The 55,947-nt window shown below is 68.7% G+C and carries 54 protein-coding genes, 4 tRNA genes, 1 other RNA gene and 2 pseudogenes (2 of these 61 cut by a window edge); 26 read left to right on the plus strand and 35 right to left on the minus strand.

The features are described 5' to 3' along the window. Positions 1-741 carry the end of a copper resistance protein CopC gene (locus tag AB0I69_RS08885; RefSeq protein WP_363094865.1) on the plus strand. Its footprint begins 1,035 nt before the window's first position, so the window shows 741 of its 1,776 coding nt (coding positions 1,036-1,776); its start codon lies beyond the left edge, outside the window; it ends in the stop codon at positions 739-741. A 24-nt stretch (positions 742-765) separates the two neighbouring features. On the opposite strand, the gene AB0I69_RS08890 is transcribed toward AB0I69_RS08885, so the two are convergent. Beyond that, positions 766-1,668, minus strand: coding sequence for a haloalkane dehalogenase (locus AB0I69_RS08890; RefSeq protein ID WP_363094866.1), 903 nt, complete (start codon positions 1,666-1,668; stop codon positions 766-768). Continuing rightward, entirely contained in the window at positions 1,635-2,438 is an 804-nt protein-coding gene (locus tag AB0I69_RS08895; protein ID WP_363094867.1) for an NAD(P)H-binding protein, read from the minus strand. The genes AB0I69_RS08890 and AB0I69_RS08895 overlap by 34 nt, the downstream gene beginning before the upstream one ends. 95 nt (positions 2,439-2,533) lie before the next feature. Between AB0I69_RS08895 and AB0I69_RS08900 the strand changes: the two genes are divergently transcribed. Further along, positions 2,534-3,133, plus strand: coding sequence for a TetR/AcrR family transcriptional regulator (locus tag AB0I69_RS08900; RefSeq protein WP_363094868.1), 600 nt, complete (start codon positions 2,534-2,536; stop codon positions 3,131-3,133). 19 nt (positions 3,134-3,152) lie between these two features. On the opposite strand, the gene AB0I69_RS08905 is transcribed toward AB0I69_RS08900, so the two are convergent. The 3 genes from AB0I69_RS08905 to AB0I69_RS08915 form a co-directional block, all read right to left on the minus strand. Further along, the gene (locus tag AB0I69_RS08905; protein WP_363094869.1) at positions 3,153-4,127 is read right to left on the minus strand and encodes a cytochrome c oxidase assembly protein; all 975 of its coding nucleotides are present in this window, start codon (positions 4,125-4,127) and stop codon (positions 3,153-3,155) included. 115 nt (positions 4,128-4,242) lie between these two features. Next, a complete protein-coding gene (locus AB0I69_RS08910; RefSeq protein ID WP_363094870.1) occupies positions 4,243-5,637 on the minus strand; it encodes a PHB depolymerase family esterase in 1,395 nt (464 codons plus the stop codon). Between the two features lie 249 nt (positions 5,638-5,886). Then, positions 5,887-7,326: a PHB depolymerase family esterase gene (locus tag AB0I69_RS08915; protein WP_363094871.1), complete on the minus strand. Its 1,440-nt coding sequence runs from the start codon at positions 7,324-7,326 to the stop codon at positions 5,887-5,889. A gap of 157 nt (positions 7,327-7,483) precedes the next feature. Between AB0I69_RS08915 and AB0I69_RS08920 the strand changes: the two genes are divergently transcribed. Next, a complete protein-coding gene (locus AB0I69_RS08920) occupies positions 7,484-8,134 on the plus strand; it encodes a class I SAM-dependent methyltransferase (protein ID WP_363094872.1) in 651 nt (216 codons plus the stop codon). A 14-nt stretch (positions 8,135-8,148) separates the two neighbouring features. Here AB0I69_RS08920 and AB0I69_RS08925 read toward each other — a convergent pair whose 3' ends face one another. From AB0I69_RS08925 to AB0I69_RS08960, 8 genes are all read right to left on the minus strand, one after another. Beyond that, positions 8,149-9,678 (minus strand): GMC family oxidoreductase N-terminal domain-containing protein, encoded by a 1,530-nt coding sequence (locus AB0I69_RS08925; protein ID WP_363094873.1) that lies wholly within the window; start codon positions 9,676-9,678, stop codon positions 8,149-8,151. 81 nt (positions 9,679-9,759) lie between these two features. Continuing rightward, positions 9,760-10,716, minus strand: coding sequence for a helix-turn-helix domain-containing protein (locus tag AB0I69_RS08930; RefSeq protein WP_363094874.1), 957 nt, complete (start codon positions 10,714-10,716; stop codon positions 9,760-9,762). A gap of 123 nt (positions 10,717-10,839) precedes the next feature. Continuing rightward, entirely contained in the window at positions 10,840-12,084 is a 1,245-nt protein-coding gene (locus AB0I69_RS08935) for an ABC transporter permease (RefSeq protein WP_363094875.1), read from the minus strand. After that, positions 12,084-12,812 (minus strand): ABC transporter ATP-binding protein, encoded by a 729-nt coding sequence (locus tag AB0I69_RS08940; RefSeq protein WP_363094876.1) that lies wholly within the window; start codon positions 12,810-12,812, stop codon positions 12,084-12,086. The genes AB0I69_RS08935 and AB0I69_RS08940 overlap by 1 nt, the downstream gene beginning before the upstream one ends. Then, a complete protein-coding gene (locus tag AB0I69_RS08945) occupies positions 12,809-14,218 on the minus strand; it encodes a peptidoglycan-binding protein (protein WP_363094877.1) in 1,410 nt (469 codons plus the stop codon). The genes AB0I69_RS08940 and AB0I69_RS08945 overlap by 4 nt, the downstream gene beginning before the upstream one ends. Further along, complete coding sequence (locus AB0I69_RS08950; protein WP_363094878.1) at positions 14,215-15,189, minus strand: hypothetical protein; 975 nt, start codon at positions 15,187-15,189, stop codon at positions 14,215-14,217. The genes AB0I69_RS08945 and AB0I69_RS08950 overlap by 4 nt, the downstream gene beginning before the upstream one ends. 90 nt (positions 15,190-15,279) lie before the next feature. After that, complete coding sequence (locus AB0I69_RS08955) at positions 15,280-16,089, minus strand: hypothetical protein (RefSeq protein WP_363094879.1); 810 nt, start codon at positions 16,087-16,089, stop codon at positions 15,280-15,282. Between the two features lie 2 nt (positions 16,090-16,091). Further along, positions 16,092-16,727, minus strand: coding sequence for a SigE family RNA polymerase sigma factor (locus AB0I69_RS08960; RefSeq protein WP_363094880.1), 636 nt, complete (start codon positions 16,725-16,727; stop codon positions 16,092-16,094). Between the two features lie 303 nt (positions 16,728-17,030). On the opposite strand from AB0I69_RS08960, the gene AB0I69_RS08965 reads away from it, so the two are divergent. Beyond that, positions 17,031-17,471, plus strand: a complete 441-nt coding sequence (locus AB0I69_RS08965; protein ID WP_363094881.1) for a hypothetical protein — start codon at positions 17,031-17,033, stop codon at positions 17,469-17,471. Positions 17,472-17,542: 71 nt separating this feature from the next. On the opposite strand, the gene AB0I69_RS08970 is transcribed toward AB0I69_RS08965, so the two are convergent. The 6 genes from AB0I69_RS08970 to AB0I69_RS08995 form a co-directional block, all read right to left on the minus strand. Beyond that, on the minus strand, positions 17,543-18,532 hold the full coding sequence (locus AB0I69_RS08970; protein ID WP_363094882.1) for a hypothetical protein: 990 nt from the start codon (positions 18,530-18,532) through the stop codon (positions 17,543-17,545). Between the two features lie 22 nt (positions 18,533-18,554). Continuing rightward, positions 18,555-18,815, minus strand: coding sequence for a hypothetical protein (locus AB0I69_RS08975; protein WP_363094883.1), 261 nt, complete (start codon positions 18,813-18,815; stop codon positions 18,555-18,557). A gap of 11 nt (positions 18,816-18,826) precedes the next feature. Then, a complete protein-coding gene (locus tag AB0I69_RS08980; protein ID WP_363094884.1) occupies positions 18,827-19,846 on the minus strand; it encodes a hypothetical protein in 1,020 nt (339 codons plus the stop codon). Then, the gene (locus AB0I69_RS08985) at positions 19,843-20,205 is read right to left on the minus strand and encodes a hypothetical protein (RefSeq protein ID WP_363094885.1); all 363 of its coding nucleotides are present in this window, start codon (positions 20,203-20,205) and stop codon (positions 19,843-19,845) included. Before AB0I69_RS08985 ends, AB0I69_RS08980 begins: the two co-directional genes overlap by 4 nt. A 530-nt stretch (positions 20,206-20,735) precedes the next feature. Continuing rightward, positions 20,736-21,050: an immunity 53 family protein gene (locus AB0I69_RS08990; protein ID WP_363094886.1), complete on the minus strand. Its 315-nt coding sequence runs from the start codon at positions 21,048-21,050 to the stop codon at positions 20,736-20,738. A 251-nt stretch (positions 21,051-21,301) separates the two neighbouring features. Next, positions 21,302-21,709, minus strand: a complete 408-nt coding sequence (locus tag AB0I69_RS08995; RefSeq protein ID WP_363094887.1) for an NUDIX domain-containing protein — start codon at positions 21,707-21,709, stop codon at positions 21,302-21,304. A gap of 843 nt (positions 21,710-22,552) precedes the next feature. Here AB0I69_RS08995 and AB0I69_RS09000 point away from each other — a divergent pair. Beyond that, positions 22,553-23,062 (plus strand): transposase, encoded by a 510-nt coding sequence (locus tag AB0I69_RS09000; RefSeq protein WP_363094889.1) that lies wholly within the window; start codon positions 22,553-22,555, stop codon positions 23,060-23,062. Between the two features lie 348 nt (positions 23,063-23,410). On the opposite strand, the gene AB0I69_RS09005 is transcribed toward AB0I69_RS09000, so the two are convergent. The 5 genes from AB0I69_RS09005 to AB0I69_RS09025 all read right to left on the minus strand — a co-directional run bounded on the left by AB0I69_RS09005 (position 23,411) and on the right by AB0I69_RS09025 (position 28,751). Further along, a complete protein-coding gene (locus AB0I69_RS09005) occupies positions 23,411-26,575 on the minus strand; it encodes an NACHT domain-containing protein (protein WP_363094890.1) in 3,165 nt (1,054 codons plus the stop codon). A 293-nt stretch (positions 26,576-26,868) separates the two neighbouring features. Beyond that, positions 26,869-27,402: a hypothetical protein gene (locus AB0I69_RS09010; protein ID WP_363094892.1), complete on the minus strand. Its 534-nt coding sequence runs from the start codon at positions 27,400-27,402 to the stop codon at positions 26,869-26,871. A gap of 35 nt (positions 27,403-27,437) precedes the next feature. Further along, positions 27,438-27,821 (minus strand): hypothetical protein, encoded by a 384-nt coding sequence (locus tag AB0I69_RS09015; RefSeq protein WP_363094894.1) that lies wholly within the window; start codon positions 27,819-27,821, stop codon positions 27,438-27,440. A 47-nt stretch (positions 27,822-27,868) separates the two neighbouring features. Beyond that, a complete protein-coding gene (locus AB0I69_RS09020; RefSeq protein WP_363094896.1) occupies positions 27,869-28,297 on the minus strand; it encodes an ATP-binding protein in 429 nt (142 codons plus the stop codon). Positions 28,298-28,343: 46 nt separating this feature from the next. After that, entirely contained in the window at positions 28,344-28,751 is a 408-nt protein-coding gene (locus AB0I69_RS09025) for an NUDIX domain-containing protein (protein WP_363095040.1), read from the minus strand. A 110-nt stretch (positions 28,752-28,861) separates the two neighbouring features. Between AB0I69_RS09025 and AB0I69_RS09030 the strand changes: the two genes are divergently transcribed. From AB0I69_RS09030 to AB0I69_RS09080, 11 genes are all read left to right on the plus strand, one after another. Continuing rightward, positions 28,862-29,650, plus strand: coding sequence for a GntR family transcriptional regulator (locus AB0I69_RS09030; RefSeq protein ID WP_200689245.1), 789 nt, complete (start codon positions 28,862-28,864; stop codon positions 29,648-29,650). Positions 29,651-29,818: 168 nt separating this feature from the next. After that, positions 29,819-30,175 carry a hypothetical protein gene (locus AB0I69_RS09035; protein ID WP_019075282.1) on the plus strand — a complete coding sequence of 119 codons (357 nt, stop codon included), beginning with the start codon at positions 29,819-29,821 and terminating at the stop codon, positions 30,173-30,175. After that, complete coding sequence (locus tag AB0I69_RS09040) at positions 30,175-31,557, plus strand: FtsK/SpoIIIE domain-containing protein (RefSeq protein WP_363094897.1); 1,383 nt, start codon at positions 30,175-30,177, stop codon at positions 31,555-31,557. The genes AB0I69_RS09035 and AB0I69_RS09040 overlap by 1 nt, the downstream gene beginning before the upstream one ends. An 81-nt stretch (positions 31,558-31,638) precedes the next feature. After that, a complete protein-coding gene (locus AB0I69_RS09045) occupies positions 31,639-32,280 on the plus strand; it encodes a DUF2637 domain-containing protein (RefSeq protein ID WP_363094898.1) in 642 nt (213 codons plus the stop codon). 3 nt (positions 32,281-32,283) lie between these two features. Further along, positions 32,284-32,466 (plus strand): hypothetical protein, encoded by a 183-nt coding sequence (locus AB0I69_RS09050; RefSeq protein WP_363094899.1) that lies wholly within the window; start codon positions 32,284-32,286, stop codon positions 32,464-32,466. Positions 32,467-32,468: 2 nt separating this feature from the next. Then, positions 32,469-32,660 (plus strand): mobile element transfer protein, encoded by a 192-nt coding sequence (locus tag AB0I69_RS09055; RefSeq protein ID WP_093628273.1) that lies wholly within the window; start codon positions 32,469-32,471, stop codon positions 32,658-32,660. A 16-nt stretch (positions 32,661-32,676) separates the two neighbouring features. Beyond that, positions 32,677-32,871 carry a hypothetical protein gene (locus AB0I69_RS09060; protein ID WP_363094900.1) on the plus strand — a complete coding sequence of 65 codons (195 nt, stop codon included), beginning with the start codon at positions 32,677-32,679 and terminating at the stop codon, positions 32,869-32,871. Positions 32,872-32,896: 25 nt separating this feature from the next. Beyond that, positions 32,897-33,139, plus strand: a complete 243-nt coding sequence (locus AB0I69_RS09065) for a SpdD protein (RefSeq protein ID WP_363095041.1) — start codon at positions 32,897-32,899, stop codon at positions 33,137-33,139. Positions 33,140-33,290: 151 nt separating this feature from the next. Then, complete coding sequence (locus AB0I69_RS09070; RefSeq protein WP_363095042.1) at positions 33,291-34,592, plus strand: replication initiator; 1,302 nt, start codon at positions 33,291-33,293, stop codon at positions 34,590-34,592. Next, a complete protein-coding gene (locus tag AB0I69_RS09075; protein WP_019075273.1) occupies positions 34,585-34,818 on the plus strand; it encodes an excisionase family DNA-binding protein in 234 nt (77 codons plus the stop codon). The genes AB0I69_RS09070 and AB0I69_RS09075 overlap by 8 nt, the downstream gene beginning before the upstream one ends. 11 nt (positions 34,819-34,829) lie before the next feature. Beyond that, positions 34,830-36,080 (plus strand): tyrosine-type recombinase/integrase, encoded by a 1,251-nt coding sequence (locus tag AB0I69_RS09080; RefSeq protein ID WP_363094901.1) that lies wholly within the window; start codon positions 34,830-34,832, stop codon positions 36,078-36,080. 79 nt (positions 36,081-36,159) lie between these two features. Here the strand turns inward: AB0I69_RS09080 and AB0I69_RS09085 are convergent. After that, positions 36,160-36,247: transfer RNA gene (locus tag AB0I69_RS09085), tRNA-Ser, on the minus strand. Between the two features lie 71 nt (positions 36,248-36,318). Between AB0I69_RS09085 and ffs the strand changes: the two genes are divergently transcribed. From ffs to AB0I69_RS09115, 6 genes are all read left to right on the plus strand, one after another. Continuing rightward, an RNA gene (gene ffs, locus AB0I69_RS09090) (signal recognition particle sRNA small type) lies at positions 36,319-36,417 on the plus strand. Positions 36,418-36,482: 65 nt separating this feature from the next. Beyond that, a complete protein-coding gene (locus AB0I69_RS09095; RefSeq protein ID WP_363094902.1) occupies positions 36,483-38,807 on the plus strand; it encodes a DNA polymerase III subunit gamma and tau in 2,325 nt (774 codons plus the stop codon). Positions 38,808-38,942: 135 nt separating this feature from the next. Beyond that, complete coding sequence (gene purD / locus AB0I69_RS09100) at positions 38,943-40,196, plus strand: phosphoribosylamine--glycine ligase (protein ID WP_363094903.1); 1,254 nt, start codon at positions 38,943-38,945, stop codon at positions 40,194-40,196. A 289-nt stretch (positions 40,197-40,485) separates the two neighbouring features. Further along, positions 40,486-42,339: a hypothetical protein gene (locus AB0I69_RS09105; RefSeq protein ID WP_363095043.1), complete on the plus strand. Its 1,854-nt coding sequence runs from the start codon at positions 40,486-40,488 to the stop codon at positions 42,337-42,339. 228 nt (positions 42,340-42,567) lie between these two features. Next, the gene (locus tag AB0I69_RS09110) at positions 42,568-44,064 is read left to right on the plus strand and encodes a N,N-dimethylformamidase beta subunit family domain-containing protein (RefSeq protein WP_363094904.1); all 1,497 of its coding nucleotides are present in this window, start codon (positions 42,568-42,570) and stop codon (positions 44,062-44,064) included. Positions 44,065-44,133: 69 nt separating this feature from the next. After that, the gene (locus AB0I69_RS09115) at positions 44,134-45,033 is read left to right on the plus strand and encodes a phosphoribosylaminoimidazolesuccinocarboxamide synthase (RefSeq protein WP_363094906.1); all 900 of its coding nucleotides are present in this window, start codon (positions 44,134-44,136) and stop codon (positions 45,031-45,033) included. A 47-nt stretch (positions 45,034-45,080) separates the two neighbouring features. Here the strand turns inward: AB0I69_RS09115 and AB0I69_RS09120 are convergent. From AB0I69_RS09120 to AB0I69_RS09160, 9 genes and pseudogenes are all read right to left on the minus strand, one after another. Beyond that, positions 45,081-45,153 (minus strand) — tRNA-Gly (locus AB0I69_RS09120). A gap of 23 nt (positions 45,154-45,176) precedes the next feature. Then, entirely contained in the window at positions 45,177-45,794 is a 618-nt protein-coding gene (locus AB0I69_RS09125; RefSeq protein ID WP_363094908.1) for a response regulator transcription factor, read from the minus strand. Next, positions 45,791-45,934, minus strand: a pseudogene (locus AB0I69_RS09130) (sensor histidine kinase); the annotation flags it as partial. The pseudogene AB0I69_RS09130 and the gene AB0I69_RS09125, both read right to left, overlap by 4 nt. 636 nt (positions 45,935-46,570) lie before the next feature. After that, positions 46,571-47,743, minus strand: a pseudogene (locus AB0I69_RS09135) (histidine kinase); the annotation flags it as partial. Positions 47,744-47,772: 29 nt separating this feature from the next. Then, entirely contained in the window at positions 47,773-48,549 is a 777-nt protein-coding gene (locus AB0I69_RS09140; protein ID WP_363094909.1) for an ABC transporter permease, read from the minus strand. Then, on the minus strand, positions 48,546-49,487 hold the full coding sequence (locus AB0I69_RS09145) for an ABC transporter ATP-binding protein (protein WP_363094910.1): 942 nt from the start codon (positions 49,485-49,487) through the stop codon (positions 48,546-48,548). The genes AB0I69_RS09140 and AB0I69_RS09145 overlap by 4 nt, the downstream gene beginning before the upstream one ends. A gap of 141 nt (positions 49,488-49,628) precedes the next feature. Beyond that, positions 49,629-49,704, minus strand: a tRNA-Gly gene (locus tag AB0I69_RS09150). An 80-nt stretch (positions 49,705-49,784) separates the two neighbouring features. Further along, positions 49,785-49,856, minus strand: a tRNA-Gly gene (locus AB0I69_RS09155). 125 nt (positions 49,857-49,981) lie between these two features. After that, positions 49,982-50,299: an Lsr2 family protein gene (locus AB0I69_RS09160; RefSeq protein WP_363094911.1), complete on the minus strand. Its 318-nt coding sequence runs from the start codon at positions 50,297-50,299 to the stop codon at positions 49,982-49,984. Between the two features lie 382 nt (positions 50,300-50,681). Between AB0I69_RS09160 and purS the strand changes: the two genes are divergently transcribed. From purS to AB0I69_RS09180, 4 genes are all read left to right on the plus strand, one after another. After that, a complete protein-coding gene (purS, locus tag AB0I69_RS09165) occupies positions 50,682-50,945 on the plus strand; it encodes a phosphoribosylformylglycinamidine synthase subunit PurS (RefSeq protein ID WP_015659417.1) in 264 nt (87 codons plus the stop codon). Continuing rightward, positions 50,942-51,622 (plus strand): phosphoribosylformylglycinamidine synthase subunit PurQ, encoded by a 681-nt coding sequence (gene purQ, locus AB0I69_RS09170; RefSeq protein WP_363094912.1) that lies wholly within the window; start codon positions 50,942-50,944, stop codon positions 51,620-51,622. The genes purS and purQ overlap by 4 nt, the downstream gene beginning before the upstream one ends. Next, the gene (gene purL, locus AB0I69_RS09175; protein ID WP_363094913.1) at positions 51,619-53,877 is read left to right on the plus strand and encodes a phosphoribosylformylglycinamidine synthase subunit PurL; all 2,259 of its coding nucleotides are present in this window, start codon (positions 51,619-51,621) and stop codon (positions 53,875-53,877) included. The genes purQ and purL overlap by 4 nt, the downstream gene beginning before the upstream one ends. 306 nt (positions 53,878-54,183) lie before the next feature. Further along, on the plus strand, positions 54,184-55,404 hold the full coding sequence (locus tag AB0I69_RS09180; protein ID WP_363094914.1) for a hypothetical protein: 1,221 nt from the start codon (positions 54,184-54,186) through the stop codon (positions 55,402-55,404). A gap of 9 nt (positions 55,405-55,413) precedes the next feature. Here the strand turns inward: AB0I69_RS09180 and AB0I69_RS09185 are convergent, their stop codons facing one another. After that, positions 55,414-55,947 carry the final stretch of an NAD(P)/FAD-dependent oxidoreductase gene (locus tag AB0I69_RS09185; RefSeq protein WP_363094916.1) on the minus strand. 600 nt of this gene lie beyond the right edge of the window, so only the last 534 of its 1,134 coding nucleotides appear in the window; the start codon falls outside the window, past its right edge; it ends in the stop codon at positions 55,414-55,416.

Below are 55,947 nucleotides of genomic sequence, written 5' to 3' on the forward strand. Positions count from 1 at the left end.
TCCTGGAACGCGCTGACCGGGACGTCCTACGGCCGCATCCTGCTCGTGAAGCTCGGCGCGGTGGTGCTGCTGCTCGCGGCGGCGGGGTGGTCACGACGGTGGACCGGCCGACTGGTGGGCGCGGAAGTGCCGCTTCACGTACCGGAGTTGGTGCGCACGGGAGCGGACGGAACAGCACCTTCGGAGCCTGAGCCCGACTCCGAGCCGGACGGCACTGGTGGCGACGGCGCCCCGGAGCCCGGTGACGGTTCCCAGGACCGGTACCGGCGCGGCCTGCGCCGTTCGGTGCTGTGCGAAGTCGCTGTCGGCGTCACGGTGTTGGTCATCACGACGCTCCTGACCACCACCCTCCCGGGCCGGGCGGCGGCGGACGCACAACGGACGGCGACACCGGCCGGCATACCGGCGGCCTCCGTCACCACCGTCCCCTTCCGCGTCGGCAACGCCGGCGGCAAGGTGCAGATCACCCTCGACCCCGGACGCGTGGGCCAGAACTCGGTCGAGGCGGTCGTCTACGGCCCCGACGGCGGCTTCGCCACGGTCCCCGAACTCCGCCTCTCCTTCACCCTCGCCGCCCAGAAGATCGGCCCGCTCGACGCCGACGTCAAGGACGAGGGCGGCTACTGGGGGACCAACACCCTCAACCTGCCGATCGCCGGGACCTGGACGATGAAGGTGACGGTCAGGACGTCGGACGTGGACCAGGTGAGCGTGACGCGGGACGTGCGGATCTCGCGGTAGGCGGAGTGCGCGGGCCGTGGCTGCTCAGCGGTGGAGGCCGTGCCGCTCCACCCAGGCCGATATCGCGGCGGCCATCAACTCGGGCTGGTCCTCCGGTGTGTGGTGGCCGGCGACCGCGTCCGTGTGCTCGATCTCCAGGGCGGCGATGTTCGCCGCGCACCAGGCGACGATGTCCGCGGTCATCATCGTCCCCGCTCCGGGGGTGAACGTGAGCAGCAGCTTGGGTACGTCCGGGCTGGACCGCAGCCACTGGTCGTACTCCTCGATCCTGGCCACGACGTCCGCGGGTTCACCGTCCAGCGGCATCGAGCGCGCCCAGCGCAGCAGGGGCCGTCGGCTCTCCCGGGTCGGGTACGGCTTCCGGTAGACGGCGAGGTCGGCCGGGGCGAGCGGGGTGGCGGAGGAGGCGGGCAGTGCCTGTTCGACGAAGGCGTTCTGGTCGAGGATCATGGCCTCGCCGACGCCGTCCGTCTTGATCGCCCGGAACAGCTCCCGGCCCCCTTCGGGGAACTCCTCCCAGGTCATCGGCTTGACGATGGTCTCGGTGAACGCGATGCCCCGCACCCGGTGCGGATGGCGTGCGGCGAGGTCGAAGACCAGGGCGCCGCCCCAGTCGTGCCCGACCAGCACCACGTCCCGCAGCCCGAGCGCGTCGAACCAGGCGTCCAGATACCTGGCTTGGTCGGCGAAGTCGTAGTCGATGTCCGGCTTGCCCGACTCGCCCATGCCGATGAGGTCGGGGGCCAGCAGCCGTCCGGACGTCATGGCCGGCAGGACGTTCCGCCACAGGTGCGACGACGTCGGGTTGCCGTGCAGGAAGACGATCGGCACTCCGGTGCCCGACTCCCGGTGCGTCATGGTCGAGTCGAGGACGTGAGTCACCCGCGAGGCCGTCACCGGAAGGCCGCCGCGTTGCGCGCCGCCCATGCCGCGAAGGTCCCCGGCGCCCGCCCCGACACTCGCTCCACATCGGGGCTCACCCGCCGCTCCTCCTCGGTCGGTGTGCCCAGGATGCTCAACGTGCCCTCGACCAGGGGCAGCGGCATGAACCGTGCCATCAGCTCATGCGCCTCCTCGCGGGACTGCTCCGTGAAGGTCACCGGCTCGCCCAGTGCCGCCGCTATCGCCGCCGCCCGCGCGCGGGGTGTCGTCGGCGCCGGACCGGTCAGGGTGTAGGTCGCGCCCGCGTGCGTCTCGTCGCGCAGCACAGCGGCGGCGACCGCCGCCACGTCGTCGGGGTCCACGAACGGCAGGCCCACGTCACCGAAGGGTGCCGCCGCCGTGCGCCGCGCGCGGATCGACTCGGCCCAGGCGAACGCGTTGCTGTCCAGCCCGCCCGGCCGCAGGATCGTCCAGTCGAGCCCCGACTCCTTCACGGCCGCCTCGAACCGACGCGGTTCCGTATACACCTCGGGCCGGGTCCCCGCCCCCTGCGAGGACACCAGCACCACCTTGCGGACACCGGCCGCCTTGGCCGTGTCCAGGACGTCGTACGGCCGCTCGCCCGCCATCAGCAGGAACAGTGCCTCGGCGCCCTCGAACGCGCCCCGCAGAGTCTCCGGTTCGGCCAGGTCGGCGGCCACCGTCCCCGGCCCGCTGATGTGCCGGGCCACCGCCGTCACCGGCACCTGGTCCTCCGTGAGGATCCGCACCAGCGCCCGCCCCACGTTCCCGGTCGCACCCGTCACCACGATCATGTCGCTACCCCCGTCATGTGTGAGTTAGTTGGCTGACTAACTCCGTGGGGAAGACGCTAGCACGATCAACCCGCCCGTTGTCTATAGTCAGTGAGGTGACTGACTCAAAAGGTTCCCGGCCCGCCCGGCCCACCGCCGTCGGCAAACGGCAGCGTCTGACCACCGCCACCGCCCGGGTCCTGCACGAGCATGGCGTGGAGCGCACGACCATCGCCGACATCGCCCGCGCCGCCGACGTCCCGACGGGCAACGTGTACTACTACTTCAAGACCAAGGACGAGCTGATCGAGGCGGCCCTCTCCGAGCACACCACCGGCCTGGAGACCCTGACCGCCCGGCTCGACCAGCTCCCCGACCCGCGCGAGCGCCTCAGGGCCCTCATCGGCGGCTGGGTCGAGCAGAAGGACATGGCTGCCCGCCACGGCTGCCCCATGGGCACCCTCGCCGTAGAGCTGGACAAGCGCTACGAGGGCGGCCTCGATCTCGCCGCGGGCCAGGTCATACGGCGGTTGGTGGACTGGGTGGAGCAGCAGTACCGGCAGCTCGGCGCGGCTGATCCCGAGGGGCTCGCCCTCACCCTCGTCGCCGCCTATCAGGGCATGTCGTTGCTCTCGAACGCCCTGCGCGACCCGGAGATCATGACGCGTGAAGGGGCCCGGCTCATAAGGGAGTTGGACGAACTGACCGTGGTGTGAGGAGCGGTGTGAGGAGTGCCTACCGCTGTCCCCGGATGCGCTGTGCGACCTCGCTGTTCTCGGTCTCCCACCAGGGGCGTACGAGGTCCGGCCCCTCGGCCGATGCCGTCGCCTCCGCGGGCTCCGCCCGGACCAGTTCCGCGTCCAGGCGCCGGTCCAGCGCGACGGTCTCGGCGCGTTCGGTGCGGGCCCACTGGACCAGGATCGCGAGGAGGAAGGGGAGGGCGACCAGCTCGGCGATGCCGACCATCGCGCCGCCGCCGAGCTGTTGGTCGTGCTGGACGTCCGGCGCCCAGGACGGGGAGTGCTTCAGGTACCAGGCCCCGGCGATGAGCGTGCCGTGGGTCATCACCACGATGCCCGGCACCGCGTCGATGATCCCGTCGACGAACACCAGCGCCGCCCGCACCGGATGCGTGCACCAGGCGGGCAGCGCCTCCTCACGGGTGAGCACCGGCAGGACGAACAGGCTCCCGGCGAGCAGCAGTTGGAGATACATCAGCTGGTGCAGCCAGTTGTTCGCCAGGGCCGTCTCGAAGTACGGCGTGAAGTAGATCGTCAGCTCTGTCGTGAGGACCAGGGCCGTGCTGACCAGCGGGAAGGTGAACAGCCGTACCAGTCGGCCGGTCAACGCGCCCTGCGCGCGTGCGGCGGCGCGTTCGGGCAGGGCGCGCAGGGCCAGCCGCAGCGGATCGCCCAGAGCCAGGCCGAGCGGGGCGATCAGGTCCAGGAGGACGTTCTGGACGGCGGCCGGCCAGAACAGCACCCGGTCGTACACGGCCAGCGCGGACATCGTGGCGACCACGAGCGTGCCGAGCCCGAACAGCGCGAACGCGACGGTCCGCGCCACCGGCCAGGCCTCGCCGCGACGCCTCAGCCGCAGCACGCCCCAGCCGTACAGGCCGCCGAGGAGCACGACGAGCAGCAGCGCGGGGACGTCCGCCTGCCAGGAGGAGAACAGCCGTCCCACGGTGAGCTGTGGCAAGTTCTCCATCGCCATTTACCTCCACGGCCGGTCGGCCGGTTCCGCCGGTTCTGCCGCAGCACTCTATGCCTCGGAGTGCCGCGGCGGAGACCCGCCCCCGTGACCCGGACCCGCGCCCGGGTGCCTACAGCGACTGCCGCATGATCCAGTCCCGGATGCCGGGGATCGTGTACGCGATCTGCCAGGTACCCATGTGCGCGCTGGTGGTCGAGCCGGACGGTACGGTCGTGCCGGTCTCGAACGCGGCGAAGTTCACCGGCGTCCGCTGGGCCTTCATGCCGCGGACGTCCGCCGCGAACTCGGCGGCGGTGGACTGCCCGTCCCACAGCGTGGTGCTGACCTGCGTGCCCTGTTCCTGGATGACCGCGGTGATGGCCTGCTCGCCCGGATAGGCCTTGGTGTCGTCGGCCGAGACGAGGATCCAGAGGTTCTTCTTCGCGAGCGGTACCGCCTGGGCCTCCGGCCACTGCCCGGCCACGATGAACGCCGCCGCGAACAGGTCGGGGTACCTGATGTTCAGGCCGAGGGACATCATCGCGCCCATCGACTGGCCGGTCGTGTAGCGGCGGTTCGGGTCGATGCTGTACTGCCCCGTGACGGACTCGACGAGGTTGGCGGTGGCGTCGAAGAGGGTCGACGGCAGATAGGTGTCGTCGATCACGACGGAGCCGTACTCGGGCGCGAGCACGAAGGCCTCGTGCCGGGCCTGGTCCTCCGGGCTCGCCCAGCACACCGCGCCCAGGCCTTGCACCAGCGGGCCCTCGGTGGCGACGTTGACCACGCTCGCGTCGTGCATGAACAGGACCAGCGGGTAGCTCTTGCGCGGGTTGTAGTGCTTGGGGACGAACAGGTTGTACTTCAGGGTCTGGCCGGTCGCGGGGTCGTCGAAGGTGAACTGCTGGAAGTCGTCGACGATCAGGTTCTTCACCGCGTCGGTGGTCAGCGCCGTAGTACTCGCGGCGTACTGCCTGCCGCGCGTGGTGGTGACCGTGCCGGCCTGGGTGAGCGTGGCCTTCGCGGCGACGATCGTTCCGCCGGGGGTGGTGTCGCCGACCTTCGGGCCGCCCGCACCGACCCCGCCGCCGGAATCACCGGTTCCGCCGGTCCCGCCGCCGGTGCCGGAGCCCTGCCCCGTCACCCACAGGGCCGCCGCCGTGTCGTCCGGCGACAGCTCGACGATGACGTAGCGGCCGTCCCGAGGCCGTTGCGCGAGGTCGGCGGTGCGGTTCGTGTAGACCTTGGTCACCGTGCGGTCGGTGACGGTGAACGTCGAGGTCGACAGCGTCCGGCCGTCGATGTCCCGGTCGTACTCGACCGCCACCGCGACGAGCTTCTGCCCGGCGCCGAAGACCTGGGTGATGGCGGTGAGGCCCTTCACATGGTCCCCGGCGGAATCCGTCGAACCCGTCCCGCTCGCCTGGCTCGCCTCGCTCGCCGAGCTGGGGGTCGCACTGCCGAACACCGCCAGGGCCCCGGCCGTCGCGGTCGCGGTACCGGCCATGAACCTACGCCTGTCCATGAAGGTGAGCTCCTTCGATCGAGGTTTGTCAGGGCTGCCGTGCGCCACTGTGCTGCCTCAATCTGTGAAGCGATACGAGAAAGGAGACCCCTTTTCACAGGGTACGCAGAAGTTTCCTGGTGGTGTGGGTTATTCGCGTCGTGCAATCTTAGATAACGCGACGCATTGGGTCGGAATTGTTGACCTTTATTCTCTCGTTTTATCGCGGCGGAAATTCGACGGCGAGAACAGGCCGAATTCAGAGCGAACTCAGAGGGACTGGTTCATGACCCAGTCCCGGATGCCGGGGATCGTGTAGGCGACCTGCCAGGTCGCCATGTGCGCACTGGTCGTCGAGCCGGCCGGTACGACTGTGCCGGTCCTGAAGGCCGCATAGTTGACCGGCGCCTTCTGGGCTTTGAGGCTCCGCACGTCGGCGGCGAACTGGGCGGCCGTCGACCGGCCGTTCCAGACCGCCGTGCCTACGGCCGTCCCCTGCTCCTTGACGACCTTGGTGATGGCGTTCTCGCCGGAGTAGGACTTTTCGTCGTCCTGGGAGACGACGATCCAGAGTTTCTTTTTCGCCAACGGCTTCGCCTGGTCCGCCGGCCACTGCCCGGCGACGACGAACGACGCCGCGAACAGTTCCGGATACTTGATGTTCAGGCCCAGCGTCATCATCGCGCCCATCGACTGCCCGGTGGCGTAGAGCCGTTTTCCGTCGAGGTTGTACTTCTTCGTGAGCGCCTGCACGAGATGGGCGGTGGCGTCGAAGAGGGGTGACGGTTTGTAGGTGTCGTCGATCACCACGGAGTCGTACTCGGGGGCCAGTACGAAGGCCTCGTGCCGGGCCTGGTCCTCCGGGCTCGCCCAGCACACCGCGCCCAGGCCCTGCACCAGCGGGCCCTCGGTGGCGACGTTGACCACGCTCGCGTCATGCATGAAGAGGACCAGCGGGTAGCTCTTGTGGTGGTCGCGGTCGTAGCCCTTGGGGATGAACAGGTTGTACTTGAGGGTCTGCTTGGTCGCCGGGTCGGTGAACGTGAACTGCCGGAAGTCGTCCACGATCAGGTTCTTCACCGCGTCGGTCGTCAGCCCCGTAGTACTCGCGGGGTAGCGGGTGCCGCCGGTGGTGGTGACGGTGCCGGTCTGGGTGAGGGTGGCTTTCGCGGCGACGATGGTTCCGCCGGGGGTGCTGTCGCCGACCTTCGGGCCGCCGCCACCGGGCGCCTGACCGGCGCCGGACGACGAAGAAGCCGTAGGGGACGAAGAGGTCGTAGGGGATCCGCTGGATGAGGCGGAGCCGGAGGCGGTGCCGGAACCCTGCTGGGTCACCCATAGTGCCGCCGCCTTGTCGTCCGGGGACAGCTCGACGATGACGTAGCGGCCGTTCCTGCCGTGCGCGGCGAGGTCGGCGGAACGGTTCGGGTAGACCTTCGTGACCGTGCGGCCGGTGACCTTGAAGGTCGACGTCGACAGGGCCGAATCGGTGATGTCGGTGTCGTACTCGACCGCCACGGCGATGAGTTTCTGGCCTGCGCCGTAGACCTTGGTGATGGCGGTGGCGCTCCGGACATGGCCGGTGGCCGACGTCGTCTCGCTCACGGCGTCGCCCGCGGCCTCCCGCGCCGTGCACGCGGCCGTCGCGCCGAGCGCGGCCAGGGTGCCGACGGCACCGGACCCCACGATGAACCTGCGGCGGTCGACCACGACGGACTCCTTCCGTATTGCCTGTATGGCCTGTATTGCCCCCTTATCTCGCCCACCTCACCCCGGCTCCGGGTGACTCGCAACGGCAGCCGTCGACAGCAATCGATATATCGTGATAGGGCTTTAACGTATCGGCGATACAACAACTGGAGTGACGATGCCCGCGCAGAATTCCCCCAGCCCGCTACAGGACCCCACGGTCACGGCCGTGCTGGACCGGCTTCAGGCCGAACGCCGGCGCCCCACCAACGGAGGCCCGCGTGGCGGTGCCGACACCCGTGATCCGTACGCGTACGCCGACATCGGTTTCTCGATCCACGCCGACCAGGGCGACCTCATCTATCTGCTCTGCCGGGCGATCGCCGCGACCCGGGTCGTCGAGTTCGCCACCTCCGTCGGTGTCTCCACGATCTACTTCGCCGCCGCCGTGCGCGACAACGGCGGCGGGACGGTGATCGGTTCCGAGATCGTGCCGGAGAAGGCGGCCACCGCCCAACGGAACCTCGCCGAGGCCGAGTTGGACAAGTACGTCGACCTGCGCGTGGGCGACGCCCGGGAGACGCTGCGCGATCTCGGGGGCCCCGTCGACTTCGCGCTCATCGACGGCTGGCCGATCAGCGACGGCGGCCCGACGCTGGCCCGCCAGGTCATGGAGCTCATCGCGCCCCAACTCCGCACCGGAGCCTTCGTGATGAACGACAACGCCGAACCCGACTACCTCGACTACATCCGCGACCCGGCCAACGGCTTCCGCTCCGTGACCCTGCCGCTGAAGGGATCGACAGAGCTGTCCGTGAAGGTGAGTTGAGCACCGGGCACGCCTCAGCCGGTCAGGAACTCGGCGCACCGCTCGCCGATCATCACGGTCGGCGCATGCGTGTTGCCCGAGGGGACGGCCGGCATGACCGACGCGTCCGCGACCCGGAGCCCGGGCACCCCGTGGACCCGTAGCTGCGGATCCACGACCGCGTCCGGGCCGGTGCCCATGCGGCAGGTGCCGACCTGGTGGTGGTAGCTCGTCAGGTTGCGCTTGACGTACGCGGCGATCTCGTCGTCCGTGACCACCCCCGGCCCGGGCGCGACCTCCCGGGCCCGCCACTCGCCGAGCGCCTTCTGCTCCCCGATCTCCCGCGCCTGCTTGACCGCCGTCACCATCGCCCGCAGGTCGTACGGGTCGGAGTAGTACCGGGGGTCGAGCGCGGGCGCCTCGGCCGGGTCTGCGGACCGCAGCCACAGCCGGCCCCGGCTGAGCGTGCGGATCGTGCCCGGCGCGAGACTGTAGCCGTGCCCTTCCGCCGGCACCTCCTGGCCTACGACGGGCAGCGGCACGTGGGACATCACGGGCTGGAGGTCGGGGGCGGCGAGTGCGGGATCGGTCTTCGCGAAGTACTGCGCCTCGATCTTGTTGGACGTCCCCGGCGGCACCGGCCGTGCCGACTCGTACACCACCGGCGCGAGCGCGTGATCGTGCAGGTTGGCCCCGACCCCCCGCAGATCGGCGACCAAGTCGACGCCCAGCGCCCGCAGTTCGTCGGCCGGTCCGATCCCGCTGAGCAGCAGGAGCTGGGCGGAGCCGATGGTCCCGCAGGACAGGACGACGTCGCCCGTGCACCGTACGGCGGTGCGGTGACCGTCCTCGATGATCTCGACCCCCCGTGCACGTCCGCCCTCGACTAGCACCCGCGCGACCGGCGCCCCCGTGAGCACGGTCAACAACGGGTTGCCCAGCACCGGTTGGACGAAAGCCGTCCAGGCGCTGACCCGCCTGCCGTCGCGGATGTTGAGGTGGAGGAGGTTCACGCCGAGGATCTCCTCGCCGTTGCAGTCGTCGTTGTACGGGATGCCGTACTGCTCGCACGCCTCCACGAACGCGACGGAGACCGGGTTGGGGGAGTGGTTCCGGGTGACCGGCAGCGGCCCGCCCGAACCGTGGTGACGGGAGGGGCCGTCCTCGAAGTCCTCCGAGCGCCTGAAGTACGGCAGGACCTCGTCGTACGACCAGCCGGTCGCCCCGTACCGGCCGGCCCAGTCGTCGTAATCCGAGCGGTGGCCGCGGACGTAGATCATGGCGTTGATGGCGCTGGTCCCGCCGACGACCTTGCCCCGCGGCCAGAACACCCTTGTGCCGTCGGCGTGTTGCTGGGGTTCGGTGAGGTAGGCGTAGTCCTCGGGGGAGGTCCACAGCTCCCACATGCGGCCCGGGTCGTGGATGGCCGGGTTGGTGTCCGGGCCGCCGGCCTCGATCAGCAGGACGCTGCGGCCCGCGTCCACGAGCCGGCGCGCGATGACACAGCCGGCGGAACCGGCGCCCACCACGATGTGGTCGTACGTGTTCTTCTGCGTGGCTTCCATGGCGGAAGAGTGCCGCTCACCGACCGGCCCGGCTTTCGTCGCGGTGCACGGGGAGTTGCCGTACTGAGCACGGTCACCGGGTCACAGCGCCGCGCGGGCCTCGCTCGGGCTCATGCCGTACGCCGTCCTGAAGGCGTGGCTGAAGTGGGCCGGGCCGGGGAAGCCCCAGCGGCTGCCGATCGCGCCGACCGGGAGGTGGGACAGGGCCGGGTCGGCGAGGTCGCGTCGGCAGCGGGCGAGCCGTTGTTCGCGTATCCAGCCGGAGACGGTGTACCCGTGCTCGGCGAGCAGTTTGTAGAGGTAGCGGCGGGAGACGTGGTGGACGGCCGCGATCCGGTCCGGGGCCAACTCCGGGTCGTGGAGCCGCTGTTCCATGTACGTGAGGATGCGCAGGGTGAGCGCTTCACGGCCCTCTTCGTGGCCGGATGTCCGGTCGGCGCCGGTCCGTTCCGCGAGGAGCGTGCCGAGCAGATCCGCCACGTTGTCGGCGAGCCGGGGTGTGCCGAGCGACTCCAACTCGTCGACCTGGCGCGCCAGTCCGTACAGGAAGGGGCGCACCACCGTGCCGAGACCGTCCCGGCACGACACCGAGGTCGCGGTCACGCGCGCCAACTCCCGTTCCGGCAGCCGCAGCATGGCCCGGGGGAACATCAGGGCCAGGCTGCGGCCGGGGCGGTCGGTGTCGAGGGTGTAGGGCCGACGGGTGTCGTAGACCGCCAACTCCCCCGGTTTCAGCTCGGCTTGATGGTCGCCCTGGGTGAGGACGCAGTGCCCGGTCAGCTGGAGGCTGACCTTGACGTGGTCGGAGGCGTCGGCCCCGGCCGACCGCCGGGTGCGGGCCGTGTGCGCGGGCGTCGTCACGACCGACACCCGTACCTCACCGATCCGCGCGATGCTCAACTGCGCGTGGAAATCGGGGAGATCGGGCCCTTCACGCGGCACGATCTCCAGGGGCACGAAGTTCCGGCTCACGATGTCGCGCCAGAACTCCAGCCGCGTCGCGGAGTTCTCCGCACTCGGCGTCGTGATCGAGGACATGGGCCTCTCCCTCCCGGAACTCTCCGAACGCCCCGAGGTCCCCGAACTCCCCGATATCGGGCCCGAGGAGTGTAAGTCAGGCGGCCGACCCTGTCCCCGTGTCTCCCTGTCTCCGTCGTACAGCTATGACGGTGCGCGGAGGGCATCCACCGGCTCCATGCGGGCGGCCCGCAGCGACGGATAGAGCCCCGCGAGCAGTCCGACGAGGGCACCGGCGAGCGGGGCGCCGAGCGCGAGCCTCAGATCCAGCACCGGCGTCCACTCCTTGACCACGGCGACGCACACCACGACCGCGATGCCCAGGGCCGCGCCCACAACTCCGCCCAGCAGCCCGATGGTTGTCGACTCCAGCAGGAACTGTCCGGCCACCTGCCGCCGGGACGCGCCCAGCGAGCGCCGCAGCCCGATCTCCCCGACCCGTTCCATCACCGTCACCAGGGTCACGTTGGCGATGCCGATCGCACCGACGACCAGCGAGACCAGGCCGAGGACGAGAAAGAGGCTGTTGGTGTCGTTCTGGACGCCGGCGCGGGCCTTGGACAGGTCGGGCGGTGCCGCCACGGCGAGCGAGTCCTGATGCCCGGGCGCGAGCGCGATCGGCGCCTGCCGGGCCACCTGCTTGGCAGCCCCCAGCGCGGTGTTGACCAGCACGCGGGTGACGTCCCGCAGCCCGAGCCGGTCCGCGGCGGTGGTGGACGGCACCATCACGGCGGTCGACAGCCGCTCCTCGCGCCGGATCCCGCCGAGGACGCCGATCACGGTGTACGACTGCCCCCTGAAGAAGACCGCCGGCGCGTCCTCCACCCGCTTGATGCCGAGCAGCCGTGCCGCCTGGTCGCCGAGCACCACCACGTGGTCGCGCCGGGCGATGTCCCCGGCGTCGTAGAACCGTCCCGCGGTCATCGCGCCGTGCACGGCGGCGGGCAGGCCCGCCGAGGTGGCGATCACGGCGAGGGTCTGGCCGGACAGGTCGCCGGGCGCGGTCACGTCGTTGGACCGCACCAGGACGCTGTCGGTCGCGTTCGAGTCGGCGAGCGCCGCCACCGACGTCACCCCGGCCAGCCGTCCTACGGCGTCGGTCCCCGACCACGGCACCAGCGGTCCGGCGTCCTCCTCACCTGGCAGCCGCTCCGGCACGGTCACGGTCACCGAGGTCGCGGTGAGCGCGTCGAAGCGGCCGACGATCTGGTTGCCCGCGGTGGACGCCACCCCGATGGTGATGACGAGCGTGGTGATGCCGAGGACCGTGCCGAGCGTGGTCAGCGCGGACCGCACCGGCCGGGCGAGGACTCCCGCGAGGGCCTCTGTCCACAGGTCCCGGGGATCCATCCAGGGCCGTTCGACCCGCCTCTTCCCCTCCGCGCGCATCACCCGGCCTCCTCGGCCAGGTGCCCGTCGGTGATACGGACCCGGCGCCCCGCCCTACGGCTGACCGCCTCGTCGTGGGTGATCACGACCAGGGTCATGCCCTGGGCGCGGAGGTCGTCGAAGAGTTCCAGTACGGAGAGGGTGTTCTCGGTGTCCAGGTTGCCGGTCGGCTCGTCGCACAGCAGCAGTGCCGGGTTGCTGAGCAACGCCCTTGCGATGGCGACCCGTTGACGCTCACCGCCGGACAGCCGGTCGGGCCGGAAACCCACCCGGTGCCCCAACCCCACCTGCTCCAGGGCTCGGTGGGCACGGGCGAGCCGGCCGCCCCGCCCACGGTCGGGACGCGGCCTGCGGTACGCCTCGGCCAGCATGACGTTCTCGTCGACCGTCCGGTACGGCAACAGGTGGAAGGACTGGAACACGAACCCGATCCGGCTCCCGCGCAACGAGGTTCGCTCCAGATCGCCGAGCCCGGTGGTCTCCACCCCGTCCAGCAGATACGAGCCCGCCGTCGGCCGGTCCAGCAGCCCGAGCGTGTTGAGCAGCGTCGACTTCCCGGAACCGGACGGCCCTACGACGGCCAGGTGTTCGCCGCGCCGCACGGTCAAGTGCACGTCGCGCAGGGCGTGCACGGGCGGGTCGGAGGGGAACGTCCTTTCCACACCGGTGAGTTGGATGACGGTGTCGATCGCGGCATCGATCCCCGTATCGACCGAGGTGTCGATCACTCGCCCACCACCACCCTCTCGCCCGCCTTCAACGCGCCCCCGTCCGGCTTGACTTCGACGACCCCGGCGGACGCGAGCCCGACGGTGACATGGACGTCGGTGACGGTGGTGCCGCGCGCGACCTCGACCCGGGCGCGTCCGTCGGACGAGGTGTGGATCGCGGCCATCGGCACGGTCAGCACCTTGCCGTCCGAGGCGCCGACCTTGATGGTCACCTTCACGGCGGCCTCGGCCTGACCGGCCAGCGGCCCGGGTTCCGGGACGGTGATCCGCACCTGGACCGCGACCGTGGAGTCCGAGGTGGAGGCGGTCCCGGCTCCTACGACGTCCACCGTGCCCTCGGCCGATTTGCCGTCCGCCGTGGTCAGTTGGGCGGTCATGCCGTGGCGCAGGAGTTGGGCGTCCGTACCGGGGACGGCCGCCTGCACCACCAGGTCCGAGCTGGTCACCGTACCGATCTGGGCGGACGGGGTGTCGCCCGTCTTCACGCTCACCTTGTCCAGCCGCGCGGGCAGCTTCGGCAGGAAGACGACCTCGCCGGCCGGGACCTTCGTACCGTAGGAGGCCTTGAAGCTGCTGAGCGCGTCGTTCGCCAGGTCCAACGCCTTCTGGGCGGACTTGACCTGGATCTTGTGGACCTGTTGGTCGGTGCTGGACTGGGGGGCGGGGCTGCCGGACGAACCACCGTCGCCCGAACCGGCCTCGCTGGTACCGCTGTTGGTCGTGAGAAGTGCCTCCTGTGCGGCGGAGACGGCCTGTTCGAGCGAGCCGAGCTGCTGCTGATCGGCCGGGCTCGGCTCCTGGGCGTCGTACCCCTTGCTCTTGTACCAGTCGGCGACGGCGGTGGCGGTCCCCTGCCCGTACGTCCCGCTGATGGCACCCGGGTCGAACCCGAGCCGCTTCAGGGCTTTCTGAAGCTGCGTCACATCGTCGCCCGAAGCGCCGGGCCCCAGCGCGCGGTACATCGGTACGGAACCGCCGAGCGCGAACACCGGACGGCCGTTGACCGTCATCAGTACGGTGCCCTCCTTGATCTTCGTGCCCGCGACCGGCGCCTTGGTGACCCGCTGCTCGGCCCCCTCGCCGTCCGTGCCCGAGGACGTCCCGCTGCCGACCGGACCGGCCAGCGACAACGGTCGCGGCGAGGCGAACTCGACGGACCCGGTCGCCACCACGCTCGCGGTCAGCGACTGCCGTACGACCGACACCGTCACCGGACCGGCCTTCGGCGCCTGGTGCGCGGCGGCGGCGTCCGCGGGCGACTGCACCTGCGTACCGGCGAACCAGCCCCCCGCCCCGACCAGCACGACCGCCCCGACGACGGCACCAAGTCGCCTACGGCCGCTGCCGATTCGCGTGCTGCCGATACTCGTGCCGCCGGTTCGCGTGCTGTCGCCGCGGCTCATCCGTCCTCCCCGTAGTAGGGCTTGGCCTTCTCCTTGGTGAAGTAGGCGGCGCGGAACTTCTTGCCGCAGTCCAGGTCCTTCAGGGCGATGCCGATGTCCTTGTTGAGGAGCGGCAGTGCGGCGTCCTTGCTCAACGACATGAAGTTCTCCGGCAGTTGCTTGGAGATGTCGAGGCGGACCATGTCGACCATGCCGGTCGGCTGGGTGGTGGAGACCTGGATGCCCTGCCCGGTCAGACAGGTCGCGAACTGCTGGGCGAGCTGGACGAGTTCGGGGTCACCGTTGAGCGCGAGACCGTTGGCGTGGTTCGCCTCGTCGCGGGCCTTCTCCGCGTTCTTCTCGGCCGCCGCGCTGAGCGCGGGACCGTGCGCCGCGACCCGACCCACCTCCGTGCACCCGCCGACCTTCTCCTCGGCCTTGGTCTTGGCCGGGGGACCGGTGAGTGCGGCGTCGTACGCCTTCTTCTGGGCGTCGGTCAGCCCGTCCTCGTCATGGTCCAGCGGGGCGGACCTCTTGGCCATCGCGGCTTTGCTGAACGGCACGTTCGCGTCGTTGGGATAGACGGCGCCGGCGTAGTACCCGAAGCCGTACTTCTGCCGGAACTTCTTCGCCCGCGCGTAGTCCTCCCCGTCGACCCCCGCGAGCGGATCGGCCGCGGCCGAGGTCTGCACGTGCGGGGTGTAGGTGAAGCCCTGCTTCTTCATGCAGACCGCGACGGCGTTCTCCTCGATGTACTGCTTCTTCGTCGCGTCGTCCACGCCGTCGGGGACGGTGAGTTGGGTGGCTCCGTCGACGGTCGTCGTGGCCGCGCTCGAACTCGAACCACCGCTGCCGGCAGCCGACTTGGTGTCCGTGCCACCGCAGGCGGCGAGCAGGGGGAGCAGACTGACGGCCAGGGCGGTGACCAGGGGGCGTCGCGTTTCGGGCATACGGCGGCGGCCTCCAGGCGGGCCGATTTTGGACATGCTCATGCCAGACTCTCTTTCAGGGTTGATCAAGGTGTGTGTCGGGGTGTGTCACTTCAGGCGCCGGTGCCCCGGATCAGCCGCGAGTGCTCCGGATCAGTCGTCGTTCTCCTTGACGGCGTCGAAGATGCGGGGATCGGTGGCCAGTTGGATGAGCGGCCCCGTGCGCGGAGCGCTCCCGCTCCGGCCGGTGGCGGCCCGGTCCAGCGAGCCGGCGACGACCTGCACGGTCCATCCGCCCGGGGTCAGATAGGTGACACCGCTGGCCCAGGCGTTCGCGCCGCGGTCGCCCGTCGGGGGCTGTACCGACCCGGCGCTGGGCACCAGGTAGAACAACAGACTGCCCGCCCCGCGCCCGGTCAGGGAGCACTTGGTGATCAGGCCGTTCCACGGGGAGTCGAGCACGCGTCCGTTGCTGTCATGGCAGGCCAGGGCCGGGCGGTTGTACAGCGGGTCCAAGGCGGTCCGACTGACGCTCACGTAAAGGTCGTTCACACTGCCGTCGGCGGTGGTCATCCTGAAGTACCGCCCGGGCCGCAGGGGTTGGCGCGGTTGCCCGGCGGAGATGCTTGTGCCCTTGCCGATGTCGGCAGTGACGATCGACCGCAACAGCTCCAGCGACGGATACCAGACCGACGACTGCCCGGCGGGAAGCGTCGGCCTGCTCTCCGGCCGCGGCGCGAGCAGCGCGTGCCCGCCGACCGCGAGAACGCCCGCCATGACCGCGGCACTCACCGTCGCCCCGATCCGCCGCCGGCGACGCATCCGCGTGCCGCGCACGACGGCGCCCGGCACCAGGTCCGGCATGGGCGGTTCGGCTCCGGAAGCCAGCCCTCCCAGGGCATCCGCCAGCGCGGACTCGTACACGTACTGGTCCGTGAACTCGTCACCGGCCTTCCCGCTCATGCTCACCCCTCCGCCTGCAGACAGCCGGGTCCTGTTCCCGCTTCTGTTCCTGTTCCCGTTCCGGTTCCCGTGCTTCTAGACCCGAGGCCGTGGCCGAAATCCTGGCCGGAGTCGGCGAGGATGTGCCGCAGCGTGCCCAGACCCCGGGAGGTCTGGCTCTTCACCGTGCCGACGCTGCACCCCAGCGCCGTCGCCGTGGCCTCCACGCTCTGGTCCTCCCAGAACCGCAGCACCAGCACCGCACGCCCGCGCGGCGGCAACTGCCGTAGCGCGTCCAGCAGCGTCAGCCGCAGATCCGGGTCCGAGGCCGGAGCCACCACGTCCTCCTGATGCGCCGCCGGCCGCTCCCACCAGCGCCGACGCCGGGTCTCGTCGAGGAACGTCCGGTACAGCACCCGCCGGGCGTACCCGTCGGGAGACTCCAACTGCCGCACCCGACGCCACACCGCGTACAGCTTCGCCAGCGCCGTCTGCGTCAGGTCCTCGGCCAAGTGCCAGTCCCCGCACAGCAGATGGGCCGTACGCCGCAGATGCGCCTGCCGACTGCGAGCGAAGTCGTCGAAGTCCAGCCCGACTTCGCCGACACCGCCGGCGTTGCCGGATCCGGAGACGTCCTGCCCGACCGGCGTCCGGATCACAGGCCACCTCCACCCGGCACCGGCGCCGTGCGCGGTGAGAAGTACTTCATGCCTGAGGAACGGGCCGACGGAGTCAGGAGGTTGTCACCTCCCGAGAAGTTTTTTTCGACGACAATCACGGCAACAATGAATGACCGCGTCGTACGAGCGGGACGACGGGACGACGCAGCAACGGGACAACAGGACAACGGGGTGGCAGTGGTGGATCGTTCGCCCGAGGGGACCCGGCCGCCGGACAAGGTGCGCTACTGCGCGACTGTGTGGCAACGAATAACACCGGTTCTGCCGTTGGCCGTTCTGAACATGGCCCTCATCATCACGTCCTCGAACGGCACATGGCCCCCGGACACGGTATCGACCCTGCTGATGATCTGGATCGGCGTGCTGATCCTGGGGGGCCTGCTCCCCGCCTACTTCGGCGTCACACTCACCCCGTCCGCGGCCGTGGTCCGCAACATGCGCCGCCGCACCATCCCCTGGGCCGACATCCAGGGCATCCAGATCGAGTCCGTCATGGGCACCAGGATGATCGTCCTCTACGAGGCGAACGGCCGCCGCACCCGCCTACGGGCGCCCAGCACCGGATTCCTCGCCTGGGACCGCCGCTTCGAGGAGAAGTTCCACGTCATGGGCCAGTGGTGGCTGACCCACCGAGGCCCCGACTGGACCCCCGCCCCACCTCCACAGGCCTGGTGGAACACCTCACCGACCCCGGACCGGGATCCGTTCGCGCCTCCGCAGTAGCGCGGTCGCGGAACGGGAGTACCGGTGGCGGCTGCGACGCAGGCCGACCTACTTCCAGGGCGTTCGAAGGTTCACGCCCGGTGGAAGACATCGAGGGGGCCGTAAGCAGTCGGCTTGCTGTCGGCCAGCTCAGGGTGGTTGCCGACGCGGTCCCGGAGGATGCCGAGGGTGTCGGGCCAGACGGTGAAGTGCGCTCCGGCGCCCGTGAGGATGCGGTCCCAGTCCTGGGAAGCCGAAACGCCGGTTCGGTCGATGACGAAACCGCGGCATTCGGTCGCGCCCTGGTCGAGCGTGCGCACCAGTGCTGCCACGGCCTCCTCGCGGTCGGGTGCCGGGACGTCGGTGAGGCGCAGTGTGATGCTCTGCGTCGCCTCGTCCGTGCGTCGCACAATGCCGGTGAGGGACTGGTCGTAGCCCTTCCAGCAGGTGAACTCGGCTTTCGAGTAACGGTCGTCGGCCAGCGCGGCGGCGAGGGCTGTGCCGTCACCCATCAGCGGTTCGTGGTTTCCGGTCGGCGTCTCGCGGAACCCGAAGAGGGCGTTTGTCAGGGGGTGTACGGCGGACAGTCCCGCGTTCTCCAGATGGGCGAGGAGCTGATGGGCGCTCGTGCTGTTCAGCTTCGGCACGTACCAGGTGAAGAAGCCCGCTGCCTTGGACGGGGTCGTGGCGGGGGCGCTGTCCGGGAACTCTTCCTGGAAGATGTGCCTGGCCCGCTCGTCGGGTACGGCGGGGGCGGTGTAGCTGTTGGCCCGGATGTGTTCCAGGAACTCCTGCGGCAGGGCGACGTGGTGACGGCGCACGTAGTGCACGAGGTCGATCGGCCAGATCCAGGTGCCGTCGGTCAACAGGGACTCGGAGCCCGCGATCCACTCGTCGCCGGTGAGGGCGTCGCGCCGAGCGCCCATCGTGCTGTAGATCTCCCGAGCCGATTCCAGGTAGGCGAGGATGCGGTCCTCGTCCCGGGGCCCGCTGCTTCGCACGTTGTCGCGCAGGGACGGCGCATCGCCCGCTGTGGCATCCGGGCCGCTGATCTCCTGGTAGAAGCCCGCTCGCTTAGTCATCTTCACTCCCGTGGGCCTGCCGTCAGTGGGCCATGGGCAGGTAGGTGCGCCAGTAGCCATTGTTGCCGATGGTGGGGGTCTGGTTGAGGCCGAGGTCGGGGGACGTGCCCACCTTGCTCGTGGGCGCGGTCACGGGCACGCCGAGCTCGTTGGCGACGGACTGGGCGAGGGGCAGCTCGGGAGGTCTCGCGTCGGCACCGGAGTAGCAGGAGATGAGGCGTACCGGTTCGCCGTGGTAGTTGGGATTGCCGCGGATGGCATCCGCGATGTGGTTGGGATGCACTTCGAAGTCCGTCAGGGTCTTTCCCGCGGCATTGATGCGACCGGGTACGAACACTCCCTGGTCCGTGCCGTGGATGACCACGTCGTGCACGCCGGGGATCCGGGCGACCCGCTGCAGGTTGTTGAGGTGCGCTCGTCGTAGCCCACCGTGGTGGTGGTCCTGCCGAAGTAGACCGGGTCGCCCGAGACGAGTTCGTAGTCGCCCGCCTTCACCGGCGCTACGGGGATCTTCGAGTCCGGAGCCTGGATCAGTTTCCAGGTACGGGACTTGCCCATCTCGTCGAGGGCCGCGCTGTTCAGCCGGAAGCCGTTGAACAGGCCCTCCATCCCGCCGTTCTCGGCGACGATCCGGGCTGTGCTTCCGCCTGCTCCGAACACGCCGCCGAACTCCATGCCGTAGCGGGCGGAGTCATTCACCTCGTCGAGGCTCAGGCCCTTGCTCTCCCCGGTGGCCATCGCGACGGGCTGGGTGACGGCCAGATCGACGGTGACCGATTCGATTCCGCCGATGGCGGCGGTGGCGAGTGTGGTGCCGGCGATGGTGGCGATCTCGGTGGAGACGGTCACGCCGAGGGTGGCGGACAGTTCCAGGATCGACGCGGTGGCGGCGGCTGCGGCGCCTTCGGAGATGCCGAAAGTGAAGACCGCGAGGGCGGTGCCGGCGACGATGGTGGCGCCGACGATCTCCAGCTCGTGTTCCAGATGCTTGACGGCCTCGTGGACGACATCGGCGTACTGGTCGAGGGCCTTGGCCATGTCGCGGGCGCCGTCGATCATGTCCTGGAGCCAGCCGTGGCCGTCGTAGTAGTAGCGGCGCCAGAACGGGTCGTCGAAGGCGGATATCGCCTCGCCCTTGTTGTGCTCGATGATGCCCCGGGCCGACTTGTTCGCGGCGGCCGTGACCTCTTCGAGGTCGTCGGCGAAGTCCCGCCACGCCTTGGCCGCGTCCCGCAGACCGCCCTCGTCGGCATCCGGCCACCACATGCCGGTCATGTCCTGGACGATCTTCTTGACCTTGTCGGCTGCGCTCACCGCGCGGTTCCGTCGCCGTCGTGCGGAGCGGGCTGGATCTTGCCGAACATCGAGCGGACGAGCAGGTCGTTGTCGATATGGCCGTCCACCATGTCGGTCATGGCCGCCTCGATGCTGGCCAGGCCGAGCGCCAGGATCCCGGCGGCTTCTTCCATCTTCGTCACGTGCGGGCCGTACTGCTCGTGAAACTTCTGCCCCTGCTCGTCATCGCCCCACGGCGAACCGGCTGCCGCCAGCCCGGTCTTGAGCTTGGTCAGCGCCTTGGCCAGATCGGAGCTGTGCGTGTGGAAATCCGGGGCTGTCGCCTTCAGATCGGCGATCTTGATGTCGAGTATCTTGCCGTCACTTTTGTCGCCCATGGCGTCGTCTACTCCCCCTGAGTCGGCTGACCGGCCCGAAGACGGTAGTCCAGCGGGCGGGTTCGCTGCCGCGATCTTGACCAAGGGGCGGCAAAGTTCCGATCGAGGTGGGCAGAAGGTCGCAGAAGGCGAGGGCTGTGCGGCCAGTGCCGTCAGGGGTCGGCCGGCGAAGGTGCCCTTTTTGCCGTTCCGTGAAAGCCAACGGCTGACTGACTGCTCTGCCTAACTGAGACCAACACCGAGACCACACACGACGAAGGGCCCCACCGCGAACGGTGGGACCCTTCGACATCGTGCCCGGTGAGGCACTGGCGGAGGATACGAGATTCGAACTCGTGAGGGGTTGCCCCCAACACGCTTTCCAACTGTGGGGGTGGGGTTGTGGGTTGGGTGCAGGTGCGTTCACCTGGGTTCATGGGCGGTCGGTCGTCGGCGCCAGGAGGGTTGTGGGTCTCGCCTGAACGGTCGTGAACGGGGCTGAATGAGACGGAAATTGAGACGGACCGCCCCTGCCCACGCTGGTCGGGTGGCTAGCGCTCCTGGCTGACTGACGTGGCCCATTCGCGGAAGAGGCGGAGTGCTTCGCTGAGGTTGTTGGGGCCACAGGACGCGTGAAAGACGTCGTCCGACACCTTCGCCGTCACCCAGTCGGAGTGGCTGCGCTGGATGTCCGTTGTGACATAGGGCCGGCCGGAGAGCGTCGTCTCCTCAAGGTCGATGCGCACTGTCCAGCCCGGGTTGTCGAGCGTCGCGATGCGAACGCCCCATTCGTGCTCCCAGTCGCCGTCGCACTGGGCTTGATACCACTGCTCCAGCCAACCGAGTTCTCCGCCGGTGTCTGCCATGACGGCTGATCGTACGAGGTCGTGATCTGGCCGTACGGTGCACTCGTTGCCAACCTTCAGCTTGGGAAGCTGTAGGCATTTGGGGCTACTTGGAGCGTTGACCTGTGTGAACGGGTGTGTGTCGGCCTCTTCGGTCCGGTGCTCTTTCCCTGTGATTCCCCGCTGTTCCCAGCCCGATCTGGTGCGGTTGCTGCGCGGCCGTGACGTAGAAGAAGGCCGCAGCAGCGACGGTAGAGTCCGCGGTCACGGGATCAGGGAAGCCGTCCGGCCTCGTGCAGCGCGTCGAAGGCCATCTCGTCGACGGCGGAGACGCGGTTCCGGTCGGCGTAGCGGAACCACGCCTTCTCGGCGATCTCGCTCGACGGGGTCAGCTCACCGTGGTGGTCGGCGGTGTAGCAGATCATCCGGAAGGGGTCGTGATCCGGATGGCCCTCGCCGATCTCGAACGTGCCGAAGTGCACCATGGAACCGGGGTCGATCGCCGCCCGCAGTTCCTCGTCGATCTCCCGCACCAGGGTCTCGCTGTCGGACTCGCCCGGCTCACGATGACCGCCCGGAAGGTAGAAGCGATCTCTGCCGTGACTGCGCGTCACCAACACCCGGTCGTCCAGGACCAGGATCCACGCCACCTTCTCCGGCACGCTCTTGCCATCCGCCATGGCTCGGGACCGTATCGGAAGGCATGGTCTGCGTCAGCGCCGTCCGCACACTGAGCTTGGGAAGCTCGGGTTTTCTGGAGGCGGTAGCTGCTCTGAGCTGCGGTGTACCTGGGACGCCGCACGGGCGGTCGCAGACTTGTTCCCTGCTGTTCCCCGTGGCTCCCCGCACGATCTGGCACGCGTCTGGCACGGACTAGGCATCGTTACCCTTCTCGGCTGCGATTTTCTACCCACTTGCCTATCAGCAAGACCAAGGTGGTGACGACGGCCAGACCTACGAAGATCACTGCTGCCCGAAGCTCGATCAGGGCCAACGTGATCGTGATTCCCAACGCGAATACCCCACCGAGCGCGGCTCTGGGCCGGGCTCGATGGGTTCGGTGCGTCTCGTGCCAGGGGCGTTCCTCGTGATACGCCATCGGAGCCTCCTCACAGCTATCCCCACCACCAGGTTGCTCCGCGACGATGCCTCGCGCACTTCCGCCTTCCGCCCGTAGGGCTTGACCTCTTGTATCCGGGCCTCGGCTGCTGTCGATGTGGTGCGGCTTGAACCCACGACCTCTTCGTCCCGAAGCAACTTGGGCGGGGGGCGCTGCCTTGGGCTGATGCGGTTCTCACCTGCTGCAACGGTCCGCAGGCGTCCGCGCTTGTCCGCCGCTGTTCGCCTGCGTTGTCACGCAGTTAGACACTCATGGACCCAGCGATCTGCCGATAGCCCCGGGCTGGGGCATGCCACAAGGATGCCTGAGCCGAGAAGGCTCGAAGAGCTGGGGCACTGTGCTTGCACCTCAGCCGACGACAGTCAACCACGGTGGCGGGCTCGTCGACCGACCACGCACGCGTATGCCTCGCTGCACCCCCATCAGCCTCAACCACGTTGCCTGTGTCGTCGACCAGAGCAAGCTGCAGCGGCCGACCCGTGACGCCAGCACCGGTCCGTCGCCGGTCGACCGGCGGAAAACGGGCAGCAAGCACCACCTGGTCTGCGACGGACGCGGCACCTCGCTTAAGGTCATCACCACCGCGGCCAACGTCAACGACGTCACCCAGACCCTCGCCCTCGTCGAGGGCATCCCGCCCGTCGCTGGAAGGCCCGGCCGCTCGCGCAGACGCCCCGACTCGCTCCTCGGCGACAGTCGATACGACTCGAAGGCCGTGCGCGATGAGCTGCGAAACCGCCGGATCCTGCCGGCCATCTCCCGCAAGGGCGCCCCGAACATCAACGGTCTGGCAAACCCCGCTACGTCGTGGAGCAGATCTTCGCACTGCTTCATCAGTTCAAGCGCCTCGCCGTCCGCTGGGAACGCCGAACCGAACTCCACAACGCCTTCGTCTCATTCGATGCGAACCTGACCTGCGGCGGAGCAGTATTGGGCCTGGGGGCGATTGGCCGGTTCCCCGGCCTTCTCTGCGGTCCCCGTACGGTCTGGCATAGGTCCGGCATGCCTGATTCTGAGGGACGGCAGAGCTGAAATCGGTAGCGCCGAAGTCGAGGGCCCCGTACTTCCGGAGATATGGGCCCTCGACCTAGTAGCCAGGAGGATTCGAACCTGCGACACCTTCTTCTGGGATTTGCATGTGGGGCGCTACTGGGTATCTTTGCTTGTCGATGTCAAATTTAGATATCAACTGGAGCTGTATTCCTTCGGACACCTGCGCTTTGAGGTCCTTGACGGATCAAAGTGATCATCCGCCGAGTAGCTATTTACTCTGTTCGCTTCGAGATTCCATGATCGCCAGTTTCTCCTGCCAGTGCTTCATTTCTGAATCCTCAGCCCTATCAGAGTCCGGCAGCTTCTCGCGATACGGAATTTTGTATTTGGAGTAGAAACCGATCACCTTAGCTGCGCGACCAAAGTCCCGGACCCGATTTCGTCCTCTCTCGTTACTATTCTGGCGACTTGCAGCGTGCAGGAAACTGCGCAGGATAGCTTCTCGGGGAATAGAGAAGGTTGAATCTTCAGTAACAAGAGGTAGTCGCCAGAGAGCCCATGCGAAAATGCGGGCTACGTCATCTGATGGCGCCTCCCTCCAGGCCTTAAGGAATGTACGGATGGCCAGTTCTAGCTCCTCGTCTGGCCAAGGACATTGTTCCCCTATCCATGCGATCGCCCATGCCGACATGAAAACATTTGGCATGGCGCCATCGATCTCTGAGGATAGTGATTCAACAATCAGGGTTTTAATTTTTGCGGCATCAGCCGTCGCAGGAATCCGTTCATGCGGAACATATGGAGAATATAGGTCGTCGATGTCGGCGCCGTTTTCTGTATCCGTATCGCGAACCTTGCTGAAGGCTTTTCCGTGCTGCATTGAGAAGAACGTCACCATAGTGATGGAAAACCCGACCACGCGCTCGAATGGGTCAGACGACTGCAATAGCTCGCGAATTGCTACCGTCAGATTCTTCGAATCGCGAGTATGCCACAGTGAATAGTAGGCCAACACATTTGCGTAACGGGGCAAGTAGGCGTCTGATTTTTGATAGCCAGCCCAGGCTACTTCGGGGAGTTCTGCCGAGAACTTGGAGAGCGAGAGGTCAAAAACCATGCGTGGGTACGACTCACCGAATTGGATTGCGCAATCAATCGCATTTCGAACCTGCTCCGGGGAAATCTGTACCTCGTCCACTAGGCATTGGACTAGATTTCGGCAAAGAACCAAGACATCGCCCCTCGGGCGATCTGGGCTGAGCTCGTCCCCCGGACCGAATTCCTGAAGTCGAGCAATTAGACGATCAACGATTCTTTTAGCACCTTTGCCGCCTGCCAGGACGCCGGCCAGAGGAATCACCTCTGTCCAGGACTCGTTAGTCAAGTATTCATTCAGAACCTCGGAATAGTCTTCGGTTCTTTCGCGCTCCGAATTCCAGGCCTCTACGCAAGCCCTAGCAGTCAAGTATTCTTGAAACGTCAGATGCTTGAATTCGTATAGTGGTCTAATTTGCCCATCCTCAATCACATGCCCGCTCTGCACGAGAAGACTGCTGCGGTCTTCTACGCGCTCGATCAATTCAGTGGAAGACATGCGAGCGTAGCCAAGTACCTCCGGCATGCTATTGCGAGCTTCGTCAAATAGATCTTTGAGGACCTTAGCGCTTACGCTTTGCTTTTTTGTTTTCATCATTGCGAATGCTGCATATGCTAGCTGTGGCATCGCCTCCTCTTGGTCGATAGGAGTATGCCCTTCCGTATTCCAGGTCATGAGGAGTACTTCGATGGCTTTGTCGTACAAGACACTTCGTTTTGGAGGCAACTCACCGAACCAGCGCTGTACAAGAAGAAGGGTTGTGAGCAGTAGGGGATTGATGGCAAGATCTCGAACGCGAGGCTTACTTACAATGCTTTGAGCGATTTTATTCGCAGCAGTCGTCGACCCACCCACTACCTCATGCTGCCAAGCGCGGCATAGTGTATAAATGTCTGGGATTGACAGGTCTGCGATTTTGTAAAGAGAGCAGGCGGAAGACATAGCTCCAGAAACCGCTCGGAAGCCAGCTTCGCGTGATGTTACAACCACATGCGCGGTTGGATAGGTCCCGATGAAAGTTCTCAACTGAGCAGCGAACGCTGAACGATCGCCGGGATCACTGATCTCGTCGAGGCCGTCGACAAGAAGGAGAACCTTTCCAGCCTTAAGCGCCTCCAGAGCAGCATCAGAAAATGGATCGATTAGATCTGACCGTTCTGCATATTTCGGCAGCGATTTGATCAGGTCTGTAATGGGGTGTCTAACGTGGTCGCCAAGTTGGCGACATCTGATGAACAGTGGGAACCATTCTTCTGGCGGGAGCTCGTCTGCTACCTCGCCGCGACGGTCGGCAGAAGCGTATGCCACTGCGAGGCGCTTTAGGAGAGTGGTTTTCCCTCCGCCTGGGGCCGCCAAGATAGCCAGATTACGATGCTCTGACAGCACCTCCGCAACTGTTTTGCGTGACAATCTTGAAGGTTTTTCGTTCTTTCCTTGATCTTTGTCCGACGAGATTTGCAAACCTTCTTTTGGGACAGGGGTTAGGTGTAGTGGAACGTAGATCGACTCTAGGCGGATGGTTTTGCTGCCAACTTCTTGGTCTGCGGGAAGACCTTCTAGAGTTAGGCCTCCAAATTCTCGTTCAAGGTAAGCGAAATACTCCGCCTTCGCCTCTTCTTTGAGCCCTCGTCCTTCGCTTTCTGTCTCTGGAATGAAAGCGTGGGTTAGATTGCAGAGCAGCTTCGTTGAGTCTGCATCCGATGCGATCACTTCTGCCGTCAAATCAGGATGGAGAGCGTATCCATCGGCATGAACCAATGCGAAATGCGTATACTTGCCGGAAGTTTTAAAGAAGAAGGCCCAGATCCATCCGATTTCATGAATGAGTAGGGCGCATTTCTGACCTTGAGTAATACCTGTAGCGAGAACGGGGCTCTTAGCTGCAACGATGGCTGCTTTCTCGCGCGTTGCGATAACTCTGCCACGAACTAGCTCTTCAACAATTTTACTGGAATCCAATAGGATGACTCGGTTCCCTGCCTCCTCTTCTTGTTCGATAGCGGATGCTGTAAATCCACCGAGTGAGACGAAGTATGCCGACGCTTGCACTCCCTTCATGCGGGTTCGCTCTACCTCGACAGCACCCGCAAATTTATTAATGTCGGAGCCGCCAATTGGTGCCTTTGTTGCTTTGCATTCTGCCAGCAGTGTGCGCTTCTCCGTCCTATGTTTCCCCTTGATGTCGATTTCGCGCCCTGCCTTGGCGATGTTTAGCACGAAGTCCTGATATCCTAGAGCGTGAAAGAGATCCTTTATCGCCCTGCCGAAAAGGTCCCCCTTTTTATTGTTGTCGGATTCAAGAACTGCTACTGTGATTTTTTCGCCATAATTTGCCATTGATACTGACCTCCGACCATGGGCTTGGTCACATACTGCCCCATCTGGGTGTCTCTGCGCCGTAACTTGGGGCTTGACGGCTGTGTGGCCTCACGCGCTCGGTGGACAGTAAGCGACCGCCCCAGCCGCGATGTGACCCCTTCTCTGACATCTGGCGGCTGAGCGCGTAGTGCGCGGCACGGGTGTCGGCCGGGCTGGAGCGGGGCGGAGACAGGAGCGCAGGCCCGGCCGGGGGCCGGGCCGCGCGCGGGGAGCGGAGCGAGCCGCCTTGAACCAGTAGAGAAAGTTGTAACTCAGTCGGTCGCGTGGGGCTGTCCGATCCCGGGTGATGCTTGATGGTTCGGTCCCAGCTGATAGTTGACGGTGGCCGTGATCGGCTTGTCTGTGTCCGTCTCATTCGGAGCTGTCTGGGGCCAGTTGGCGATGCGGGTCCGGGCTGCTTCGGCGATCACGGCCCAGGGGTCGTCCGTCAGGCGGAGCACCGTACTGCGCGAGGAGTGCTGATGGGTGGCGACAGTGTTGCGGACGGCATCGTGGGGATCGTTAGCTAGCTTCTCCAGCAGTTCGGCCGGGCAGTTGCGGCGGCTCGCCACCCTGCCGCGAACGCGCCAGTCGTCGTCCTTGATCAGTTCGGCGAGGACTTCCGGCGGGCAACTGCGGTTGTGGGCGGCCCAGAACCGCATGTCCGGGTGCTCACGCACCAACTCATCCCAGGCCGGCATCGGCATAGCCGCCCACGCCGAGCGGTCCCTCTCCGCTGGATCCTCGCTCAGGCGCAGACGAATGAACTCCTCGACGGAGGTGATCTCAGGAAACCGGTCCGACATGGCAGGACCGTAACGCACCAGGTCTAGGGCAAGCGTCACGCCTCACCTGACGTCGAACCGTCAAGCATCGACTGAGACTCGATATCGGTCGCGTGGGTCCCGTGAGGCTTGAAGTCGTGCGAGCACGCTGGGAGTTCGGCACCTTGACGGTGTGCCATCGGCAGGAAGAGTGCGGGCCGGACTGTCCATGTGATCCGTGTGTTGATGTGGGTGACGGACACCGCCCACGGTTCCCTGCGCAAGAGGGCTCGTCTCGTGTCGATGCGGTGGTCGTAGAGCCGCTCCCACGCTTCTTGAGAAGCGTCTGTGTCGAGGGCCGGTGAGATGGTGCGGAGGATCGTCGATACCCAACTGTCCGCCTCGCGCTCCGAGTACGCGTCGCAGGAGCCGAACAGGGTCGGCGGCAACTGCTCGTCCACTCCTTCCGTCCAGCACTCGCACCAGAACCCGCTCCTGGTCGTGATCCTCAGCACGGGTGCCCTCCTCGTCGTGCGTCCGTGAAGAGTTCCGCGGTGACCGTGTGGCCGCCGTCGCTGTCGTGGACCACGACCCGGTGTGCGATCGCGCTGACCATGCCCAGCCCCCGGCCGTGCTCCGCGTCCTGGTCCTGGTGCTCGGCCTTCGGAGCCGTACCGGCACCCCCGCCATCCGTCACCGACAGAGCGACCACCTGCGACGACACCGCAAGCGCCAGATGGAAACTGCCGGCCTCCCGCCCACTCGCCGTGTGCAGGATCGCGTTCGCGCTCAGCTCGCTCACGATCAGTTCGGCGTCCTCGGCCAGGGGGGAGCCGCGCAGGATGTCGCGAGTCCAGCGCCGCGCCCTGCTGACCTCTTCCGGGAAACCTGGGCAAGTGAGTCCCCAGACCCGCGCAGTGCTCGTATACTCGTGCATACAAGTTCCTTCGTGCTGGTAGGCCGCCATGTGCAGCGGGTTCGGGCTAGACGAGTTTCACGCCGTCGTGGGCGCGGATGGCCGGCGGAGACGCCGCGTCGAGTGCGTCCAGGACGCGGATCGCGTATGCCTCGTCGGCGAGTTCGGATACTTCTTCGCGGGTGGCCCAGCGCAGTGCGCGGGTCTCGTCCCCGGTGGTGGGTGTGCCGTCGGCGGACTGGCAGCGGAAGACCAGGGAGACGATCAAGCCCGTCATGTTCTTGTAGACGCCGGTAAGGGTCGCGGGGAGTGCGATCTTGATGCCGGTTTCTTCGAGGACTTCGCGCTGGAGGGCCTCGGGGAGGGTTTCGTCTCGCTCGACGATGCCACCCGGGGGTTCCCACTTGCCGTTGTCGCGGCGCTTGATCAGGAGGGCGCGGCCGTGGTCGTCGACGATGACTCCGGCGACGCTCACGGAGTGCGGACGGTCAGTGCTCACGTTCCTCGGCCCTCCCGGCTGGCTAGGCTCTCCACCGTAGCAACAACACTCGCCCACTCGTCTAGATACCTAAAGGAGTACTCACTGTGAGCCCTCTCCGTTCCGGCCTGCTCGGCGATCTCGACCCCACGAGTGATCGTGCGGTCTTCCGGCAGATCGCCGACCAGCTGCGCGAGGCCATCGACCGTGGGCGATTCAAAGAGGGCGAGAAGCTGCCCTCCGAAGCTGACCTCGTCGAGCACTACGGGGTTTCCCGGATGACCGTCCGCAACTCCTTCTCCGTCCTCCAGGGCGAAGGCCTGGTGCACGCCGAGCACGGCAAGGGCGTCTTCGTCCGGCCCCGCCCGCCCGTACGGCGCCTCGCCTCCGACCGCTTCGCCCGCCGCCACCGCGAGCAGGGCAAATCCGCGTTCATCGTCGAGGCCGACGCCGCCGGCAGTCATCCCCAGGTCGACAGTCTGGAGGTCAAGGAGGAGAAGGCCAGCCAGGACATCTCCACCCGGCTCGGTTCCGTACGGCGTGTGCTCGCCCGCCGGCGCCGGTATCTGCTGGACGGGAAGCCGGTCGAGTTCGCCACCTCCTACCTCCCCCTCGACATCGCCCGCGGTACGCAGATCGCCGAACCCAACCCGGGCCCCGGCGGCATCTACGCCCGCCTCGAAGAACTCGGCCACCACCTCGACCACTTCGAGGAGGAGATCCGCGCCCGGATGCCCTCGCCCACCGAGGTCAAGACGCTCCGGCTGGCCTCCGGCGTGCCCGTGATCCACCTCATCCGCACCGCGTACGACACCGAAGGGCGGGCCGTGGAGGTCTGCGACACCGTCATGGCGGCGGACGCGTACGTGCTGTCGTACCAGCTCCCGGCGACCTGATCGCATGACGGGCGGTGGTGCGCGGGGGACGCTTCCCGAACTCGTACACCCCAACGTGCATACTCGTATAGACGAGTGGGCAAGTTGTGTGGCAGAGTGGTCCGCGCGAACCCGGAGACCGGGTTCGAGGATCGCTACATGTATAGACGAGTAGATAGGGAAACTTCCTTGCGTACCATCCGTGTTGAGACCGCCGCCGCGACGATCCTGCTGACCGAGGCCCCGGAGCCGAAGGTCCGCGACCGTCAGACCGGCGAGATCGCCAAGGACGCCGTCAGCGGCGAGGCGCTGATGACGCTCGGCGTCGTCTACATCGAGGAGGGCGAGTCGTCCCTCATCAAGGTCACCGTCCCCGAGGGCGGTGTCTCCGAGGGGCTCGCGCTCGGAGCTCCGGTCTCGCTCCCGGGGCTGGTCGCCCGGCCGTGGGAGAGCGTGTTCAACGGGCAGCAGCGTCACGGCATCGCCTTCCGTGCCGCCGCCGTCACTCCGGCCGCGTTCCCGGCCGTCGCCGAGGCTGCCGCCTGATGACCGACCTGACGACGCTCCTGGAGGTGGGTGGTCCCCTCGCCGCACTCGGCGGCGGGGCCGCCTACACCCGGGCCAAGCACCCGGCCGCGTACTGGTCCACGATCGGCCTGCCGATATCCACCACCCGCCTGCTCAGCTCGTACGGCTCGGTCATGGAGGCCTGCGGCCTGACCGTCGCCCCGTCCCGACTGCGCATACTCGCCGTCAAAGCCACCACCCGCCGCGAGGTCCGGCCCGTACCGCCCAGGCGGGGCATCATCCGACCCACCACGACCGGCCTGCGGATTCGGCTGCGGCTCGCCCCGGGCCAGGAACCCGCCGACGTCGCTGCCTCCGCCGAACGGCTGCGGCACGCCTGGGGAGTTCACGCCGTCTACGTCACCACCCTCAAGCCCGGCGTCGTCGAACTCCGCCTCGTCGGCTACGACGTACTGCGCCGGGTCCGCATGCCCCGCACCCGCAAGCTCCCGTCCGGCCTCCTCAAAGTGCCGGTCGCCCTGCGGGAGGACGCCACCCCGTTCGTACGGGACTACCGCACCGTCCCGCACCAACTCACCCTCGGTGCAACCCTGTCGGGCAAGTCCATGTACCTGCGCCACCTGGTCGCCGGACTCGCCCGCCAGCCGGTCGCCCTGGTCGGCATCGACTGCAAGCGGGGCGTGGAACTGTCCCCGTTCGCTGCCCGCCTCTCGGCTCTGGCGACTGACCCGGACCAGGCCGCGGACCTGCTGCCCGCGCTCATCGACGAGATGGAGGATCGCTACGACCTGATCAAGTCCCGGCAGGGCATCGCCTCCAACACCCCCGACGAGGAGATCACTTCAGACATCTGGGGCCTGCCCGAGAGCGAACGCCCCGTCCCGATCGTGCTGTTCGTCGACGAGGTGGCCGAACTCTTCCTCGTCGCCACCCGCAAGGACGAGGAACGCCGCGACGAGATGGTCACCCAGCTCATCCGGCTCGCCCAACTCGGCCGCGCCGCCGGCATCTACCTCGAAGTCTGCGGACAGCGCTTCGGCGCCGAACTCGGCAAGGGCGCCACCATGCTCCGCGCCCAGCTCACCGGCCGTGTCTGCCACCGCGTCAACGACGAAGCCTCCGCCAAGATGGCACTCGGCGACATCGCCCCCGAAGCCGTAGGCGCCGCCTGCGCCATCGCTCCCGAACGTCCCGGCCTCGCCGTGGCGGGCGACACCTCCGGCGGCTGGTCCCGCATCCGCACCCCGTACCTGTCCCTCGGCGCTGCCGCCGAGACCTGCCGCGACTCCGCGCACCTGGTGCCCGACCTGCCCGCCCTCAAGCGCTTCCAGCCGTACGCACCCGCGCAACCGGTCAAGGCCTCGGGCCCCAACGTCCAGCCGCGCCCGGCAACCAACTGACCTTCTCCCACTCCGGTTTGGCGTGACCGCCTCGCGCCACGTCCCTACCCCTCCATGCCCGATTCCGGAAGGAGCCGCATCATGCGCGCCCAACTGGCCCGCGTCGACGCGGTACTCGTCCAAGCCCTCATCGCCGCCGCCCTCTCCTTCGCCCACCTGCACGACATCGCCTCGGCGGCCGGACAGGACGGGTGGAAAGCGTGGGCCTACCCCATCAGCGTCGATCTCCTGCTCGTCGCCGCCTGGCGCCGACTGCGGACCGGCGACGCAAAGGCTTCCGGCTGGTGCTGGTTCGTCATCGCGCTGACCGCGTCTCTTGGCGCGAACGTCGCCACAGCCGGCCTGCTCGACCTCGGCGACGTCCCCGCCTGGCTGCGCATCCTCGTCGCGGGCTGGCCCGCCGTCGCCTTCCTCGGCGGAACCCTCCTCGCCCACACCACAACGCCCCCAAACACCAACGACGTTGAGACCGTTGACGTCCAGGAGGACGCGCCCGAATCCGCGCCTGAGACCCCCGCGCAACCGGCTGCCATCGAGGCACCACCCGAGCGCCCCGCCGTGCCGGTCCCGGCCGCCCTCATCGACCACGCCCGCAAGGTCGCCGCCGAGCACCGCACCCGTACCGGAACCCCCATCGACACCCCGACCCTCCGCGCCCGCCTCGGCGTCCCCGCGGCCATGGCCGAAGCCATCGCCGCCCACCTCACACCGACAGGAAGTTGACCCGTGCCCCTAACCTTCAACACCGCCGTCGACTACCTCGACGCGGCCCGAGAGATGGCCCGCAGCAACCGGTGGGCACTGGCCCGCCTCCTCGCCGAGGAAGCTGCCGACCGGACCTCGGACCCTGCTCAAGCTGCCCGCATCCTCGCCGAGTTCCCCGCCCCGAACCCGCGAAAGGAGGACTGACGATGCCCGCCAACCGCCGCTTCCGCAACGTCATCCGCATCGGCCCCGTCCAGGTCGCCACGTCCTACGACGACCGGGGCCAGGAGAAGCACACCGCCGCCTGCACCGCCCCGCGCTGCGGCGCCTCGCACGACTACGACAGCCGCGCCGCCGCCGAGCTGGCTGCCCACACCCACCGCTGCCCCGTCCGCTGAAAGGGATTTCCACTCCGTGACCGTCAGCCTGCCGCTCGTCGTCGTTCTCGGCTTCTTCGCCTGGGGAGCGGTCAAGTTCCTCGGCGTCCGAATCTGGATCGTCGTGCTGATCGCCCTGTTCGGCTTCTGGCTCTCGCACACCTTCCTCGCCCCCGCCATCGAGTCCGGCACGCGCTCCGGCGTGGGCGTCGTAAACAGCTCACATGACTAGACGAGTAGATGAGAAGGGGTTCGCCGTGTTCCTGCCCAAGTACCCCGACAACCCGACCCCGCCGCCCGCACACACCCACACCCCGGCCGACCCGATGCCCGTACGGCGCTCGCTCCCGCCGGTCTCCGTCGACCGCAACACGGTCGTCGCCCTGGTCGTCGGGGGAGTCGTCCTCACCGCGCTCCTGGCCGCTGTCGCCGTAACGGCCATCTCCGTGGCCATCGCCGCCGTGGTCCTGCGCTCGATGCTCCGCGACCACCACCGCTGAACGACCCCCGGACTACCCCTGGCCTCCGGGGCGGCGGCACACGACCAAGCATTTCGCCGCCCCGGGGCCCGTCTCTCCTGACCGAGCCAGCCAGAAGGAGCAAGCCATCTTCACCCGCCCCACCCCGGCCCCACTCCCCGAACTAGCGAACCTGGCCGCGCAAGGCACCCTCCCGGGTATCCTCCGCCAACTCTCCAGCCTCGGCGGCTGCACCAACCCCATCCGCCTCGACGGCCACCGCACCGAATACGACGTCGACACCACAACCGGCGAGATCGGCGGCATCCTCCACCACCTCAACTCCTCCACCCTCCCGGCCGGCCAACTCCTCGTCCGCTGCAACAACCGCCGCACCACCCGCTGCGCGGCCTGCTCCGAGGTCTACCGCCGCGACACCTTCCACCTGATCACCGCAGGATTGCGCGGCGGCAAGGGCACCCCCGAACACGTCGCCACCCACCCCCGCGTCTTCGCCACCTTCACCGCCCCCGGCTTCGGCCCGGTCCACAACCGCCGCACCGACGGCCGTCCCTGCCGCTGCGGCACCCATCACACCCAGGACGACGAGCGACTCGGCACCCCACTGAACCCGGACACCTACGACTACGAAGCGGCCGTCCTCTGGAACGCACACGCCAGTCCCCTCTGGCGCCGCTTCTCCACCTACCTGCGCCGAGAGGTCGCCAAGCGGGCAGGCCTCTCCCAGCGCCGGTTCCGCGACCACGCGCGCGTGTCCTTCGCCAAGGTCGCCGAGTACCAGAAACGCGGAGCCGTCCACTTCCACGCGGTCATCCGCATCGACGGACCCACAGGCGGCGACGCCTCGCCTCCGCCCTGGGCCACCGCCGAGCTGCTCACCGACGCCATCCGCACCGCGACCGCCAAGGTCCGCGTCGACGGCCCGACCATCGACGGCCGCACCCACACCTTCACCTTCGGCCGCCAACTCGACGTCCGCACCATCCGATCCGCCGACTTCAACGACGGCCAGGAACTCACCGAACGAGCCGTAGCCGCCTACATCGCCAAGTACGCCACCAAGGGCGCCGAAACAGCGACAGGCGCTCTCGACCGCCCGCTCAAGTTCGCCGCCGAACTCGCCCACCTCGACATCAGCGACCACGCCCGCCGCCTCATCCGCACCGCATGGACCCTCGGCGCCCGCAAGAGCCTGGAACACCTCCGCCTGCGCGCCTGGGCCCACATGCTCGGCTTCCGCGGCCACTTCTCCACCAAATCCCGCCGCTACTCCACCACCCTCGGCGCACTCCGCAACGCCCGAACCGAATGGCGCCGAGCACAAGCCACACCCGCCAACGGCCCCACCACCAACACCACGTACGTACTCGCGCACTGGGTCTTCGCCGGAACCGGCCTCTCCTCTACCGAAGCCTGGCTCGCCGAATCCCTCGAACCCGCCCCCGGCACGGAAGGAGAGCCCACCCGTGGCTGAGCCGCGAGCCCTGACCGCTGTCCCGGAACTGGCCGATCCGTCCTTGGTCCTGCTGACCGTCGAAGAGGCGGCACGGCGACTCCGTATCGGCCGTACAACCTGCTTCAAGCTCGTGCTCGCGGGCGAGATCGAATCGGTCACGGTCGGCCGACTCCGCCGAGTTCCGGCTGAGGCGCTGCCCGCCTACGTCACCCAACTCCGCCGCCGTCCCGCCGTAGCGGCCTGAAGGGGGGAGACATGGCAGAGACGAAACGCACCCGCCAGCCCAACGGCGCCTCGTCCATCTACCTCGGCAAGGACGGCAAATGGCACGGCCGCGTGACGGTCGGCGTCCGCGATGACGGCAAGCCTGACCGCCGTCACGTCGAGCGGAAGACGAAAGCCGAAGTGACCAAGGCCGTACGCGAGTTGGAACGGGCCCGCGACGACAAGAAGCTTCGGAAGCCGGGCAAGGGCTGGACCGTCCAGGGCTGGCTTGAGCACTGGGTCGAGAACATCGCCAAGCCGTACGTCTCCGAGAACACGTACGCCGGATACGAGGTGGACGTCCGTGTGCACCTGGTCCCGGGCCTCGGCGCACACCGCCTCGATCGGCTGGAGCCCGAGCACCTGGAGCGCTTCTACCAAAAGATGCAGAGCAACGGCAGCGCGGCCGGCACCGCTCACCATGTGCACCGCACCGTCCGTACCGCCCTCAGCGAGGCAGTACGGCGCGGACACGTGCCCACCAACGCGGCCGAGATCGCCAAGGCGCCTCGACTCGAAGAGGAGGACATCGAGCCGTACACGATCGAAGAGGTACAGAGCTTGCTCGTCGAAGCGGCCAAGCTCCGCAACAGCGCGCGTTGGGTGGTCGCCCTGGCCCTTGGTCTCCGTCAAGGCGAGGCACTCGGCCTGCACTGGGAAGACGTCGACCTCGCCTCGGGATACGTCCGCATTCGCAAGAACCGACTCCGCCCCAAGTACGCGCACGGCTGCGGTGCCAACCCGTGTGGCCGGAAGGCTGGTTACTGCCCCAAGCGGGAGCAGACCCGGCGCGAGCACAAGTCCACCAAGTCACGCGCGGGCCGACGCACCATCGGCCTGCCCGACCCGCTGATCAAGATTCTCCGCCAGCACCAGGAAGCCCAGGAGCGGGAGCGCATCGCGGCCGGCACCGACTGGGAGGGCAAGGGGTACGTCTTCGCCTCGCCGATCGGCGGCCCTCTCAGTCCCAACACCGACTTCCACACCTGGAAGCGGCTTCTCCGGGACGCGGGCGTACGGAACGGCCGTCTTCACGACGCTCGTCACACCGCCGCGACCGTGCTCCTTATCCTCGGCGTCCCCGACGTCGTGATCGACTCGATCATGGGTTGGGAGCCCGGGGGAGCGGCCCGGATGCGCGCTCGGTACATGCACGTGACGGGGACCATGCTTCGCAAAGTCGCCCAGCAAGTCGGCGACGCCCTTTGGGAGCTCCCGAAAACGGACTCAGAGACAAACTGAGACGGAAACTGAGACGGACAACGACGAAGGGCCCCGCTGCGAACAGCGGGGCCCTTCGACATCGTGCCCGGTGAGGCACTGGCGGAGGATACGAGATTCGAACTCGTGAGGGGTTGCCCCCAACACGCTTTCCAAGCGTGCGCCCTAGGCCACTAGGCGAATCCTCCGCGGCAAACAATACAAGACGTTGAGGAGTGCTCGCGAACTCGTTCCCCCCGCTCAGATCCTGTAGCCTGTGCGGAGCCCCTCACGCGGCGCTATCTGACTGAACTCCCCCAGGGCCGGAAGGCAGCAAGGGTAGGTTGGCTCTGGCGGGTGCGTGGGGGGCGCTTGCGTTCCCGGCGCGAAGACCGGGCTCATCGGCGGACCCGGTTGTCAGTGGGCGCCTATAACCTCGTACGCGTGTCGTCTCTCGCGCTGTACCGCCGTTATCGCCCGGAGTCGTTCGCCGAGGTCATCGGGCAGGAGCATGTCACCGACCCGTTGCAGCAGGCGCTGCGGAACAACCGGGTCAATCACGCGTACCTGTTCAGCGGGCCGCGAGGCTGCGGAAAGACCACGAGCGCGCGCATCCTGGCCCGCTGTCTGAACTGCGAGAAAGGGCCCACGCCCACGCCCTGCGGCGAGTGCCAGTCCTGCCAGGACCTCGCGCGCAACGGACCCGGTTCCATCGACGTCATCGAGATCGACGCCGCGTCCCACGGTGGTGTGGACGACGCCCGTGACCTGCGGGAGAAGGCCTTCTTCGGGCCTGCGGGCAGTCGCTACAAGATCTACATCATCGACGAGGCCCACATGGTCACGTCGGCCGGCTTCAACGCGCTGCTCAAGGTCGTCGAGGAGCCGCCGGAGCACCTCAAGTTCATCTTCGCGACCACCGAGCCCGAGAAGGTCATCGGGACGATCCGGTCGCGGACCCATCACTATCCCTTCCGGCTCGTGCCGCCGGGCACGCTTCGCGACTACCTCGGCGAGGTGTGCGGGCGGGAGGACATTCCCGTCGAGGACGGCGTGCTGCCGCTCGTCGTGCGCGCCGGCGCCGGTTCCGTGCGTGACTCCATGTCCGTCATGGACCAGTTGCTCGCGGGGGCGAGTACCGATGGTGTGACGTACGCCATGGCCACCTCGCTGCTCGGCTACACCGACGCCTCGCTTCTCGACTCCGTGGTCGAGGCCTTCGCCACCGGTGACGGCGCCGCCGCCTTCGAGGTCGTCGACCACGTCATGGAGGGGGGCAACGACCCCCGCCGCTTCGTCGCCGACCTGCTGGAGCGCCTCCGCGACCTGGTGATCCTCGCCGCCGTGCCCGATGCGCTCGACAAGGGCCTCATCGACGCCCCCGCCGACGTACTGGAACGCATGCAGGCGCAGGCCGGCACCTTCGGCGCGGCCGAGCTCAGCCGCGCCGCCGACCTCGTCAACACCGGCCTCACCGAGATGCGCGGCGCCACCTCCCCCCGCCTCCAACTGGAACTCATCTGCGCCCGCGTGATGCTCCCCGCCGCGTACGGCGACGAGCAGTCGGTCATGGCCCGCCTCGACCGACTGGAGCGGGGCGTCAACTTCGCGGGCGGCGGGGGCGCGCCTGCCATGGGGTACGTCCCCGGACCCGACGCCCACGCCCGTCCCCCCGCCCATTCCCACGCCCAGCCTCCGGCTCAGGCTCCGGCTCAGGTCCACGGGGGAGGCGTCGCTGCCGCCGCACCCGTTCCGCCCGGCGGTGGTGCAGCAGCTGCCCGCGCGGCCGTACGAGGTCCAGGGGCCCCCGGCACCGCCCCGGCCCCCGGCCCCGGTGCCCCCTTCGCCGGTACGACACCGGCCCCCGCCGCCCCCGCGATGCCGGCGGAGCAGGCACCCACCCCCGCACCCGCCGCCTACTCTCAGCCCGCCCCCCCGCCCCAGGCCCCCCAACAGCCGCAAGCACAACCGCCCGCCGCCGCTCCCACCCCCGGCGCCTGGCCCACCGCCACAGCCGCAGGCAGTGGTCGCCGTCCCGGCGGCTGGCCCACGGCAGCACCGGCGGGCGGTGGACAGCCCCCGTCCGCCCACAGCGCACCCGCCCCTGTCGCCGCACCCGCGGCCGTACCGACCTCCGCACCCCAGGCCGTGGCCCCCACTCACGCCACCCCACCCCCGGCCGGCGGTCTCGACCCCCGCATGCTCTGGCCGAACATCCTGGAAGTGGTGAAGAACCGCCGCCGTTTCACCTGGATCCTGCTCAGCCAGAACGCGCAGGTCACCGGCTTCGACGGCACGACCCTCCAGATCGGCTTCGTCAACGCGGGCGCGCGGGACAACTTCAACAGCAGCGGCAGCGAGGACGTACTGAAGCAGGCGCTGGCCGAGCAGTTCAACGTCCAGTGGAAGATCGAGGCGGTCGTCGACCCGTCGGGCGGCGGCACCCCGCCCCCGCAGCCGGGCGGTTCCTACGGCGGCGGTGGCGCAGCCGGTGGCTACGGCGGCCCCGCCCCCGCTGCGCCCGCCCCCCGCCCGGCATCCCCCCAGCCCACCCCCACGAACACGACCAACTCACCCTCGGCACAGGCCCCCACCCAACCCCAACCCCCTGCCGCTCCCTCCCCGGCTCCCGCCCCCCGCATCGTCTCCGCCGAGGACGACACCGCCGAGGAAGACGACCCCGACCTCGACGAGTCAGCCCTCTCCGGCCACGAACTGATCGTCCGGGAGCTGGGAGCAACGGTGATGGAAGAGTTCACCAACGAGTAGGGCGCCTCTTTTCACCCCGCCCTGCCTCGATCGCCTTTAGGGGCGCGGGGAACTGCGCGCCCAGCCCCCACTCACCCGCACCCCGCAAACAACCCAAGCCCCACCCCGACCCCACCGTGACCTAGGCTGACCCCCGTGAAGGTCCTCGTCATCGGTACCGGTGCCCGCGAACACGCCCTCTGCCGTTCCCTGTCCCTAGACCCCGACGTCACCGCCCTGCACTGCGCCCCCGGCAACGCCGGCATCGCCGAGGTGGCCGAGCTGCACCAGGTCGACGCCCTCGACGGCGCAGCCGTAGCCACGTTGGCCACCGAACTCGGTGCCGAGCTGGTCGTGGTCGGTCCGGAGGCACCCCTCGTCGCCGGGGTCGCCGACGCCGTCCGCGAGGCGGGCATCCCGGTTTTCGGCCCCTCCGGGGAGGCCGCGCAGCTGGAGGGCTCCAAGGCCTTCGCCAAGGAAGTGATGGCGGCGGCCGGTGTGCCGACCGCCCGTTCCTATGTCTGTACGACGCCGGAGGAGGTCGAGGAGGCTCTCGATGCCTTCGGTGCGCCGTACGTCGTGAAGGACGACGGACTGGCCGCCGGCAAGGGTGTCGTGGTGACCGACGACCTCGACGCGGCGAAGGCGCACGCCAACGCCTGTGAGCGGGTCGTCATCGAGGAGTTCCTCGACGGCCCCGAGGTGTCCCTGTTCGCGATCACCGACGGCGTGACCGTCGTCCCGCTGCAGCCCGCCCAGGACTTCAAGCGCGCGCTGGACGGCGACGAGGGCCCGAACACCGGCGGCATGGGCGCGTACTCCCCGCTGCCGTGGGCCGACCCGAAGCTGGTGGAGGAAGTACTCCAGACCGTCCTCCAGCCGACCGTCGACGAGATGCGCCGCCGCGGCACACCGTTCTCCGGCCTCCTCTACGCCGGTCTCGCGATCACGTCACGCGGCGTGCGGGTCATCGAGTTCAACGCCCGCTTCGGCGACCCCGAGACCCAGGTGGTCCTGGCCCGCTTGAAGACCCCGCTCGCCGGCGTCCTGCTCGCATCGGCGAACGGCACCCTCGACGACCTGGCCCCCCTGCGCTGGAGCGAGGACGCGGCGGTCACCGTAGTCATCGCCTCGCACAACTACCCGGACACCCCGCGCACCGGTGACCCGATCACGGGCCTCGACGAGGTGGCGGCGCAGGACGCCCCGTACGCGTACGTCTTGCACGCCGGTACCAAGTACGACGGCGACGACGTCGTCAGCGCGGGCGGCCGGGTCCTCTCCGTCACGGCGACCGGCACGGACCTCACCCAGGCCCGCGAGCGCGCGTACGCGGCCGTGGCCCGCGTCCGTCTCGACGGCTCCCAGCACCGTACGGACATCGCGGCGAAGGCGGCGGCGGGCGAGTAACCCCAAGCGCTCCCGCGCACCGATAAACCCGACAGGCCCCGAATCCGTCTCTCGATTCGGGGCCTGATCCTTGCCCTCCGTCATCCACCTTTCCCCTGAGCCATTCCATCGAGTGACCGATGCCCCATCCGGCTGACGGGGGCCGGGGCCCCAACTATGGTGCGGCGCAAGCGTTCCGGCACTTGGCCCACCGGCATTGCGATGTCAGTGGCGGGTGCCACAGTGGGGGAGTGAGCAACGCCAGCAGAGCGGGACAGCACGGAGGGGGTGAGGTCCGGTCGTGACCGGTATGGGTGTGGAGGCGGGCGCGCAGGCGGCGCGTTCCCGGGCCTTGGCCGTGCTGCGGATCCGCAGCCGGGCGCTGGCCGTCGCCCTGTTGCCCGCCGCCGTCGCGGTGATCCTGCTCGCCGGGGGTTCCACCGGCCATCTCGTGGGCCGGGGCTGGGACCTCTCCCGCTGGATCATGGGCGTGGCCGCGGTCGTCGTGCTGCTCGCGGCCGGCGCCATCGCGCTGGTCGTCGCGCGCTCCCGCCCGGCCGTGAGCCCCACGGTCGCGATCGCCGAGGAGTCGGCCCCCGACCTGTACCGCATGGTGCGTGACCTGGCCGACCGTCTCGACGTCCCCGCACCGTCCGCGATAGCGCTCACCCCGGACTGCGACAGCTGGCTGGAGGACCGCACCCACCCGGCCCACGGCCAGCCCCCGCAGGAGGACCGCGACGAGATCACGGGCGTACGGGGCCTCACCCCGGCGCGTTCCCGTCGTACGGCCGCCTCGCCCGTCCTCGTCATCGGCTCCCCGTTCCTGTGGTGGATGCGGGTCGGCGAGCTGCGCGCGGTGCTCGCCCCCGTCGTCGCGGGTACGGGACCCTCGGCGCACCCGGACATAGCCGCGGCCCGCCGTTTCGTACGGGGACTGGACGCGGCGGTGGCCGTGACCTCGGCACCCCGTGGCCCCCTGTTCCGCTCGGTGCTCGCCGGTGTCGGCTGGGTCGCCCGGCTGCTGCTGCGCAGTTGCCGGGTGCACGCGGCCGAGATGGAGCGGGGCGTGGCCGCCGCTGCCGCCGAGCGTGCACAGGCTGTGGACTACGGCCTGCGGATCGTCGCCCAGGAACAGGTGGGTCTGGCGTACGCGGGCTGGGACCGGCTGCTCACCCGGGTCGCGCTGCCCGCGTGGAGGATGGGCCGCTGGCCGTCCCGGCTGGACGCGGGCGTCGTGGCGGCGCTCACCGAGCTGTCCCGCCGTGACCGCCTGGCCGAGGGCTTCGCCTCCCGTCTGGGCGAGCGCCCCGCCTGCGACCTGCTCGAAGAGCCCGGCACGATCGACGAGGCGACCTCGCTCCTCGCCGCCCGCCTCTTCCACGGCGGTCCGGCCGAGGCAGGTCCCGACTGGGCGCCGGTCGACTGGCAGGAGTACCCGGAGGAGGTCGTCGACCGCACCTGGCGCACCGACGCTGCCCGCCTCCACCGCGTCCTGGACACCCTCGGCGTCCGCCGTTCCCCCGACCCCGTCACCCCCCACCACGACGCCCCGACCCTGGCCCGAGTGGTGGACCACCTGACAGACCCGACGACGGCGGACCGGTACAGCGAGGCCGACGAGACCGGCCACTCCCTGGGGACCATCGGCGTCGACGCCCCCGACCTCCACGGCTCTCACCCTCCCTCTCACCCCCACCCGGACCCCGAGCCGGAGCCGTACAAAGCAATGGCCGCCGACGACGAGCTCGGCGAGAGCGGTTCGCCGCACAGCGCGGCGCTGGCCGCCGGGCTCACCGCCGAGTTGGCGCGGGAGGAGGCGGCCACCCCGTCGACCGGTTCGGCACCGGCCGGGCAGGGCCCCGACACCGCGCTCTGGGACGACGGCTCGCTGCCGCTCTTCCCGCTGCAACCGCCGCGCACCGGACGGGAGTTGCTCGCCGATCACGTCACGGCGATGGTGTGCTGCGCCGCGATGGACACGGCAGGCGCGGTCCCCGGCCTCGACTGGCTCGACGGCCCGACACTTCTGGTCAACGGCGAAAGAGCGGCCGACCTCGCCCCGAGGGTTCTCAGCCTCGTGGAGGACGGCGACCCGGCCCCGCTGCGGGCGTGGCTGATCGACCTGGGCATACGCCCGGAGAAGCCGGTACGGCTCGTCTGACGTCCGATGACGTCCGATGACGCCCGAGCCGTACCACCGCGTGAGCCGCCCCTCGGGCGCCCCGCCCCACCGGAACATCACATTCCACTTTCGGTCAATTGGCAACGACCAGTGACAGAGTGCGTGCTTAATGTGATGTGCTGGGGCCGATCCCGTACACGGCATGGGCGCGCGCCGTACGACAGCTGAACGAAGGACCACCACGGGGGCACGAGGGAGGGGAGTGGCATGGGGCCGCAGCAGATCCGCCGCTGGGAGTCGGGAGCGCTGGCGCACGCCGTGACGGACCCCTTCGGGCAGGGCCCGGTCCCCTGGCTCCGCGGCAGCGAGACCTACTTCGACGACACCGGCCATGTCGTCCCCTGGTACCTGGACCCGGCCCCGATCCACGCCACCGACCGCGGCACCCCCCGGATCCCGGGCCCGCGCGGCACCGGAGGCCCCCGTTCCGCCGACGACGTCCACCGGCAGATCAAGGGGTTCACCTCGGCCAGTGCGGTAGCGCCCGGCGAGGCCCTCGACTTCCACGTCACGGTCGACCCGCCCCAGGAGTTCGCCGTCGACGTCTACCGCATCGGCCACTACGGCGGTGACGGCGCCGCCAAGATCACCACCAGCCCCCGCCTCTCGGGCATCGTCCAGCCGCCGCCGCTCACCGCCGACCGCACGGTCTCCTGCCACCACTGGTGGCTGTCCTGGCGACTGCAGATCCCCAGCCACTGGAGCATCGGCGCCTACGTCGCCGTCCTCACCACCGCCGACGGCTACCGCTCCCACATCCCCTTCACGGTCCGCGACAACCACCCCGCCGACCTGCTCCTCCTCCTGCCGGACATCACCTGGCAGGCCTACAACCTCTACCCGGAGGACGGCCACACCGGCGCGAGCCTCTACCACGCCTGGGACGTCGACGGCCGCCTCCTCGGCGAGTCCGAGGCCGCGACGACGGTCTCCTTCGACCGCCCGTACGCCGGCGCGGGCCTGCCCCTCCACGTGGGCCACGCCTACGACTTCATCCGCTGGGCCGAGCGCTACGGCTACGACCTCGCGTACGCCGACGCCCGCGACCTGCACGCGGGCCGCGTAGACCCCACCCGTTACCGGGGGTTGGTCTTCCCGGGCCACGACGAGTACTGGTCGACACATATGCGCCGTACCGTCGAACTCGCCCGCGAGCACGGCACGTCCCTCGTCTTCCTCTCCGCCAACACCATGTACTGGCAAGTGGAGTTGGCCCCCTCCCCGTCCGGCGTCCCCGACCGGCTGCTCACCTGCCGCAAGCGCCGGGGCCCGGGCAAGCCGGTGCTGTGGCGCGAAGTCGACCGCCCCGAGCAGCAGTTGGTCGGCATCCAGTACGCGGGCCGGGTACCCGAGCCGCACCCCCTGATCGTCCGCAACGCCGACCACTGGCTGTGGGAGGCGACCGGTGCCGGCGAGGGCGACGCGATCGAGGGCCTTGTCGCGGGCGAGGCCGACCGCTACTTCCCGCGCACCCAGCTCCCGCAGCACGAGGAGCGCATCCTGCTCGCCCACTCCCCGTACGCGGACGGCGAGGGCGCCCTCCGCCACCAGGAGACGTCCCTGTACCGCGCGCCGTCCGGCTCCCTGGTCTTCGCCTCCGGCACCTTCGCCTGGTCACCGGCCCTGGACCGCCCCGGCCATGTGGACGCCCGCATCCAGCGCGCCACGGCCAACCTCCTGGACCGCATCTGCAAGCACGACTGACCCCGCGACCAGATGTCAGCCCCGCATACGGGACAATCGAGCCAGTTGGAGAGACCCACTGGAGGAACCGTGTCCGGATTCGTAGAAAAGCCCGAGCCGCTCCAGGTTCCGGGCCTGACGCACCTCCACACCGGCAAGGTGCGCGAGCTCTACCAGAACGAGGCGGGCGACCTCGTGATGGTCGCCAGCGACCGCATCTCCGCGTACGACTGGGTACTGCCCACGGAGATCCCCGACAAGGGCAGGGTCCTCACCCAACTTTCCCTCTGGTGGTTCGACCAGCTCGCCGACCTGATCCCCAACCACGTCCTCGGCACCGAACTCCCGCCCGGCGCCCCCGCCGACTGGGCGGGCCGCACCCTCATCTGCAAGTCGCTCCGGATGGTCCCGGTGGAGTGCGTGGCCCGCGGCTACCTCACCGGCTCCGGCCTGCTGGAGTACAACGCGTCCCGTACGGTCTGTGGCCTCGCCCTCCCCGAGGGCCTGGTCGACGGCAGCGAACTCCCCGCCCCGATCTTCACCCCGGCGACGAAGGCCGCCGTAGGCGAGCACGACGAGAACGTGTCGTACGAGGAGGTCGCGCGTCAGGTCGGCGCCGACACCGCCGCGCAGCTGCGCCAGGCGACCCTCGCGGTCTACGGCCGGGCCCGGGACATCGCCCGCGACCGGGGCATCATCCTCGCGGACACCAAGTTCGAGTTCGGCTACGACGGCGAGACGCTGATCGCCGCCGACGAGGTCCTCACCCCGGACTCGTCCCGCTTCTGGCCGGCCGAGACCTGGGAGCCGGGCCACGCGCAGCCGTCGTACGACAAGCAGTTCGTGCGCGACTGGCTGACCGGCCCGGAGTCGGGCTGGGACCGCAAGAGCGAGCAGCCGCCGCCGGCACTCCCGCAGCAGGTGGTGGAGGCCACGCGCGCGAAGTACATCGAGGCGTACGAGCGCCTCACGGGCCTGAACTGGGCCTAGAGGGAATGAAAAAACCCCGGTCCACCCGGACCGGGGTTTTTGTTCTGAGCGGACGACCAGGTTCGAACTGGCGACCTCAACCTTGGCAAGGTTGCGCTCTACCAACTGAGCTACGTCCGCGCTGCGCCGTGGCGCGAGAGCAACTATACCCAACCTCGCTCGCGTGCGAGACGCACTGCCGTATGACGGTTCTCGGCCCCGAGTTTCGAGACGGCGGAGGAGAGATAGTTCCGTACGGTGCCCTGTGACAGCGCGGCCCGTTCGGCGATCTCCGCGACGGGCGCCCCGTCGGCGGCCAGCTCCAGCACCTCGGCCTCGCGGGCGGTCAGCGGTGAGTCCCCGGCGGAGATCGCGTCGGCGGCCAACTCGGGGTCGACATAACGATTTCCGGCATGCACGGTACGAATGATCTCGGCAAGCCGCTGCGCACTGACGGTCTTGGGCACAAACCCCCGCACCCCAGCTGCAAGTGCCCTCTTGAGATGCCCAGGCCGCCCATGCCCGGTCACGATCAGCACCCGACACCCGGGCAGCTCGGCCCGCAACGATGTGGCGACCTTCACACCGTCCGCCCCCGGCATCTGCAGATCCAGTACGGCGACGTCGGGCCGGTGCGCCCGCGCCATGGCCAGCGCCTCGGGCCCGGTCGCCGCCTCCGCGACCACCAGCAGATCGTCCTCCAGCCCGAGCAGCGCGGCGAGCGCACCCCGGATCAGATGCTCGTCATCGGCGAGCAGCAGCCGTACGACAGGGGCGGTCATGCGCCGGCCCCGGTCACGTCCGGCAACGGCACCGTCGCCACCACCCTGAACCGATCCTCGCCCACGATCCCCGCCTCCAGTTCCCCACCCACAGCACTGAGCCGCTCCCGCAGCCCGACCAGCCCAGACCCACCACTTCCACCCGGGGCCGGTGCCCGGTCCTGCGGTCCCGACCCACCGCTCCTCCCTGGCAGCGCCGGCGCCCAGCCCTTCGACCTCGGCCCGTCACTTCCGCGCAGGCCTGGTGCCCGGTCCTTCGGCCGCGCCCCTCCGCTCTGTGACAGCGCCGGTGTGCCGTCACCCGGTCCCGATCCTCCGCTCCCCGGCGGGCCCGGTGTCCCGTCGCCTGGCCTCGGCCCGCCACTCCCCGGCAAGGTCGGTGTGCCGTCGCCCGGCCCTGACCCACCGCTCCCCGGCGGGCTCGGTGTGCCGTCGACCGTCCTCGGCCCGCCACTCTGCGGCAAGGCCGGTGTGCCGTCGCCCAGCTCCGATCCTCCGCTCCCCGGCAGGCCTGGTGCCTCGCCCTGCGGCCGCGCCCCTCCGCTCCCCGCCAAGGCCGGTGTGTCGTTGCCCGGTCCCGACCCGCCACTCCCCGGCAAGGCCGGTGCGCCCTCGCCTGGTTGTGATGCTCCGCTCCCCGGCAGGCCTGGTGCCCCGCTCTTCGGCCACGCCCCTCCGCTCCCTGACAGCACCGGTGTCCTGTCGCCCGCCCCCGACCCACCACTCCCCAGCAGCCCCGGCGCCCAGTCCTTCGACCCCGACCCCGTCCCACCACTCCCCGGCAAAGCCGTTATCCCGTCGCCCAGTCCCGCCCCTCCGCTCCCCCGCAGCCCGCCCGCCGCCTCGCCGTCCCCTCCCGCCCCCGCACCGCCCGGCAAGCCCGCCGCCACCCCGTCGTTCTCGATGGTGAGTACGACCCGGCCCTCGGCCACCCGTACCCCGACCACGCACCGCCCGGCATCCCCGTGCCGCAGTACGTTCGTCGTGGCCTCACGGACCACCCAGCCGAGTGCCGACTGCACCTCGATCGGCAGCCCGGTCGCCTCTCCGGTCACCTCGCACTCGATGCCCGCGGCGCTCAACACGCCCTGCGCGCCGGCGAGTTCGACCCCGAGGTCGGCCTCGCGGTAGCCCCGTACGACGTCCCGTACCTCGCGCTGCGACTCCCGTGCGATCCGCTGTACCTCGATCATCTGCTCCACGGCCTCCGGCCGCCCGCGCCGGACCAGTTGTACGGCCAGTTCGCTCTTCAGGGCGATCACCGACAGGTTGCGGCCCATGACGTCGTGCAGGTCGCGCCCGAACCGCAGCCGTTCCTCGGCGACGGCGAGCCGGGTGCGGGTCTCGCGGGCCTCGTCGAGTTCGTAGACGGCGTCGAGGAGCCAGACGGAGAAGGCGGCGGTGAAGGCGAGACCTCCGCCGCCGAAGAGGACGGCGATCCCGGTGCCGAGCGCCGCGGGGGCGGCCACGCCCAGCGGGAGCTGTGCGACCAGCGTTCCGCCCACGGCGACCGCCACCACCGTGAGGACCTGCCGCCGGCCGCGGACCCCGAGCGTCAGCGTGCCCGCGCCGAAGCTCAGCACGCCCACGAAGAGCGTGCTCGCGGCGGCCCTCACCTGGTGGTCGCCGGGGCCCCGCTCCCGTAGAACGAGCGCGACGACGGCGATCAGCGCGGTCACCGACCCGAGGAGCCACAGCAGCCGTACGGGCTGGGCGCGCCGTCCGCGCGTCCAGTCGAGCGCCCGGGAGGCGGTGGCGGAGCACAGCAGCGCGTGCACGGTCACGACCGCCGCCATCCAGCCCGCGGTGTCCGCCCCGACCTGCGAGAACAGCGGCAGCCCGATCACCGCGACCTCGATCACGGCGAAGAAGTGGTAGGACCACCGGGTGTACGTCTCGACCTTCCCGGGCGTGCTCTTCCGCCCCCACCAGTCAACCGACGTCCGTATCACCTGGTGCTCCCCGTGCTGCCCGTACCTCAGCGCCGCGGTTCCCAACGGAACCACCGCCGTACAGCAAACACCGCGAGGACGGTCCAGGCCAGCGCGGTCAGGACGGCGCCCAGCGCGTCGTAGCCGGACAGGTCGCCGTTCCAGCCGCCGCTGATCAACCGGATCGCGGGGGAGAGGGGGAGGAACCGGCAGACGTCGGCGACCCGGTCGGACAGGAGCTGGAGCGGGACGATGATCCCGGAGCCCATCATGGACACCAGCACCACCGGCAACGCGGTCACCTGCGCGCTCTCCGCCGTCCTGGTGACACTCGCCGTGAGGGCCGCCAGCGCGGCGCACAGGAAGAGGCCGAACAGCAGCCCCAGGACGACGAGTTGGGGCATCGCGGGCGCCCCCGCGTCGAGGAGCAGCGCGCAGGCGGCGGCCAGCAGCACGGACTGGACGAACCCGAGGCACACCGCCGGGAGCGCGGTGCCGGCGAGGATCTCGGAGTCGCCCAACTCCCCGGTGCGCAGCCGCTTGAGGACCAGTTCCTCCCGCCGCGAGACGAAGGCACTCACCAACGACGAGTACACGGCGAAGAGCAGCGAGAAGCCGATCGCGGCCGTGAGCATCACCGAACCGACCGTCAGCCCTTCCCCCTTGAGGTTCATCTGGTCGACCGCGGGCCGCACGCTGAACGGCAGTGCCAACGGCACGAGCAACGCCGTGACCACCGCACTCCGGTTCCGCCCCAGCAACGCCAACTCGGCCCGCCCCAGCGCCCGCAACCGCCCGACCGGAGTGGTCACAAGGGCACTCATGCCGTCACCTCCTGCTGCTCCCGAGCGATCCCCAAAAACGCCTCTTCCAACGAGGCCGACCGCACCTCAAGCCGCCGCAATTCGATCCGCGCCCGCTCGGCCCACACCAACAACCCGGTGGCCGCCCGCTGCAACTCCTGCGTCTCCAGCCGTACGACCCTCCCCGCCACCTCATGCCGGACGACCCCCAGCTCACCGAGCGGCGGCAGGTCCCCCACGAAATAGCCCGCGGGCAGTTCGAAGGAAATCCGCGACGGCCGCCCCGCCGTCACCTCGGCCGGTGTCCCGGTGACCGCGATCCGTCCCTCGCTCAGGATCGCAAGCCGGTCGGCGAGGCCCTCCGCCTCCTCCAGGTAGTGCGTGGTCAGCAGCACGGTCGTCCCGCCGTCGCGCAGCGCCCGCACCAACTCCCAGGTGTCCCGGCGCCCTTCGGCGTCAAGACCGGTCGTCGGCTCGTCGAGGAACAGCACCTCGGGCTCCCCGAGCAGCGCGAGCGCGAGATCGAGCCGCCGCCGTTCACCCCCGGACAACTGCTTCACCCGTACGGCGGACCGCTTCTCCAGCCCGACCAGCGCGAGCGCCTCCGGCACCGGCCGCGCCCCGCTCGTGCAGCCGGCCCACATCCGCGCGGTCTCGGCGACGGTCAGCTCGGACGGGAACCCGCCCTCCTGCAACATCACCCCGGTACGCGGCCGTACGGCGGCCCGCTCGGCGTAGGGATCGTGGCCGAGGACGCGCACCTGCCCGCCGGACGGCGCCGCGAGCCCCTCAAGGAGTTCGACCGTGGACGTCTTGCCCGCGCCATTGGTGCCCAGGAGCGCGAAGACCTCGCCTCGCCGCACGGAGAAGGTGATCCCCCGCACAGCCTCGAACCCGCCCCCGTACACACGGCGTAGGTCAGTGACCTCAATCACGTGTTCGTGTTCGTTGGTGTCCATGACTTCAGCGTCCCGGCGGCCGGGGCGCGGCAGCAGTGCGCGGTGTCATCACTCGGCATGACAAATGTCAGACGGGCACCGGACATACGACGGGCAGTGGGCATACAGAAAACCCCGGTCCACCGGGACCGGGGTTTTCGCTGGAGCGGACGACCAGGTTCGAACTGGCGACCTCAACCTTGGCAAGGTTGCGCTCTACCAACTGAGCTACGTCCGCATTGCCTCCGACCAGCTCTCACTGATCGGCGCGAGCACCAGCCTACCCGATCCACCAGAGTGGTTCGGACGGCGATGCAGAGCGGGTGACAGGAATTGCACACTGCGCCTTCCCCCTGGAAGGGGGATGTTCTGCTACTGAACTACACCCGCATGTACTCCGTGAGCTGGGCCTTTCGGCCTCGCCCCTCGGCGTGCTCCGAACTCTAGCTGACCAGGAGGGGTGCAGCGCAAGTCGGTTGTGCCGAGGGGCGGCTGACCGGCCGTGGCCTGCCGGCTCACTGCGCGGCGGCGAACGCCTCGTAGACCTTCTTGGGGATGCGTCCGCGCGCCGGCACGTCCATCTTGTTGGCCTGCGCCCAGGCCCGGACGGCCGCCGGGTCGGGGGCAATCTCGGTCTGGCGGTAGGCCTTGCCGGACCTCGACCGTTTGCGACCTGCGTCCACGTAGGGCGCGAGCGCCTTACGCAGTTTCTTGGCATTGGCTTGATTCAGGTCGATCTCGTACGACTTGCCGTCGAGCCCGAAGGCGATCGTTTCCGCCGCTTCCGAGCCGTCGATGTCGTCAAAGAGAGTGACCACGACCTTCTGCGCCACGAATATCGGTCCCTTCGTGCGACACCTGAAACCGCACTATCCGCAGGGGCGCACGGAGACGCCACGGAGGTGCGGAGATGTCGACTGTCCGCCTGTTATTGGGCAAAGTATCGGCTATTGCCAATTCATTTGTACAGTGCCCGGCAATGCAATGTGAAGCCCGACTAAATCTTCCCGCGTGTCTCCGCGCAATAGGGAACCGGGATCGATCCGGGATCTTTCCCTGAACTTTTCGTGAAGACCCCCGCCCGACACCGGATCGTGATGGTCCTCACGTAGATTCCTACAACTCTACTCGCGTAGAAATTTTGTGCGGGTAGTCTGAAGACACCTGTCGAAGACCCGCAGGAACACGCTCAGCACCACAACACCGGGAGTGCCAGTGGCACGCGTCGTAGTCGACGTCATGCTCAAGCCGGAGATCCTCGACCCCCAGGGCCAGGCGGTCCAGCGTGCGCTGCCACGCCTGGGTTTCGAAGGTATCTCCGACGTACGTCAGGGAAAGCGATTCGAACTGGAAGTTGACGGACCGGTCGACGAGGCCGCGCTCGCCCGCATCCACGATCTTGCGGAATCCTTCCTCGCCAACACCGTGATCGAGGACTTCACCGTCAAGGTGGAGGAAGTCGCGGAGGCCGCGAAGTGACCGCTCGTATTGGCGTCGTCACTTTCCCGGGCAGCCTCGACGACCGCGACACCCAGCGCGCGATCCGCCTCGCCGGCGCCGAACCGGTCGCCCTCTGGCACAAGGACAAGAACCTCCACCAGGTCGACGCGGTAGTCCTCCCGGGCGGTTTTTCCTACGGCGACTATCTGCGCGCGGGTGCCATCTCCCGCTTCTCGCCGGTGATGGAGACGGTCATCGAGCAGGCGAAGTCGGGCCTCCCCGTCCTCGGTATCTGCAACGGTTTCCAGGTCCTCACCGAGGCGCACCTCCTCCCCGGTGCGATGCTCGGAAACAACCACCTCCACTTCATCTGCCGTGACCAGAAACTGCGGGTGGAGAACGCGGACACCGCCTGGACGGGCGACTACAGCGCCGGCCAGGAGATCCACATCCCGCTGAAGAACATGGACGGCCGGTACGTCGCCGACGAGCACACGCTCGACGAGCTGGAGGCGGAGGGCCGGGTGGTCTTCCGCTACCTGGACGTGAACCCGAACGGTTCGCTGCGCGACATCGCCGGCATCACGAACGCCGCCGGGAACGTCGTAGGCCTCATGCCGCACCCCGAGCACGCCGTCGAGCCGCTCATCGGGTCCGGTCGCACCGACGGCCTCCCCTTCTTCACCTCGATCCTCAAGAAGCTGGTCAACGCATGAGCCGGACGCCTCTGGACACGGTCGAGCACGCGGCCGAGACCCCCGACGTCGAGCTGCCCTGGGCCGAACTCGGCCTGAAGAAGGACGAGTACGAGCGGGTCGTGGAGATCCTCGGCCGCCGGCCCACCGGCGCCGAGCTCGCCATGTACTCCGTCATGTGGTCCGAGCACTGCAGCTACAAGTCCTCCAAGGTCCACCTCCGCCAGTTCGGCGAGAAGGCCCCCCAGTCCGATGCGCTGCTCGTGGGCATCGGCGAGAACGCGGGCGTGGTGGACGTCGGCCAGGGCTACGCGGTCACCTTCAAGGTGGAGTCGCACAATCACCCGTCGTACGTGGAGCCGTATCAGGGCGCGGCCACGGGAGTCGGCGGCATCGTGCGCGACATCATCGCGATGGGTGCCCGCCCGGTAGCGGTCGTAGACCCCCTGCGCTTCGGTGCGGCCGACCATCCCGACACCAAGCGCGTCCTCCCGGGCGTCGTCGCGGGCATCGGCGGCTACGGCAACTGCCTCGGCCTGCCCAACATCGGCGGCGAGGTCGTCTTCGACGCCTGCTACCAGGGAAACCCGCTGGTCAACGCCGGCGCCATCGGCGTCATGCGGCACGAGGACATCCACCTCGCGAAGGCCTCCGGCGCGGGCAACAAGGTCATCCTCTACGGCGCCCGCACGGGCGGCGACGGCATCGGCGGCGCGTCGATCCTGGCGAGCGAGACCTTCGACGACGCGAAGCCGAGCAAGCGCCCGGCCGTCCAGGTGGGTGACCCCTTCCAGGAGAAGCTCCTCATCGAGTGCACGCTTGAGGCCTTCGCCGAGAAGCTGGTCGTCGGCATCCAGGACCTCGGTGCGGCCGGACTCTCCTGCGCCACAAGCGAGTTGGCGTCCAACGGCTCCGGCGGCATGACGGTCACCCTGGACGACGTCCCGCTCCGCGACTCGACCCTCTCGCCCGAGGAAATCCTCATGAGCGAGTCGCAGGAACGGATGTGCGCGGTCGTCGAACCGTCGAAGGTCGACCGCTTCCTGGAGATCTGCGAGAAGTGGGACGTCATCGCCACGGTCATCGGTGAGGTGACCGACGGCGACCGCCTGGAGATCTTCTGGCACGGCGGCAAGATCGTGGACGTCGACCCGCGCACGGTCGCGCACGACGGCCCGGTCTACGAGCGCCCGTACGCCCGCCCGTCCTGGCAGGACGCGCTCCAGGCGGACGATGCCAACAAGCTTGCGCGGCCCGGGACTTCGGAGGAACTGAAGTCGCAGGTCCTGGCGCTGGTGTCGTCGCCGAACCAGGCGTCCAAGAAGTGGATCACGTCGCAGTACGACCACTTCGTGCAGGGCAACACGGTGCTGGCGCAGCCCGAGGACTCGGGCATGATCCGCATCGACGAGGAGACCGGCCTCGGGGTCGCCATCGCGACGGACGGCAACGGCCGGTACGCGAAGCTGGACCCGTACGCGGGCGCGCAGTTGGCGCTCTCGGAGGCCTACCGCAACGTGGCCACGACGGGCGCGAAGCCCCTCGCGGTCTCCGACTGCCTGAACTTCGGTTCGCCCGAAGACCCGGCGGTGATGTGGCAGTTCGCGGAGGCGATCCGTGGACTGGCCGACGCCTGCCAGCAGTTGGGCACGCCGGTCACGGGCGGCAACGTCTCCCTCTACAACCAGACGGGCGACGTCGCCATTCACCCGACCCCGGTGGTCGCGGTGTTGGGCGTCATCGACGATGTCGCGCGCCGGACGCCGGTCGCCTTCCAGGAGGAAGGGCAGCTGCTCTACCTTCTCGGCGACACGCGTGAGGAGTTCGGGGGTTCGGCCTGGTCGCAGGTCGTCCACGACCACCTCGGCGGCCTGCCCCCGAAGGTCGACCTGGAGCGGGAGCGGCTGCTGGCCGAGATCCTGATCTCCGCCTCGCGGGACGGCATGATCGACTCGGCGCACGACCTGTCCGACGGCGGTCTGATCCAAGCGGTAGTGGAATCGGCCCTGTTGGGCGAGAAGGGCGCGCGTCTGATCGTCCCGGACGGTCTGGACGCGTTCACGTTCCTGTTCTCGGAGTCGGCGGGCCGTGCGGTCGTGGCGATCCCGCGCTCGGAGGAACTGCGCTTCAACGACATGTGCGGGGCGCGGGGTCTGCCCGTCACCCGTATCGGTGTCGTCGACGGCGATGGGGTGGACGTGCAGGGCGAGTTCGCGCTGTCCCTGGAGGAGCTGCGCGAGGCGCACGAGGGGACGATCCCGGCGCTGCTGGCGTAGGTCGTCGTAGGACGCCGTAGTCCGTCGTAGGAACGCATGCATGTGAAGGCCCTGTCCGGGATCCGGGCAGGGCCTTCGCTTGTGTTAACTTCGACGGTTCGTGGGCGTGGAGCGGGGGAGCGGGAACGTGGAAGTACCGGTGGGGATACGTGAGTTCGGCGGCGACGGCCGGAGGTGCGCGTGAGTTTCGACAGTGAAAACACGCCTGAATTCTCATCCTCCGAGCGTGCCCGGGTGCCCTTTCCGCGCTCGCGCTGGCTGACTCCGGACCGAGGGAGCCGTCGGCGCAATGCCTTCAACCAACTCGTGGCTGTGGCAGCGGTGTTCGGGGTCGGGGCGGGTGGCTGGGGGCTGTGGCTGGAGGCGAGGGACCAGTTCGACCGGTCCGCCAGCCGGGACCGGATCGCGAAGGCCTGCGCCGGGCTCGTCGACCCCGACCAGGTGCTGGACCTCAACGGCGGTACGACGAGGGCGCGGGCGGGCAGCGAAGCCAACGACTCGATCGGCGACTTCGGTCCGGCCTTCATGCCCGCGCGGTGTGAGATCTACCGGGTCGGGAAGCCGGGCACCACGTACAACCACTTCCTGCTCTCGGTCTGGTCGAACCCGAGCGACGACTTCGCGCAGTTGGTGAGCGGGTGGGACGACCCGTTCGGGATGGTGGGCAGGAAGGCGAACGCCGACGTCACACGGGAGGCCGGGCAGACGGGGGCGTACCCGATCGGTGACGGGCGGCTCGGTGTGTACTACGGCAACGCCGCCGTCGTGAAGGCCAAGTGCACCGACAAGTCCGGCGGGACGACCTCCATCAACACCATGACCGTGGCCAGGTACTTCGAGGACGACCCGGTCACGGACGCCGACCGCGGAACGCTTGCCGAACTGGCTCGCACCGCGGCCGTACGGGCGGCGAAGAAGCTGGGCTGCAAGGCCGCGCTGCCCGCACTTCCGGCCGAACTGCCCACGCCCAGCGCGAAGTTGGTGAACGCGAAGTCGGCCGGCGGAACGTGCGGCTGGTACGCCGGATACATCGCGGCGAAGGGCCGCTGGCGTCTCCCCGACCGCGCCCTGGGCACCCCTGCCGCCGCCCACGCGCAGGAGGAGAGCTGCCTGCTCGGCGTGAGCAGCAAGGAGGTGCGCAGGATGTGGCCCGACCTCGGCAAGGACGAAGTCGGCGGCGACAGCCTCGACGACGTGATCCGGCTCGCGCCCTTCTGGCTGCGGACCGAGTCCTACTTCGGCGACGAGGCACGCGAGGTCGCGACGGACCACTTCGGCAGGGAACACAGGTCGTTGGACCCCGGCACCGCGGGCCACGACGGCGAGGAAAACGTGTGGTGGGCCTCCTCCACCTGCGCCGGACAGCCGGCCGTCCACACGCTGAGCAGCGACTATCCGTACGACAAGGTCGTCCAGAAGCGGCTCCAGGCCCTCTTCAAGGCGTACGTCACGGATGTCGCCGCCCGCCGCGACTGCACCGGTCTGAAGTTCCCGGCGGCGGCCACGTTCCAACTGTCCAAGAGCTAGCCGGGTCCGTCATGCGCTCCGCTCGTCGCGGTCGAGGCCGTCGATCAGCATCTGCCCCATCGCTTCGTTGGTGGCCACGGCCGCGGTCGCCGCTGCGGCGCTACGGGGGAACAGTGCTTCCTCGTACGAGGTGAGCGCGGCCTCGATGTCGTCGGGGTGCGCGGCGATGGCCAGGCCGAGTTCGGCACCATCCTGCATGGCCAGGTTGGCGCCCTCGCCGTCCGGCGGTGCGAGGTGGGCGGCGTCGCCCAGGAGAGTCACTCCCGGCACGCGGTCCCAACGGTGGCCGATCGGGAGCCAGTTGAGGGGCCGCAGGACGGGAGCGGTGTCGGTGTCGGTGATCAGGGCGGTGATCTCGGGGGCCCATCCGTCGAACTCGGCGGCGATGCGTGCGGTGGCCGCGGCGGAATCGGTGAAGTCGATCTCGGCGAACCACTCCTCCGGCTTGGCCAGGATCACGTAGGCGTGCAGCGTCTCGCCGCGCTCCCGGTGCGCACCTATCCACTTCCCGTCCGCTCCCTTGCCCGGGGCGAGCACGAACAG

Origin of the sequence: Streptomyces sp. NPDC050508 (genome assembly GCF_040655155.1) — a bacterium.
In the GTDB taxonomy this organism is placed as follows: domain Bacteria; phylum Actinomycetota; class Actinomycetes; order Streptomycetales; family Streptomycetaceae; genus Streptomyces.

Excerpts from the sequence above, each read along its gene's own strand:
- AB0I69_RS08890 (WP_363094866.1), bottom strand. The coding sequence starts at position 1,668 with ATGGGCGGCGCGCAACGCGGCGGCCTTCCGGTGACGGCCTCGCGGGTG.
- AB0I69_RS08895 (WP_363094867.1), bottom strand. The coding sequence starts at position 2,438 with ATGATCGTGGTGACGGGTGCGACCGGGAACGTGGGGCGGGCGCTGGTG.
- AB0I69_RS08905 (WP_363094869.1), bottom strand. The coding sequence starts at position 4,127 with ATGGAGAACTTGCCACAGCTCACCGTGGGACGGCTGTTCTCCTCCTGG.
- AB0I69_RS08910 (WP_363094870.1), bottom strand. The coding sequence starts at position 5,637 with ATGGACAGGCGTAGGTTCATGGCCGGTACCGCGACCGCGACGGCCGGG.
- AB0I69_RS08920 (WP_363094872.1), top strand. The coding sequence starts at position 7,484 with ATGCCCGCGCAGAATTCCCCCAGCCCGCTACAGGACCCCACGGTCACG.
- AB0I69_RS08925 (WP_363094873.1), bottom strand. The coding sequence starts at position 9,678 with ATGGAAGCCACGCAGAAGAACACGTACGACCACATCGTGGTGGGCGCC.
- AB0I69_RS08930 (WP_363094874.1), bottom strand. The coding sequence starts at position 10,716 with ATGTCCTCGATCACGACGCCGAGTGCGGAGAACTCCGCGACGCGGCTG.
- AB0I69_RS08935 (WP_363094875.1), bottom strand. The coding sequence starts at position 12,084 with ATGCGCGCGGAGGGGAAGAGGCGGGTCGAACGGCCCTGGATGGATCCC.
- AB0I69_RS08945 (WP_363094877.1), bottom strand. The coding sequence starts at position 14,218 with ATGAGCCGCGGCGACAGCACGCGAACCGGCGGCACGAGTATCGGCAGC.
- AB0I69_RS08950 (WP_363094878.1), bottom strand. The coding sequence starts at position 15,189 with ATGAGCATGTCCAAAATCGGCCCGCCTGGAGGCCGCCGCCGTATGCCC.
- AB0I69_RS08955 (WP_363094879.1), bottom strand. The coding sequence starts at position 16,089 with ATGAGCGGGAAGGCCGGTGACGAGTTCACGGACCAGTACGTGTACGAG.
- AB0I69_RS08965 (WP_363094881.1), top strand. The coding sequence starts at position 17,031 with ATGGCCCTCATCATCACGTCCTCGAACGGCACATGGCCCCCGGACACG.
- AB0I69_RS08970 (WP_363094882.1), bottom strand. The coding sequence starts at position 18,532 with ATGACTAAGCGAGCGGGCTTCTACCAGGAGATCAGCGGCCCGGATGCC.
- AB0I69_RS08985 (WP_363094885.1), bottom strand. The coding sequence starts at position 20,205 with ATGGGCGACAAAAGTGACGGCAAGATACTCGACATCAAGATCGCCGAT.
- AB0I69_RS08990 (WP_363094886.1), bottom strand. The coding sequence starts at position 21,050 with ATGGCAGACACCGGCGGAGAACTCGGTTGGCTGGAGCAGTGGTATCAA.
- AB0I69_RS08995 (WP_363094887.1), bottom strand. The coding sequence starts at position 21,709 with ATGGCGGATGGCAAGAGCGTGCCGGAGAAGGTGGCGTGGATCCTGGTC.
- AB0I69_RS09000 (WP_363094889.1), top strand. The coding sequence starts at position 22,553 with ATGCCTCGCTGCACCCCCATCAGCCTCAACCACGTTGCCTGTGTCGTC.
- AB0I69_RS09005 (WP_363094890.1), bottom strand. The coding sequence starts at position 26,575 with ATGGCAAATTATGGCGAAAAAATCACAGTAGCAGTTCTTGAATCCGAC.
- AB0I69_RS09010 (WP_363094892.1), bottom strand. The coding sequence starts at position 27,402 with ATGTCGGACCGGTTTCCTGAGATCACCTCCGTCGAGGAGTTCATTCGT.
- AB0I69_RS09020 (WP_363094896.1), bottom strand. The coding sequence starts at position 28,297 with ATGCACGAGTATACGAGCACTGCGCGGGTCTGGGGACTCACTTGCCCA.
- AB0I69_RS09040 (WP_363094897.1), top strand. The coding sequence starts at position 30,175 with ATGACCGACCTGACGACGCTCCTGGAGGTGGGTGGTCCCCTCGCCGCA.
- AB0I69_RS09045 (WP_363094898.1), top strand. The coding sequence starts at position 31,639 with ATGCGCGCCCAACTGGCCCGCGTCGACGCGGTACTCGTCCAAGCCCTC.
- AB0I69_RS09055 (WP_093628273.1), top strand. The coding sequence starts at position 32,469 with ATGCCCGCCAACCGCCGCTTCCGCAACGTCATCCGCATCGGCCCCGTC.
- AB0I69_RS09080 (WP_363094901.1), top strand. The coding sequence starts at position 34,830 with ATGGCAGAGACGAAACGCACCCGCCAGCCCAACGGCGCCTCGTCCATC.
- AB0I69_RS09105 (WP_363095043.1), top strand. The coding sequence starts at position 40,486 with ATGGGTGTGGAGGCGGGCGCGCAGGCGGCGCGTTCCCGGGCCTTGGCC.
- AB0I69_RS09110 (WP_363094904.1), top strand. The coding sequence starts at position 42,568 with ATGGGGCCGCAGCAGATCCGCCGCTGGGAGTCGGGAGCGCTGGCGCAC.
- AB0I69_RS09125 (WP_363094908.1), bottom strand. The coding sequence starts at position 45,794 with ATGACCGCCCCTGTCGTACGGCTGCTGCTCGCCGATGACGAGCATCTG.
- AB0I69_RS09140 (WP_363094909.1), bottom strand. The coding sequence starts at position 48,549 with ATGAGTGCCCTTGTGACCACTCCGGTCGGGCGGTTGCGGGCGCTGGGG.
- AB0I69_RS09145 (WP_363094910.1), bottom strand. The coding sequence starts at position 49,487 with ATGGACACCAACGAACACGAACACGTGATTGAGGTCACTGACCTACGC.
- purL (WP_363094913.1), top strand. The coding sequence starts at position 51,619 with ATGAGCCGGACGCCTCTGGACACGGTCGAGCACGCGGCCGAGACCCCC.